The 47,371-nt window shown below is 49.9% G+C and carries 36 protein-coding genes and 1 riboswitch (1 of these 37 running past the window's edge); of the genes, 22 read left to right on the top strand and 14 right to left on the bottom strand.

Going from position 1 to position 47,371, the window contains the following annotated elements; translation table 11 throughout:
• Positions 1 to 172: 172 nt before the first annotated feature.
• Positions 173 to 409, top strand: coding sequence for a DUF6953 family protein (locus ACFORK_RS22030; protein WP_379203038.1), 237 nt, complete (start codon positions 173 to 175; stop codon positions 407 to 409).
• A 794-nt stretch (positions 410 to 1,203) separates the two neighbouring features.
• On the opposite strand, the gene ACFORK_RS22025 is transcribed toward ACFORK_RS22030, so the two are convergent.
• Positions 1,204 to 3,540, bottom strand: coding sequence for a UvrD-helicase domain-containing protein (locus ACFORK_RS22025; protein WP_379203036.1), 2,337 nt, complete (start codon positions 3,538 to 3,540; stop codon positions 1,204 to 1,206).
• A 172-nt stretch (positions 3,541 to 3,712) separates the two neighbouring features.
• Between ACFORK_RS22025 and ACFORK_RS22020 the strand changes: the two genes are divergently transcribed.
• Complete coding sequence (locus tag ACFORK_RS22020; RefSeq protein WP_379203034.1) at positions 3,713 to 4,597, top strand: helix-turn-helix transcriptional regulator; 885 nt, start codon at positions 3,713 to 3,715, stop codon at positions 4,595 to 4,597.
• Positions 4,598 to 4,681: 84 nt separating this feature from the next.
• Here the strand turns inward: ACFORK_RS22020 and ACFORK_RS22015 are convergent, their stop codons facing one another.
• Positions 4,682 to 5,164, bottom strand: coding sequence for an Imm30 family immunity protein (locus ACFORK_RS22015; protein ID WP_379203032.1), 483 nt, complete (start codon positions 5,162 to 5,164; stop codon positions 4,682 to 4,684).
• Between the two features lie 161 nt (positions 5,165 to 5,325).
• Here ACFORK_RS22015 and ACFORK_RS22010 point away from each other — a divergent pair, with 161 nt between their 5' ends.
• Positions 5,326 to 8,421, top strand: coding sequence for a hybrid sensor histidine kinase/response regulator (locus tag ACFORK_RS22010; protein ID WP_379203030.1), 3,096 nt, complete (start codon positions 5,326 to 5,328; stop codon positions 8,419 to 8,421).
• 222 nt (positions 8,422 to 8,643) lie between these two features.
• Here the strand turns inward: ACFORK_RS22010 and ACFORK_RS22005 are convergent, their stop codons facing one another.
• A complete protein-coding gene (locus ACFORK_RS22005) occupies positions 8,644 to 9,786 on the bottom strand; it encodes a response regulator (RefSeq protein WP_379203028.1) in 1,143 nt (380 codons plus the stop codon).
• Positions 9,787 to 10,061: 275 nt separating this feature from the next.
• Here ACFORK_RS22005 and ACFORK_RS22000 point away from each other — a divergent pair, with 275 nt between their 5' ends.
• A complete protein-coding gene (locus ACFORK_RS22000) occupies positions 10,062 to 10,886 on the top strand; it encodes a DUF6492 family protein (protein WP_379203026.1) in 825 nt (274 codons plus the stop codon).
• A 45-nt stretch (positions 10,887 to 10,931) separates the two neighbouring features.
• Entirely contained in the window at positions 10,932 to 12,293 is a 1,362-nt protein-coding gene (locus tag ACFORK_RS21995; protein ID WP_379203024.1) for a sugar phosphate nucleotidyltransferase, read from the top strand.
• Positions 12,294 to 12,410: 117 nt separating this feature from the next.
• Here ACFORK_RS21995 and ACFORK_RS21990 read toward each other — a convergent pair whose 3' ends face one another.
• Positions 12,411 to 13,274: a Cof-type HAD-IIB family hydrolase gene (locus ACFORK_RS21990; protein ID WP_379203022.1), complete on the bottom strand. Its 864-nt coding sequence runs from the start codon at positions 13,272 to 13,274 to the stop codon at positions 12,411 to 12,413.
• Between the two features lie 277 nt (positions 13,275 to 13,551).
• Here ACFORK_RS21990 and ACFORK_RS21985 point away from each other — a divergent pair, with 277 nt between their 5' ends.
• Positions 13,552 to 14,793 (top strand): DUF445 domain-containing protein, encoded by a 1,242-nt coding sequence (locus tag ACFORK_RS21985; protein WP_379203020.1) that lies wholly within the window; start codon positions 13,552 to 13,554, stop codon positions 14,791 to 14,793.
• A gap of 58 nt (positions 14,794 to 14,851) precedes the next feature.
• Positions 14,852 to 14,986 carry a hypothetical protein gene (locus tag ACFORK_RS21980; protein WP_379203018.1) on the top strand — a complete coding sequence of 45 codons (135 nt, stop codon included), beginning with the start codon at positions 14,852 to 14,854 and terminating at the stop codon, positions 14,984 to 14,986.
• Positions 14,987 to 15,033: 47 nt separating this feature from the next.
• Here the strand turns inward: ACFORK_RS21980 and ACFORK_RS21975 are convergent, their stop codons facing one another.
• Complete coding sequence (locus ACFORK_RS21975) at positions 15,034 to 16,137, bottom strand: glycosyltransferase family 4 protein (protein ID WP_379203016.1); 1,104 nt, start codon at positions 16,135 to 16,137, stop codon at positions 15,034 to 15,036.
• Between the two features lie 212 nt (positions 16,138 to 16,349).
• On the opposite strand from ACFORK_RS21975, the gene ACFORK_RS21970 reads away from it, so the two are divergent.
• Complete coding sequence (locus tag ACFORK_RS21970) at positions 16,350 to 17,102, top strand: YheC/YheD family protein (RefSeq protein WP_379203013.1); 753 nt, start codon at positions 16,350 to 16,352, stop codon at positions 17,100 to 17,102.
• Between the two features lie 20 nt (positions 17,103 to 17,122).
• Here ACFORK_RS21970 and ACFORK_RS21965 read toward each other — a convergent pair whose 3' ends face one another.
• A complete protein-coding gene (locus ACFORK_RS21965) occupies positions 17,123 to 17,938 on the bottom strand; it encodes a hypothetical protein (protein WP_379203011.1) in 816 nt (271 codons plus the stop codon).
• Between the two features lie 292 nt (positions 17,939 to 18,230).
• Here ACFORK_RS21965 and ACFORK_RS21960 point away from each other — a divergent pair, with 292 nt between their 5' ends.
• The 6 genes from ACFORK_RS21960 (at position 18,231) to yfcE (ending at position 27,755) form a co-directional block, all read left to right on the top strand.
• Positions 18,231 to 21,419 carry a PAS domain S-box protein gene (locus ACFORK_RS21960; protein ID WP_379203009.1) on the top strand — a complete coding sequence of 1,063 codons (3,189 nt, stop codon included), beginning with the start codon at positions 18,231 to 18,233 and terminating at the stop codon, positions 21,417 to 21,419.
• Between the two features lie 192 nt (positions 21,420 to 21,611).
• On the top strand, positions 21,612 to 23,576 hold the full coding sequence (pulA, locus tag ACFORK_RS21955; protein ID WP_379203007.1) for a type I pullulanase: 1,965 nt from the start codon (positions 21,612 to 21,614) through the stop codon (positions 23,574 to 23,576).
• Between the two features lie 210 nt (positions 23,577 to 23,786).
• The gene (locus ACFORK_RS21950) at positions 23,787 to 24,113 is read left to right on the top strand and encodes a PadR family transcriptional regulator (protein ID WP_379203005.1); all 327 of its coding nucleotides are present in this window, start codon (positions 23,787 to 23,789) and stop codon (positions 24,111 to 24,113) included.
• A 5-nt stretch (positions 24,114 to 24,118) separates the two neighbouring features.
• The gene (locus ACFORK_RS21945) at positions 24,119 to 25,093 is read left to right on the top strand and encodes a permease prefix domain 1-containing protein (protein WP_379203003.1); all 975 of its coding nucleotides are present in this window, start codon (positions 24,119 to 24,121) and stop codon (positions 25,091 to 25,093) included.
• Between the two features lie 412 nt (positions 25,094 to 25,505).
• Positions 25,506 to 26,990 (top strand): glutamate synthase subunit beta, encoded by a 1,485-nt coding sequence (locus tag ACFORK_RS21940; RefSeq protein WP_379203001.1) that lies wholly within the window; start codon positions 25,506 to 25,508, stop codon positions 26,988 to 26,990.
• Positions 26,991 to 27,212: 222 nt separating this feature from the next.
• Positions 27,213 to 27,755 (top strand): phosphodiesterase, encoded by a 543-nt coding sequence (gene yfcE, locus ACFORK_RS21935; protein WP_379203194.1) that lies wholly within the window; start codon positions 27,213 to 27,215, stop codon positions 27,753 to 27,755.
• A 314-nt stretch (positions 27,756 to 28,069) separates the two neighbouring features.
• Here yfcE and ACFORK_RS21930 read toward each other — a convergent pair whose 3' ends face one another.
• From ACFORK_RS21930 to ACFORK_RS21920, 3 genes are all read right to left on the bottom strand, one after another.
• On the bottom strand, positions 28,070 to 28,237 hold the full coding sequence (locus ACFORK_RS21930; protein WP_379202999.1) for an aspartyl-phosphate phosphatase Spo0E family protein: 168 nt from the start codon (positions 28,235 to 28,237) through the stop codon (positions 28,070 to 28,072).
• A gap of 190 nt (positions 28,238 to 28,427) precedes the next feature.
• On the bottom strand, positions 28,428 to 28,565 hold the full coding sequence (locus tag ACFORK_RS21925; protein WP_379202997.1) for a hypothetical protein: 138 nt from the start codon (positions 28,563 to 28,565) through the stop codon (positions 28,428 to 28,430).
• Between the two features lie 267 nt (positions 28,566 to 28,832).
• A complete protein-coding gene (locus tag ACFORK_RS21920; protein WP_379202995.1) occupies positions 28,833 to 30,209 on the bottom strand; it encodes a helix-turn-helix domain-containing protein in 1,377 nt (458 codons plus the stop codon).
• Positions 30,210 to 30,501: 292 nt separating this feature from the next.
• Here ACFORK_RS21920 and ACFORK_RS21915 point away from each other — a divergent pair, with 292 nt between their 5' ends.
• The 5 genes from ACFORK_RS21915 (at position 30,502) to ACFORK_RS21895 (ending at position 36,094) form a co-directional block, all read left to right on the top strand.
• Positions 30,502 to 31,530, top strand: a complete 1,029-nt coding sequence (locus ACFORK_RS21915) for an agmatine deiminase family protein (RefSeq protein ID WP_379202993.1) — start codon at positions 30,502 to 30,504, stop codon at positions 31,528 to 31,530.
• A gap of 56 nt (positions 31,531 to 31,586) precedes the next feature.
• The gene (gene aguB / locus ACFORK_RS21910) at positions 31,587 to 32,462 is read left to right on the top strand and encodes an N-carbamoylputrescine amidase (RefSeq protein WP_379202991.1); all 876 of its coding nucleotides are present in this window, start codon (positions 31,587 to 31,589) and stop codon (positions 32,460 to 32,462) included.
• A 198-nt stretch (positions 32,463 to 32,660) separates the two neighbouring features.
• A complete protein-coding gene (locus ACFORK_RS21905; protein ID WP_379202989.1) occupies positions 32,661 to 33,398 on the top strand; it encodes a TerC family protein in 738 nt (245 codons plus the stop codon).
• 113 nt (positions 33,399 to 33,511) lie between these two features.
• Positions 33,512 to 34,300 carry a formate/nitrite transporter family protein gene (locus ACFORK_RS21900; protein WP_379202987.1) on the top strand — a complete coding sequence of 263 codons (789 nt, stop codon included), beginning with the start codon at positions 33,512 to 33,514 and terminating at the stop codon, positions 34,298 to 34,300.
• Between the two features lie 210 nt (positions 34,301 to 34,510).
• Positions 34,511 to 36,094 carry an ATP-binding protein gene (locus ACFORK_RS21895; RefSeq protein WP_379202985.1) on the top strand — a complete coding sequence of 528 codons (1,584 nt, stop codon included), beginning with the start codon at positions 34,511 to 34,513 and terminating at the stop codon, positions 36,092 to 36,094.
• Between the two features lie 235 nt (positions 36,095 to 36,329).
• Here the strand turns inward: ACFORK_RS21895 and ACFORK_RS21890 are convergent, their stop codons facing one another.
• Both ACFORK_RS21890 and ACFORK_RS21885 read right to left on the bottom strand, forming a co-directional pair.
• Complete coding sequence (locus ACFORK_RS21890) at positions 36,330 to 38,687, bottom strand: TPM domain-containing protein (RefSeq protein WP_379202983.1); 2,358 nt, start codon at positions 38,685 to 38,687, stop codon at positions 36,330 to 36,332.
• A 198-nt stretch (positions 38,688 to 38,885) separates the two neighbouring features.
• Positions 38,886 to 39,029: a hypothetical protein gene (locus ACFORK_RS21885; protein WP_379202981.1), complete on the bottom strand. Its 144-nt coding sequence runs from the start codon at positions 39,027 to 39,029 to the stop codon at positions 38,886 to 38,888.
• Between the two features lie 255 nt (positions 39,030 to 39,284).
• Here ACFORK_RS21885 and ACFORK_RS21880 point away from each other — a divergent pair, with 255 nt between their 5' ends.
• Complete coding sequence (locus tag ACFORK_RS21880; RefSeq protein ID WP_379202979.1) at positions 39,285 to 42,404, top strand: EAL domain-containing protein; 3,120 nt, start codon at positions 39,285 to 39,287, stop codon at positions 42,402 to 42,404.
• Positions 42,405 to 42,501: 97 nt separating this feature from the next.
• On the opposite strand, the gene ACFORK_RS21875 is transcribed toward ACFORK_RS21880, so the two are convergent.
• Complete coding sequence (locus ACFORK_RS21875; protein ID WP_379202977.1) at positions 42,502 to 43,596, bottom strand: GGDEF domain-containing protein; 1,095 nt, start codon at positions 43,594 to 43,596, stop codon at positions 42,502 to 42,504.
• Positions 43,597 to 43,791: 195 nt separating this feature from the next.
• Positions 43,792 to 43,891: riboswitch (purine riboswitch) on the top strand.
• 178 nt (positions 43,892 to 44,069) lie between these two features.
• On the opposite strand from ACFORK_RS21875, the gene ACFORK_RS21870 reads away from it, so the two are divergent.
• Positions 44,070 to 45,506 carry an NAD(P)/FAD-dependent oxidoreductase gene (locus ACFORK_RS21870; RefSeq protein ID WP_379202975.1) on the top strand — a complete coding sequence of 479 codons (1,437 nt, stop codon included), beginning with the start codon at positions 44,070 to 44,072 and terminating at the stop codon, positions 45,504 to 45,506.
• On the opposite strand, the gene ACFORK_RS21865 is transcribed toward ACFORK_RS21870, so the two are convergent.
• Positions 45,441 to 45,773: a hypothetical protein gene (locus ACFORK_RS21865; RefSeq protein WP_379202973.1), complete on the bottom strand. Its 333-nt coding sequence runs from the start codon at positions 45,771 to 45,773 to the stop codon at positions 45,441 to 45,443. The genes ACFORK_RS21870 and ACFORK_RS21865 overlap by 66 nt on opposite strands.
• 98 nt (positions 45,774 to 45,871) lie before the next feature.
• A complete protein-coding gene (locus ACFORK_RS21860; protein ID WP_379202971.1) occupies positions 45,872 to 46,471 on the bottom strand; it encodes a nucleotidyltransferase family protein in 600 nt (199 codons plus the stop codon).
• A gap of 697 nt (positions 46,472 to 47,168) precedes the next feature.
• On the opposite strand from ACFORK_RS21860, the gene ACFORK_RS21855 reads away from it, so the two are divergent.
• A protein-coding gene (locus ACFORK_RS21855) for a LytS/YhcK type 5TM receptor domain-containing protein (RefSeq protein WP_379202969.1) crosses the window boundary here: on the top strand, positions 47,169 to 47,371 show its 5' end (the start). The gene runs 1,462 nt beyond the window's last position; 203 of the gene's 1,665 nt are visible here — the first part of the coding sequence; it begins with the start codon at positions 47,169 to 47,171; its stop codon lies beyond the right edge, outside the window.

Here is a 47,371-nt window from a genome sequence, read left to right as displayed (position 1 = left end):
TATGAGTATGAGTATGAGTATGAGTATGAGTATGAGTATGAGTATGAGTATGAGTATGAGTATGAGTATGAGTATGAGTATGAGTATGAGTATGAGTATGAGTGTGAGTATGAGTATGAGTGTTAGTATGTATATGAGCATGTAGTATGGATTACGGAAGGAGATGTACACTGTGGAAGTAACTGCGCAGGATGTTGCCGAGTGGATGGTCAAAGAGATTCGCTTCACAGGAACCCTTTATCAGACGGCGGCAATTGAATATGTGAAGACGAATTTCGGCGAGCAATTTGTGTTTGTGAATGAGAATGGGAATGCTTCTCTGGACAAGGAAGTGAAAAAAGCCTTCCGCAAGCTCCACGGCGGCAGGATCGCTTGGGACCGCGATGGATTCTTGTGGGCCTGGACCTAAAAAAACGACCGGTGAGGGTCGTTTTTTTAGATTCAAGAGATCTGGACGGACGGGTTAAGGATCATAGCAGGTATGGGCTATTGTAGGCAGATAAGTAGCATAGTAGATAGCCAAGCTAGCGTCGGGGTCTCTGGAGAATAACAGGAATTACTCCTGTTATTCTAGATCTAGATCAGCAACACAATAATTTAACAGGAAATTCTCCTGTTAAATACTGAATGGAGCCCCGATTTAGCTTCTTCCCGGGGAATTAACTGGAGTTTTTCCAGTTAATTCTGGTTTATTGAAGAAAATCGCCGGATTAACGGGAGTTTTTCCTGTTAAGCTTGGCTACTTTCCTTTGGTTCATATAACAAGGGATATACGAGCTACTTGTTGGTAGCGTGACTAGCGACTCGTCAGCAGAATGAGTTTAACCACACAAAATTAGTTACCTAACAACAGAGAGTCTAATCACATAGGCTAGCTCTCCGCAACAGAATGAGCCCGATCACACAAAACTAGCATTCTCTAGCAGGACAAGACCAACCAGACAAATTATTTACTTTGCAACAGGATGAGTCAAATCACACATGCTAGCTACTCCGCAACAGAAACAGAATAAGCCTTCCCTCGCTCCGGGCTCAAGTTTGTCTAATTGACCCCGCTCTATCAAACTAGCCACAGCTTAATCTTCCCCCAAAGCGCGTTCTCATTCGTATTCTTTCTTACTTTCTCTTACTTTTTCTTACTCTTTCTTTCAAGCTGACCTAATGTCTCAGCTACCTAACTAGACTATATCTACATGTATCCCTCTATACCGGGACAACCCGGGTGCTCTTCTCCATTGGTGTGCTGCACAGCGGGCAGGGCTTGGAGGCCAGATGGTCCTCGGCCCCGCCTGCCTTCATGCGTGTCCAGCCGGGGCAGGACGCGCCGGTGCAGTTCCACACCGGCACGGTGTGGGTCCGGCCGGCCGGAGTTCTGGCGGCAGGCAGCGCCTTGGCCGTGACGACGGCGGCGCTGCGGTGCCCGGAGCCCGTCCGCGTGGACCCGGCAGCTGACCCTGTGGCAGCCGCCGAGCGAAAAGCGGACAGCATGAAGCGTGAGACGTCCGCTTTTTTGCCCCTGTGCCGGGCCGGGGAGCTGATGAACAGCTCCTCCCGAGCCCGGGTCACGGCGACATAAGCTAGTCGCCGCTCCTCCTCCAGCGCCGCTAGCGCCAATCCTGCGGCAGCGGCGCTACTGCTCCCGGCCCCGGATTTGCGATCCTTGAGCCGGTCGGCCTCCAGTGCCGAGCTATGCGGCAGGATGCCTTCAGAGGCTCCGATCAGGAATACGACCGGGAACTCCAGCCCTTTGGACTTATGAATCGTCATCAGCGCAATTCGGTCGCCTTGTTCCTTGAGTCCGGATTGGCGGCTGTGTTCGTTCCGTTCAGTCACATTGTCTATGAAATCAATGAATGTCTGGATGCTGTCAAACCGTTCTGCCGAGGCTTCCAGTTCATCCAGCATTTCTTTTAGCGTCTCCCGGTGTAGAGTAGCTTGATGTCGTTCATTAGCTTCGATGAAATAATCATAGAATTGTTTGCGGATCTGCCGAATTGCTAGTACCGGAATCTGTTCCCGCAGCCCGCGGATCAGATCCAGCCGCTCCCGCAGCTTGACGGCCTTGAAATCCTCCATGCCCGGCAGGGATAGCAGATGGATCAACGGGCCTTGCTTCGGCTGCACGGCCTCCATGCGGCGAATATGTTCCATTCCCTTCTCCCGGTTCATGTACAGGGTAGGAAGGATGTTCTCGATGGCGGCAAAATTACGCCGGTTCAGCGATAGCCGCAAATGGTCAACCACCGGTGAGATCAGCCAATGCTCATAGAGCAGCTGGCCTTCGCCGTAATCGACATACGGAATGTCGCGTAGTAGCAATAGTTCCAGCAAAGCCCGGTTGTTGCTGGAAGCCCGGTAGAGCATGGCAAAATCACGGTACTCCCGTCGCCCGGCTGCTACCTCGTTGACGATGAAATCCACCATCTGCTCCGCTTCCTCATCCGCTGTCTGCGGACGCAGATAACGCGGCTGGCTGCCGGTGCCTTTGGCGGCTTGCAGGGTCTTGGAACGTCGCCGCTGGTTATGGCGGATAATCCCGTTGCCGAGCCCGACAATGGCCGGGCCGGAGCGGTAATTAATATCCAGCGTAATGACCTTGGCCCCAGGATACAGCTTCTCAAATTCCAGAATGAACTCGCTGCGGGCACCGTTAAAAGAGTAGATTGTCTGGTCATCGTCCCCGACTACCATCAGGTTGTTCCGGGGCTGGGCGATCATTTTAACCAATTCGTATTGCAGAGCGTTGGTGTCCTGGAACTCGTCCACCATCACATAATGAAAACGCTCCTGGAGATCACTCAGCAGCCGGGGGCGATCCTTCAGCATCTGGTAGGCAATTAGCAATACATCGTCGAAATCGATTTTGAAATGCTCAGTCTTCCATTGCTCATAGAGACGCAGGACGGCCTTCATCTCTTGCTCGGCGATGGTGGACTCCGGCAGATCTTCCACGGTGCCCATGTTCATTTTGCAAGTTGACAGCACGGTCAACAGTGTTTCTGGCGGATAGGCATCCTTGGGTAGTCCCAGCTCGCGCATGATTTGTTTCAGTAGAATATGCTGACGGCGTGTTTCGCTAAAGATCTCCTGTTGCAGTCCCTGTCTGCGCAGGAAATACAGGAAGAAGGAGTGAAAGGTTCGGGCTTGCAGCCGCGAGACATCACTCTCATTCACACCTGGTAATAGGGCAATGCGCTCACGCATTTCTGCCGCCGCTTTATTGGAAAAGGTCAGCAGCAGCAACTGGCTTGCGGCAATACCACGCACAGACAGCAGATAACCGGTTCTGGCGATCAGCACTGAGGTTTTGCCAGAACCGGCTCCGGCCAAGGTCAGCAGCGGTCCAAGATGATGCCGAACAGCCGCGATCTGCGGCTTGTTCAGGTGAATGCCACCTTGTTCCAGCCTGCGAAAATAACCTGCATCCGATTCGCCGGACTTGACCAGCTCCTTGCTGGTCATAGCAGAGGCCACAGCCGCCTGCGGAATACGTTCCCCGGAAGCGCCCAAGGGGATATTATGAAATAAGAGCTTGTTCAATGAAATCACCTTCGTTTAATCCTTCTTATGCCGTAAAACAGACAATCTACAATATATCATCTGATTCCGAATGATGCACAAAGAAAAACTGTAAATCATGTATTTTGAGATAAAAAGTCAAATCTCCCAAATCTCGATATGATAATTTATAGACAAAGGAGGGAGCGCACCCATGAGAGACAAAGGGCATTCCAGAGCGGTGAAGAAATCGCTAGAGTATATCGAGGAGAATCTGACGGAAGCAGTGACGCTGCGCGAGGTATCGCGGCACATTACCTTCTCGCCACAGCATTTCTATAGAATCTTCACTGCGGCGGTAGGCAGCACTGTTGCGGGCTATATCCGTAGAAGAAGGTTGGCGAAAGCGGCGAGCGAGCTGATCTATAGCGATAAACGGATATTAGATATCGCTTTGGAATACCGTTTTCAATCCCAGGAGGCCTTCACCCGAGCATTCAAAAAGGATTATCGACTAACCCCTGGTCAATATCGAACCTATTCCAGAGAACTCGTTAAAGGAGGAAATACAATGCTTACAACAGATAAGGCGTTGCAGGGCTGGACTGTAACAGGTCAAAATAGCGGTAGCTACAAGGTGTCCGTGGACCAATCGGAGGTGCATACTGGGAAAGCTTCGGCACTGCTCCAATCAGTTCACTCCGTTGCTACTGGATTTGTTACTCTAATGCAAATGTTTAGCGCACAGGCTTACTTGGGCCAACGTCTCAAGCTGACGGCTTTTGTCAAAGCGGAGAACATCGAGGATTGGGCCGGACTATGGATGAGAGTGGATGGCAAAGGTGGAGAAATGCTTAAATTCGATAATATGCAGAATCGCCCTATCAAGGGTTCCAGTGACTGGAACCAATATCAGGTGGTCCTGGATATTCCGCAGGAGGCCCATGGAATTGCATTTGGCATATTGTTGAGTGGCACTGGAAAGGCTTGGAGTGACGAATATCGCTTTGAAGTTGTGGATGCCAAGACACCAACGACTGACGAATCTGCGGAAGATGGTCTGCCGCTGGAGCCAGTGAACCTGAATTTTGAATTGTAACTGAGTTTTTGAGAAAAGGCAGCTCGCTCCCAAAAGTCGAAAAAGCAGCGGGGAATTCTGCAGCGGGGCTGCTTTTACACTGAGTCAGTGTCCCGCTCTATCCAGAGCGGCGATTCTCCCCAGAATCTCGTTCACATGCCGCTCGAATAACTTGGGGCGGTCTTCTTTGATTTCCTCCAGTAAAAAGGAGAGCACCCGCTTGACCTGTGGTGGCATCCCTGCGGCAATATCGGCGTATTCGACCCGGCAGAAGTCATCTTTTAAAATTCTTTTATTCAGCACAATCGCCCAATCCCGGGCCGGTTCCAGCATGGCAGGCAGCGACTCTAGCAGCTGGGTCAGATACATCTCCGTCTGGTAGCTCTCCACGAAATGAACAAGGCTGAACATGACCTCCTCTTGCTCTGTTTCATCATCGAACACCCTGAAAATCTCATGAATGATTCTGTCTTCTGTATCCCCTGCAAGGCCCTCCAGTGTACGGTCAAACCGTTCGCATTCCAGCTCCGTGCGAAGAAACCGATTCTCGTATAGCGTGGCAATGCCGGGGTGCAAGTTTTCTTTCAAGGATATGACTCTCCTTCTCTTCACATTCGAATTAAATCCGTAATTACATATCTTTTATTTTAGAAGCCGTAGAAGAATATTTCTACCTTATTCAGCAGTGCTGGGATACAATATTATAAGATTTATCGATAGTTCATTTTACTGTGCGGGAGCTTGCTAGCATGAATAAAGGCTTGGTCTATAAAGTTGCATTGTTGCTGCTGGGCATAAGTTTGTTGGGATATTTTCTGGTTCAATTCTCGCTTGCTGGGGCCGGTACCAAGCTCAATGCAAGGGCAGGTTATCTGGATTTAAGAGGCTGGGATTTTAAAAAAGACGGCAACGTGGAATTGATGGGCGAGTGGTCATTCTATTGGAATAAGCTGCTGACGCCTGATGAGCTACGTGCCGCTGCCGCAGATGAGGACATCATCAAGGTTCCGGGAAGTTGGAATCGTCATCTTGAGGAGCAAGGAATAATGCAGCCTACTGGGTATGCTACTTATCGTCTGAGACTGCAATTAGATGATCACCAGGAGGGGATGTACGGCATCCGGACCGCCAATATCCGAATGGCGAACCGTATTTTTGTCAACGGAGTAGAGATTGGGGCAAGCGGTTCTCCCTCTTCGGACGGAAGAGAGGGCCGACAAGGTAACGTTCCTTATGCTAGTTTTTTCCCGTTATCAGGGGGAACGTCGGAGATTGTAGTGCAAGTATCTAATACGTTATATGCTTCGGGTGGAATGATCTATCCGCTTCTGTTCGGAGCGCAGGATGATGTTTTAGGTGTAAGAGAGCGCAGCGTCTTTAAGGATGGGGTACTGATCGCTGGTTTTTTTGTACCTGCTGCCTACTTTCTGATCTTATACCGGTTACGCAAACAAGAGCGATCAACGCTGTATTTGGGGCTTTTTTGCCTCTTTGTGATTCTCTATATGATGACACATGGTGAGAAATTGCTGGCGATGCTTATTCCGTCGTTGCCTTACACGGTTTTGATGAAAATACAGCCTATCTGCTCCACACTCGGCTACTATTTTCTGCTGCTATCTGCGGTTGAGTTAAATCCCCAGGCGATTCATAAAAGAATTGTGCAGGGGGCTCACTGGCTTATGGCGGTTGTGGTATCTTCAGCGCTGGTGCTGCCGATGAAGACGTTTTTTAAATGGGATCTTCAGATGATTGGGCTCGGCTTTTCTATGCTGCTGTTTGTAATGTACATTATGGCCAATTCGATTCGGACGCACAAAGCGGATGCTTTCTATATGATCATGAGTATGCAAAGTATTTTTGCGATTGTAGCCATCAGCACCATGCAAGTTCTAGGTATGTATGACGATCAAGTCCTCATTCCTTATGAAATGTTGATCTTCGTTGCTGCGCAAGCATTGATGTTTGCCAGAAGATTCGCTGAATCGGTCCGAGAAGTCGAGGCACTATCGAGCAAGCTACTCACGCTGGATGGGCTCAAAGACGAGTTTATGGCCAATACATCCCATGAACTGCGTACGCCGCTGCACGGCATGATCAATATTGCAGAATCGATGCTGGAGAGTGCTGCCGGTAACGCTAATAACGAGAAACAGGCCGAGAATCTGGCGATGATTGTGGCGACGGGCAAGCAGCTTTCCTCGCTGATTAATGATATTTTGGATTTTTCCAAGCTAAAGAACGGGGAGATTACGTTGCACAGGCGGTCTGTAGACCTACCTTCTGTAGCCCAATCCGTACTGGAAGTGATTCCTTATCTGCTCAAAAGAAAACCGGTGAAACTCGTGCAGCAGTGGCCGGATCAGCTGCCTTTGCTGGATGCCGATGAGGATCGGCTGAGACAGATCCTGTACAATCTGCTGGGCAATGCTGCGAAGTTTACAAGCAAAGGACAAATTACGCTATCCTCACATGCTGAAGGAGACGATGTCGTAATTATTATAGAGGACACCGGCATAGGGATTGAAGCGGAGCGGCTGGAGACGATCTTTGATGCTTTTGATCAGGGTGGAGACGCGGTTCATCGCGACTATGCGGGGACAGGACTTGGACTCTCCATTACCAAAAAGCTGGTCGAGCTAAGCGATGGACGGATCAGAGTGGAATCTGTGCCGGGTCAAGGTTCGCGATTCATTGTGTACCTGCCTTCTGCGAAGACAGTCTCGTCTCCAGTGTCGGCCGTTTCGGACAAGCCAACGAAGCTTGTTGAATCGATAGACTCCGCTTCTGGATCTGTTCGGTCAGTAGAAGTGCAGGAGCTGCGGTCAAGCCGGGCACGGGAGGCTGCGGATGCTGAATACCGGATAATGGTCGTTGACGATGATCCAGTCAATTTGCAGGTGCTGATCAACTTGCTAGAGCTTGAACATTATGAGGTAACGGCGTTCAGCGGGGGAGAGGATGCACTGGCAGCTCTGACTGGGACTCAGTCGTTTGATCTCATCATCACAGACTGGATGATGCCAGGCATGTCAGGACTGGAGCTTAGCCGGACCATCCGTGAACGTTTTATGCTATCAGAGCTGCCGGTGCTGTTGCTCACGGCCCGCAGCCGGCCAGAGGATATCCGGATTGGCTTTGAGGCGGGAATTAACGATTATTTGAGCAAGCCGGTGGACGCTGGGGAGTTAAAAGCAAGGGTGCGTACACTTCTGGAACTGCGTCAATCCGTGCGAACGGCGATTCAATCGGAGCTGGCTTTCCTGCAAGCCCAGATTAAGCCGCATTTTCTATATAACGCTTTGAATACTATTATCGCCATTTGTCCAACTGAGCCGTATCAGGCTATGGATTTGCTCATTGAGCTTAGTCAGTATTTGCGCAGCAGCTTTGATTTCCGCAACCGTGATCGCTTGATTTTGCTGGATAAGGAATTGGAGCTGGTTCAATCTTATCTGACGCTGGAGAAGGCGAGATTCAACGAGCGGCTCCAGGTTGAGCTGAATCTGGAGGGAGACCTTCGCACAATGATTCCGCCGCTTAGTATTCAGCCATTGGTGGAGAATGCGATTAACCATGGCATTATGAAAAAAGAATGTGGTGGCGTGGTTAAGGTATCGGTAAGCCAGAGCGATGACCATATCCGTATTGAAGTAACGGATAACGGTGTAGGTGTAACAGAGGAACGGTTGTCGCTTGCATTATCGGATAGCGAGGGCGGTAGAGTAGGTATGAAAAATATCAATCGCCGGCTGTTGATGCTATATGGTGAAGGTTTGCAAGTAGAAAGCGTGCCGATGCAGGGAACAACGGTTAGCTTCCGCATTCCGATGAAGAGAAGATAGTAGGACTTGAGCTTGTGGGATTCAATGCAGGCAAACTGCTGCCTGGATAATGCCAAAATGTACAAAAACAAGACACCTTCTCAGAAAGAGATAGGTGTCTTGTTTTTGCATTTTTATCCGGAAACCGCTGAGGGGATTGAGATTCTTTAGCGATCTCCATTTTTTCAAAGCCAAAGTACGGAGAACGAGAAAGTGGATCGTGCTCCGTACTTTTAGTAGGGACTAGTGTTGCATAAGAGATTGGTAAAGCGCAGTTGTCTTCGAATCGGGCTCGCTACCAAGCTCCTTGTGCAGCATCTCTGCGAATGAATGATAATAGGTTTGCAGCAACTCGTAATCTCTCAGGCTGGCACAAGCCTGAAGGAGTTGCTGGCAAATCTCCTCAGAGTAGGGGTCCTTATCCCGGGCGGACACCAGCCTTTTGATGGCTTGCGTCTCATGGCCCGCCGTCGTTTCTTCCCTAGCGATGGCGAGCACCAGCTCTATATATTGCTGCCTCAGCTGCTCTTGTCGCGGCTTGGCCCACCAAAAGTCGTGCTCCTCCAGGTAATGTCCGGAGTAGAGGCGAAGCGCATTGTCGTAATGGTGTGATGAAGCATTGGGGGAAGGAGACGGGTCCTTCAGAATCCTCTCCAGTTCCTGCACGAACAGTTCGACATCGGTAACTATTCCCTCCAGCGTCAGCCGATAACAGTCCTGTGCAAATTCAATACCAGCGCCCTCGTCCCATTCCCGTAGCAGCTTACGAATCTGATAGACAGAGGTATGCAAATGGGTCAATCCTTTGTCTGGGGCATAGTCTGGCCATAAAGTGTCTAGCAATAGGTTTTTGCTGACCCACTGTCCTTTGCTATGGAGCAGGAACGCGAAGAGCTCCTGCGCTTTGGAGGTTCGCCATTTCAATTTAACACCGGGCGTACCGCCCCGAAGCTCCAGACGGTGAAAGCATAGGATGGACGGCTCGTATTCTGTCTGCGTAGCCTGAGACAGTGTGTTGTTCTTACGGCGATAAATATCTAACATGCGTGTAACAGTTTTGGCAAAGCGGCCAGTGCTGACAGGCTTGAGCAAGTAATCAAGGGCATTTAGCTCGAATGCTTCGACGGCATATTCGGAGTATGCGGTGACGTAGACGATGCGAATGTCGGGGTCAAGCTGCAAAATATATTCGGCAGCAGCCAGGCCGCTCATCTCCGGCATGCCGATGTCTAGAAAGACAAAATCAACTTTGCATGTACGGAGATACTCCAGGCTTTCTCGTACGGTCGTGAAGGCGCCGATAACTTCGATCCGTCCGTCTGCTTTAATTAGTCTTTCCATTTGGATTAGTGCAGCCTTCTCATCATCAATCAATAGGGCTTTCATCGCGTTGGAAAAGAGGCTCCTTTCACATTATCTTCATGAATGAAATTGTATTTTATCGTGAAGCCAGATTTGAGACATTACTCATAGACACTTACCAGTGGCTAGAATTATACGATAATTTGGCCTCACTTAATATGGAGTTTATTGGTAATTAGAGAGGACTGCCCTCTTTGAAGTCTGTATTGGGAAAGAAGCCTTCTTTTTGCCGGGGCCCATTCGTTCCTCCACTGTCGTTCATATCCTAAAAGTAAAATGATAAATCTGGAGATGAACGTATGTCACTGCCAAATAAAGCAGGGATCTCACAAGCGGCCAAGATTGATGTGCTGATTCCTGCCATTGAAAAGGATCTGGCGACCTTACCACATGTGGTGAAAGCTGTTAGAACCCATGTTAAGCACCCCATTGGCCGAATCCTCATTGTTGCCCCGCGAAAGGAGCGCCTGCTGCATTTTTGCCGGGAGCACAGCTGTACTTTTATAGATGAGAATACAGTGCTCCCTATTACGAAAAAAGACATACATTACCGCTCACGTACTTGGGAACGTTCTGGCTGGCTGTTTCAGCAGCTGCTGAAGCTGGGCGGCGACAAGCTCTGTAAGGCCGATTACTTTCTGGTCATCGATGCTGATACGGTGCTGATTGCCCCGCATCGGTTTCGTCAGAACGGTCGAACCGTGTTTTTCAGCCGAAGCTGGAGCCAGCCGCAGTATTTTGTCACGTACAAAAAACTTATGGGACGCAAGGCCAGCGCACCGTCTTCGCTCGTCACTCATTATATGCTCTTTGAGCGGAGCAAGCTTTCCCGGATGAAGAAGGAGATCGAAGCCCGGCACGGCGTGCCCTGGTATTCGGCTATCCTCCGCAGTATGAATCGGAGTAAGCAGTTTGCTTTTTCGGAATTCGAGACCTACGGCAATTACGTGTACCAGAATAGCCCTGGCGGGATGCTGATTCGTAAGGCACGCAACAAGAGTCTGCACCGTAACGCTGGCGAGGTCTCCCAGACGGAGAAGGCGATGCTGGGCAAGAGTTATAGATCCTTGTCCTTTCATAAACGCAAAGGGTATTCCCGATCATCGCAGGCCAGTCGCCACTGATTGAAGGTGACGGCTGCCTGACATCAGAGATAAGGGGGCGTCAATGTGCGGATCGTTCTCCTGTCCGGAGGCTCTGGCAAGCGGCTGTGGCCGCTCTCCAATGAGATCAGGTCTAAGGTGTTTCTGAAGCTGTTGCGTTCTGACACAGGCGTTATGGAATCCATGCTGCAGCGGATGTGCAGAGAGCTGGACCGGGCCGGGCTGCTGGCATCCAGCTGTATTGTAACGCACGCGTCGCAGGTTGATATTACCGTTAGTCATGTGGGGGAGGGCATTCCCGTGCTTGGCGAGCCGCAGAAGCGGGGCACCTTTACCGCCGTTGCTCTGGCGGCCAGCTATTTCTATTCCGTGCTAGGCGCCAGCCCGCAGGAGACGGTGGTAGTTCTGCCGGCGGATGCTTATGCTGCGCCGTCTTTTTTTCAGCTCCTGCAGAGCTTTCCGGATGTGCTTAGAGATGGGGCGGCAGAGATTGCGCTGATCGGGAGTGTGCCGAGGTTTCCCTCCGAGGAGTTCGGATATATAGTTCCGCAGACAGGAAGCCCGGGCGAGGGCTATTATCATGTAGACCGCTTCGTCGAAAAGCCTGATTCGGCCACGGCGCGAACACTGATTGCGCAGCAAGCGCTGTGGAACTGTGGCGTCTTCGCCTGTTCATTGTCTTTTCTCTTGAATAGTCTGTCTGAACGGGGAATCCCACTAGCATATGACCAGCTGCTGAAGAGCTACGACGGGCTCCCTCAGGAGAGCTTCGACCGCGAAGTGCTGGAGCATTCGCGCCACACGGTAGTGATCCCGTACAGCGGTAACTGGAGTGATCTGGGGAGCTGGGATAGCTTATCAGCCCATCTGGAACACCAGGTTACTGGTAAAGGTAGCGTTTCTCCTGATGCGCACCAGACGTATCTGGTCAATGAGCTGTCCCTGCCGGTACATGTTATTGGCCTGACTGGCGCCATTGTAGCGGCTAGCCCGGACGGCATTCTCGTTGCGGACAAGAACCGGGCTAATGAGATCAAGACGGCGCTCGGGAGCAGTTATTCTGTGCCCAGATACGAGGAGACGCGCTGGGGAACCTCTGTCATTCTGGACGATGGCTCCAGTGAAGATGGACCTGTGACCATAACCCGAAAGCTGCAGATCCATCCTGGCAAGCATACCGAGTATCATCTCCACCACAGGATATCTGAAGTGTGGACAGTAATAGAAGGCACAGGAAAATATAGACTGGATGGAGCGGAGCATGCTTTATCCACTGGTGACATTGTGCAGGTTCCCGCAGGGGCGGGGCATGCGATCAAGGCGGTGACTTCGCTCATTCTGATTCAGATTGAGACGGGTGGACGACCGGAAGAAGCTGATTATGTAAGTTTAGCTCGCAGTTGGAACAGTGGGGCGGAGCAATCTTAGCCCGTCAGGTGAAAGGGTATGGGGTAATGAAGAAGCGAGAGGGAAAAAAGGACCGGGCGTGAATGCCCGGTCCTATCGTGTAGAAGAGGTTCTGTAACGAATGCTGGTGCTGCGTCGTTATTTTTTATTTATCACATGCCGAATTCCTGCAGCCACGCCATCTTCATGGTTGGTCGTTGTGATGTAGTCACAGTTCTCCTTGAGAAGCGGTGCGGCATTTGCCATGGCAATACGGTAGCCGGCAGCCTCGAACATTGGCAGATCGTTATAGCTGTCGCCCATGACTACGGTTTGCTCCATCGGAATACCGTAATGGGCGGCCAAAATGGCCAGGCCTGAACCCTTGTTGGCCTCTTTATGGTTGATTTCGATATTATTGACATGGGAAGAAGTGATGATCAGGCCAGGAATGGAAGCAAATCTCGTAGAAGCCTCTTTCAGCAGCTCGCGGTTAAGCGAGAAGGCTAGCGTTTTATAAATAACACTCTCTTCTTTGCTCCAGACCTCCTCCATGCTCTCTACATAGGTTACGGCTGCCTGACGGAACTGTTGATCGATAACGCTTTTCAGCAGTAATTGCATTTCTTCTGGGAGTTCGTCACCGCCTTGTGTGGACAGCTTCTCCAAGTGTACGCGTTTGTTCAGCTCTACGTAGACGTTGTCTTCTGTGTAGACCTCATAATATAAGTCAGGGATCTCGCTCATCCAGCGCAGCGCCGGGATCACATCTTCTTTATGCAGCGGCTTGCTGGCAGCAAGCGTTCGGTCCTGTAGCGTGACTACAGCGCCGTTGAGACTCACCACCGGTAATTCCAGCTCGGCCAGCCGGAGCTGCTTTTCTGCATCCATATACGAACGTCCTGTAGCAATAATGACAATAGCCCCATGATTTTGAGCCTGTACAATAGCTTCGCGGTTCCCCGGACTGATATTGCCGTTATCGTTCAACAGGGTGCCGTCCATATCCAAAGCAATCAGCATATTCTGGCTCTCCTTTAACGTTAGTAGTCCCTGTAAAGGGCGATGAAAGTGTCAATGATATTTTATCACTAGTTTCCTGAAAACGTAAATTCCATTTTCATCAAATAGACACTAACATGTACAGAATGGGGGCCAATCGTGGTACAATAATGGATAGTGAACTGATAGGCCGGACAAGGTCGCCAGTCCCTTGCCGTCCTGCGGCTTGAGCTGGCGGTCTTTAGCCTGCAAGGTATCTGGCAGGTTGCCTATGCTGTTGTACCCAAGGAGGACCCTTATGAGATCTAGACATTTAGCTACAATATCACTCGTCGTTATGGCGATCGGCTTTCTGATTACGTTATTTCTGCCGGAGAACCTGGCTGTTATTCTGCTGAGAGGCGGCTTTGAAGCCGGATTGGTAGGGGGAATTGCGGACTGGTTCGCAGTGACAGCATTGTTCCGCCATCCCATGGGGCTGAAGATTCCCCATACCTCCCTGCTGCTTAAGAACCGGGATAAAATCATCCAGTCACTGATCCACGCGATGGAGAATGAACTGCTCAATAAGAAGAGTATCGAGGACAAGCTGCGGAAGTTCGGCTTTATCACAATCGCTTCTCGCTTGTTGACCAGGGTGTTCAGCCGGAAGAAGGCCCGCCAGGAAATGCTGGAGCAATTGAAGAGTATCCTGCTGAAGGTGCCTGCCGAGAAGGCCGTTCCGTATCTGCAAAAGGCGGTCTCCAGCTACCTCAGTCAGGCTGATCTTGGCACTGCAGCCGATGTTGTCTTGAGTAAGTTGATGAAGGACAACAAGGATGTGGCCGCACTCGACTTTGCGCTGCAGGGCGTGTCCTCGTGGACCGCGCGTCCGGAGACCAAGCTGATGCTGGGCAAGCTCGCCAGCCAGAAGCTGGCTGAAGTCAAGCTGGGCGGCTTCAAGGGCATGGCCTTTCAAGCTTTTGTCGGATTCGTTGATGAAGAGATGCTCGGCGATATGCTGCAGGGCATGTTAATCTCCGGGATACGGGATTTCCAGGAAGAGGACAGCCCTTACCGCGAAGAAGTTATCCGTGAGATTCGTACGGGATTGTTCCAGCTTATAGGTGACGAGAAGCGTCTGACCTCCTTGAAGTCTTGGGCGGTTGAACAGGTGGAAGGCCCAGCGGCCAACGGCTTCCTGGTGGCTCAACTTGAGCTGCTGCGCAGCAAGGCTGTGGCGCTGCTGGAAGAAGAGCAGGCGACAGGTGGGCGCAAGCTGTTCGCACTGTATGCCATGCTCGCCCGCCGTATCCGCGGAGAGCAGCAGTGGATTCTGAGCTGGGAAACGCGTGTCCGCGATTCCCTGATTGCCTTTGTAGAGGCCAACCATTACCGGATTGGTCTGCTGGTGAAGGAGAATCTGGACAGCATGGACGATGCCAGCCTAGTGAATATGCTGGAAGAGAAGGTGGGCAAGGATCTTCAGTGGATTCGGGTCAACGGGGCATTATGCGGCTTTGTTGTCGGATTGGTTCTTACCGTAATCCAATTGATCTGACCCAAGTCTTGAATAATTGAAAGAAGCGGAGCAGTGAATGCAATCCGGAGGTGGCTTAATGCCCCCCGGAGGGCTTCGCTGCTTTTTTGCTTTATCGGAGCAAGCCAATACCCACTCGCCAGCAATTGGAGCGGTCATCTGGCGACAAGGAATACCGATCGGGGTACCCTCGGCCTCAGCCGTTCGCGGCTAACATGAAGCCTCCCTCTGACTGTCGGCATGCTTCTATGTGCAGATAGCTTACTCCTCGCTGCAAAGGCTTTGATACAGCACCTCTAGCCGCTCCGCGGTGTGCTGCCACTCAAAGGTCTGCAGCGCATCGCTGCGCCCCTGTGCCCCGATTCGGGCGGCTAATGCGGGATTGCGCGCCAGCCGCAGCAAATATCTGGCGAAGGGCAGCGCCTGCGTATAGCGCTCTACAAGATAACCGTTATGTCCGGGAACGATGATTTCCCGGATACCGCCATTCTTGGAGGCGACGACCGGTAGTCCGGAGGCCATGGCCTCTACGTTCACCAGGCCGAAGGATTCATGGCGCTGGGAAGGACAGACGAAGGCATCCGCGGCCTGGTATAAGCCGTGGATGTCTTCGTGGGGGACACTGCCGGGAAAGGTGACCGGCACACCCAGTCGGCGGGCGAGCCCTCTCAGCCGCCGGATGTACGCCGGCTTGCCTCCGCCGGCGACGACCAGATGCGTGCGGGTGTGCCGGTTCAGGAGGGCGACTGCCCGGATCAGTACCGGCACACCCTTGCGCGGAATGATCCGGCCGACGAACAATACGGTGAAGGCCGGAGGTAATCTGTGGAGCCTCCGCAGTCGCAGCCGCTCCGGCTGTGACACGGGGGCGAATCGAGACAAGTCCGCGCCTAGCGGGACGACACGAATGCTCTGTCTTATGCGCGGGAACCGCCGGGCTAGCCGCCGCTGCAGGGAGGCGCTGTTGGCCACGATGAGATCGGCCCGCGCCAGTCGGGAGGCTGTCTTGTTCGAGGCCGGCACAAAGGTCAGGGAATGGAGGAAGAGCACAGCAGGCGTTCGGGGGTGCTTCTGCTTCACGGCAGCCAGCAGATACGGGCGGTTATCTACCTGAACTATATCGAAGTGTTTGCCTTCAAGATAGTTCAGAACCGAGGTGCGGTATCTAGCTGGACTCCCGGCTGGCAACCGCACGATCTCGACACTGGCCAGTTCTTCGGTAACCGGTAGCTGTGGCATGCTGCGGCTGACAATGGTAACTTTGTGCTTCACCGCCAGTCTCTTGGCTATGGCCCAGATACAGATTTCCACCGATCCGCCCCCAGGCACCGGAAACTGTTCCGGCGCGATGATACAAATGTGCATAGTCCCATCCCTCCTGTCCTCACTTCCTCTCGCTCTTTTACCATATGCAACCCGTTGGGCTAAAGATACAGATTGAGTAGAGAGAAGGCGTTTACCCCATTCGAACAGTAAAATGCCCGCATACAATACAAGGGCGATCATGTCTGAGCGAATGATTCTGACTTAGAACAGGGGAGTGGGCTGACTTGGGAACGAAGCATAGAACAGGATTGATGAGCAAATGGATCAAAACCAAAGTGTTGCTGCGAAGTCCAGAGATTTCGCCGCTGGTTCCGGATACACAAAGATTTACCAAAGCAAACCTGCAGAGCATGCTGCATAAGTACGACATGGTCTATGTGAAGCCGGTCAACGGTACTTATGGCAAGGGTGTCATGAGGGTGGAACAGAAGCGGGGTTCGGGTGGAACAACCTATAAGTACCAGAGTGGGACGACCATCCGTACCTTCGGATCCTTCGATGCCTTCCACCTTTCGCTCAAGAAAGCAACCGGCGGACGCAGTTATTTGATCCAGAAAGGGATCGAACTGCTAAAGCATAAGGGAAAGCGTTTTGATCTGCGGGTCATGGTCCAGCTCAGCCCGAAGGGGAAATGGGAGACAACGGGGCTGATTGGCCGGGTGGCCCAAAAAGGCAAGATTGTTACGAACTATCACAGTGGTGGCAAGCCAACCGCGATTGAGACACTGCTGGCCCCGCATCTAGGCGCGGCTCAGCAGGTAGATGTCATAAGAAGGCTGGAGAAGCTAGGACGGGATACCGGGCGATTCTATCATAAGAAATATCCCGGATTTAAGCAGGTTGGTGTGGATGTCGGTCTTGATCGCAAAATGACACCATGGATTATTGAGGTGAATACCAATCCCGATCCCTATATTTTCAACCAGCTTAAAGATAAAAAAATGTACCGTAAGGTGATGTCGTATCGCCGTGCTCACAACAAGGCAAAGACGACTAAGAAATAAACTTGATTCTAGCTGCCCGTTTAGGATGCAAGCTGGGTCTTGGCGGTAGCAATGACGGCAGCTACTTTCTGTTCCGACTCGATGATTTTCTGTTTGGCTTCGGCAAGCTGCCGGTATTGGGAGGCCATGGAGGACAGGGACTGTGAAGTCAGGCTGGCGTTCTGCTTGCGGATGGCGGCCTTGAAATCGCTCCAGTCTGCTGTTAGCCGCTTGTTTAATGCGGAGACGACGCTTTTTTGCGCCTTAATCGTCGACTGCGGGCTATCGATCCCGCTTAGGGTCTTGCGGACCGCCGTGGTCTTCTTGCTACGAGCGTCCTTGGCAGCACGCAGTTGAGTTTCTTTGTTGCGGATGTCCTGACGGGCGATCTGAACTGTAATCTTCATGGCATCAGCTTGGGTTCGCAGAATCGCATTAAGATCTTTATCCTTCAACTTCTTCGCCAGGTCGATCCTGTTGTTAAGCGCAGTGTACTGGTCGAACAAAGGTTGGTAGCGCTGCTTGAGCTTAGCAGTCTCCCCCTCCAATCGGGTCACTGCTGTGAGATCAATCTCCTTGATTTGCTGGCGTATGGCTGTCAGAGACTGCTCATTATTGTAATGCAGGGACCGGATATTGCTCTCGCGATTGTCATCCTGCAGCTTCAGAACAGACAGCTCGCCATATAGGCCGTTCAGCTTGTTTTTGACTGCGCCCTCGGTTGTGGCGGTTGTCAAATCAAAGGCAGCCTTCACCGAAGGGGTGAATTCAATAGCAGGCGCCCCAAAGGCTGTAATGGGGGTCAGTGGTAACAGCAAAAGTGTGAGAACCAGCGTGAATATTGCTTTGATGTTCATTGGGTTGTTATCCTCCTTTAATGGTTCCCTGTTGGACGCAAAAAAGCACCCGTAGCAAAGGCAATAAGCCTTCGTTACGGGTGCTTCCGTCGTAACAGGTCACGAATAATATATTGATCTCATTGTAGTTTTCACAACCTATAAAAGTCAATAATTTCAATTGAAATTATTCTCTCTTTTTCTTGTTTCAGGTGCAGACTCCCGATTCCTTTCTCTGCCTTCATTAACGTATACTGGGTTATAGAATGAGAGAGAGTCGCTGGATCAGACTCGTGAGGGAGGAGGGCCATTGATGGATCACTTTTTGGCAGAAGACCGCAATATTCTGAATCAGGCATTCATGAGGTCCCCTGTAGGAATGGCTATCCTTGCACCTGAAGGAAATGGCTGCCTGAAGGTCAATCCAGCTCTATGCAGGCTGCTGGGTTATCATGAGACGAAGCTCCACACTTTGGATTTCTTTAAAGAGAATAAGAAGGATGGAGACAGCTCCCTTTTGTCATTCCAGGGAATCATGGACGGTCTTAAGGCCTCTGCTGATGGTGTGTTGGAGAAGGAACTGCGTTTTCTTACCGGCAAAGGGAGATATATTTGGCTCTCTCTGACGTTCGCTCGCACGGAGAATGGACAAGCACCTTCAAGTCTGATTGTGTATGCCCAGGATATCACAGACCGTAAAATCGCCGATCAGCTGACGGTGGACAGCAGCGATCTGTACAATTTATTTATCAAAGATGACCAGAATCTAATCTCGCTGACCTTGCCCGATGGAACGCTTTCCTTCGTGTCCCCTTCTTGCTATCCGCTCCTCGGTTACCGTCCGGAGGAGATGATTGGTACGAACCGGCTGGATTATTACCATCCTGATGATGCTGAAGAGATTAGTCGGTACGGCAAATTTCTGGAGAGCGATGCGGTTGCCCGCCGTGTGCGACACAAGGATGGTCATTATGAGTGGATTGAGACAGCCTTTAAGGTGAGACGGGACGAGAATAATGAGAGCACTTATATTCTAGGCATCGGGCGTAACGTGACTCAGCGCAAGAAGAATGAGGAAGCGCTGGCGACAGCCCAGAGAGTGGCTCGTATCGGTTCATGGATTTGGGAGCTGCCCAGCGGCCGGGTGAAGTTATCGGACGAATTGCAACGGATGCTGCCCTACCCAATGGATAATGAAACTATGTATTATGACGATTTCAAACAATTTGTGCATCCTGAGGACCAGACTTTTGTGATTGAGACGGGTCAGAGAGCTATCGCACAGGGAGGGTCAGGAGAGGCCTCTTATCGTTTGCTGCTGCCGAATGACCGTGTCGTTGGGGTGCATGTCCAGTGGGATGTCATCATGGGACCGGGTGGCAAGCCGGTTCAATTAATAGGGATGATGCAGGATATCAGCGATCGGCTGAAGATAGAAGAACAGCTGCGGGAGAGCGAATACCATTTTCGGTTGTTGTCCGAGAATTCCAAGGATTTAATCTCAAGGCATGCAGTCAAGGATATCACCTTCCTGTACTGCTCTCCGGCCAGCCGCACACTGTTGGGATATGAGCCAGAAGAAATGACGGGTACGAGTGCGTATGATTATGTTCATCCTGATGAGCTGGACATGATTAAAGGCTATATGGAGAGAAGCCTGAGCACCGGCATTCTTTCGGTCATCACCTACCGTTTCCGCCGCAAGAATGGGAGCTATGTCTGGGTGGAGTCGAACAGTCGGTTCATCTATGATAAGAGCGGAAATATTGTGGAGATCATTTCGGTGGGACGGGATATTACGGAACGCATACACCATACCGAGCAGATTGAGAAGCTGAGTAATGAACATACGTTGATCCTGAATGCCTTGTCCGAGGGCATTCTTCGTCTTGATCCCGAGGGAAGAGTTACGTTCATCAACCCAGTAGGAGCGGCTATGCTCGATTTTCAGCAGAATGAAATCATTGGCCGTGCCTACCTGAAGCATATCCAGCAGAGTGAGTACGACGGGATGAACTTTGGTCCGCAGGAGTCACCGTTAATGCAGGCCATTCGGTCCGGCATATCCCATGACAGCAAGGATGCAGTCTTATGGCGCAGAGATGGCTCCAGCTTTTTGGCAGAGTATCAGGTGACACCGTTGTTCGACCAGGGAGAGCGTATTGGAGCCGTGCTGGTGTTTCGGGATATTACGGATGAGAAGGAGATTATCCGGGCCAAGGAATCCGCTGAAAAGGCCGATCAGGCCAAATCGGAGTTTCTGGCTATCATTAGTCATGAGCTACGTACCCCGATGAATGGAATTATGGGTATGACCGATTTGTTGTCAGAAACTGAGCTTAGTGAGGAACAGCGTGGATATACCGACATCATCAGCCAGAGCAGTGAATCCCTGCTGTCCATTCTGAATGAAATCCTTGATTTTAGCAAAATAGAGGCGGGCAAGATGAGCCTCGTCGATGAGCCGGTATACCTCCATAGCGTTATGGACAGCGTAACGGAACTGTTCACAGCCAAGGCTCTGGAGAAAAGCATCGTTCTGTCCTGTCAAATCGACGCTGATATCCCGGCGGTGATTCGTGGAGACGCAGCCCGGCTGCGGCAGGTGCTGGTGAATCTGGTCAGCAATGCGGTTAAGTTCACTGAAGCGGGTCGGGTTGTAATGCATGTGGAGAGAGAGGCGAGCCCCAGCAGTAGCCCCACGCTGCTCTTGAAGTTTAATGTCAGAGATACGGGCATCGGTATTCCAACGTTCAAACAGAACCAATTGTTTCAGTCCTTCTCCCAGCTTCATCCGTCGGTTAACCGCAAGTACGGCGGAACCGGGCTTGGGCTGGCAATCTGCAAGAAGCTGGTGGAACTGATGGGCGGAGCGATCGGTGTGGAGAGTACTGAGGGGGAAGGATCGAATTTCTATTTTACCCTGCCGCTTAATACCATTGATGATGGAACGCATAGTCATGACAACGGAATAATGTTAATGGATACAGGGCATTGGGTGGAATCTTTCGGGGAAGAAGTGGCTACGAAGGCAGCATCAGAGGCAGGTGTTGGACAGTCGGAGGAAGCTAAGGGGTTTGGATGGCTCCCGGGGGAATCTACATTAACCGGGCCCAAGTATGGGCCGTTGTCAATTCTAGTTGCTGAGGATCATCCGGTGAACCAGAAACTGCTCCTGGCGATGCTTGAAAAAAGAGGATACAGCGCCGATCTCGTCGAGAACGGGGAACAGGCGGTGGCCGCAGTTATGCAGCAGTCGTATGACCTTGTCTTTATGGATGTGCAAATGCCGGTTATGAGCGGTTTTACGGCAGCAGCCCTCATTATGGACAGGGCTCCAGCAGAGCGCCGTCCTTACATTGTGGCTGTGACTGCTTTTGCCGGACCGGAAGACCGCGAGCGGTGCAAGGCAGTGGGAATGCAGGATTTTATCAGCAAGCCGTTCCTTTCTTCAGAGGTAGAGCGGATATTGCGTGAGCACCGGGAAAAGATATCCTTATAAGTCATGAATTCACTTCGTGCAAGTTGAAAAATAGAGCCACTAATAGCGGAAGCCAGGCGTGTTCTTGTCTGGCTTCCGCTGCGGACCAGCGACAATAGCTGCGATTATGAATAAAATCAGTTCAAACGTTTGCACTCCGTTCATAATCAGATTATAATATCCAGTTATTACAGGGTAAAGGGGAGCGTTGCTTTGGCGGTACAAAGAGAAAGGGAAGAACCTATTCATTACGGCGATCCGGGAGTCACTGGCGGGATCTCTGTCTTTGAGCAAGGCTTTGACGATCTATTCAGTTACGATGGAGATGACTTGGGATTCACGTATGCGCCGGATCGCTCGCTGTTTCGGCTATGGGCTCCAACTTCGCAGGAGGCGGAGCTGGTCCTGTACGAATCATGGAAAGACGAGGCCCCAGGCCGTCGCTTACCCATGGCCCGTGATCGTAGGGGAACCTGGACGGTCGCTGTTGAAGATGATCTCGCAGGCAAATTCTATACCTACCGCGTTCTAATCGGTGGACGCTGGAATGAGGCAGTTGATCCCTATGCACGGGCTGTGGGCGTGAATGGCGACAAGGGCGCCATTATAGATTTAAGGGACACAGATCCGGAGCGGTGGACTGAGGACAAACCGCCGCTAAATCATGGCATCGATGCGGTCATTTATGAGCTGCACCTGCGGGATTTGTCCATTCACCCGGCCAGCGGCATTGACCATAAGGGGCAATATCTAGGCCTTGCCGAGGCGGGCACGCGCGGTCCGGGCGGGATTCTTACCGGACTTGATCATATTGTTGATCTCGGTGTGACCCATGTCCAGTTGCTGCCTTTCTATGATTTTGCCACCGAAAGTGTAGACGAGACCAAGCTGGACCAGCCTCATTATAATTGGGGATATGATCCCAAGAACTACAACACTCCCGAAGGCTCCTATGCAACAGATCCCTATGTTCCGGGCCTCCGGATTACCGAGCTGAAACAGATGATTCAGACCCTGCATGACCGCGGCCTACGGGTGATCATGGATGTTGTGTATAACCATGTCTACGACGGATATCGTATAAATTTCACGAAATTGGTTCCGGGATACTATCTGCGCTACAAGCCGGATGGCAGTCTGTCCAACGGCAGCGGATGCGGCAATGATACGGCAACCGAGCGGGCGATGATGTCTCGTTTTATCGTTGATTCTGTCCTCTATTGGGCCAAGGAGTATCACATCGACGGCTTCCGGTTCGACTTGATGGGCCTGATCGATGTGGGAACGATGGCAGACATTCGCCGTCGTCTGGATGAACTGGATCCGTCGATCCTGACCATCGGCGAAGGCTGGGTCATGGATACAGAACTGCCTATGGACCAGTTGGCCAATCAGAACAATGCTGATGTGCTCCCGGGTATCGGGCACTTCAACGACGGCTTTCGGGATGCGGTCAAAGGGAATATCTTTCTGTACGATCAACCGGGTTTTATTAGCGGGAAGTCCGGGCTGGAACAGGCGGTGAAGACGGGCATCACCGGAGGGATTGTCTACAGCCAGGATATTGGGCAATTTGCTGACGAACCGCTGCAGTGTGTGAATTTTATGGAGTGTCATGACAATCATACACTGTGGGATAAAATCGTGCTGTCCACAGAGGGCGTCAGTGACGAACAGCGAGGGGCCATGCACAGGCTGGCTTCAGCTATGGTGCTGACGAGCCAAGGGATAGCCTTCATCCATGCTGGGCAGGAATTTATGCGCACCAAGGACGGTATAGAGAACAGCTACAAATCCCCGGTAGAAGTTAACCGGATGGACTGGGAACGCTGTGCAGACCGCCAGGAGGATGTCGCTTATATGAAGCAGCTCATAGCTCTGCGCAGGGACCATCCGGCCTTCCGGCTGCGGAGCGCAGAGGATATCCGTAGTCACCTCGTGTTCGAGAAAACACCCTCCGGGGCGGTGGCATACACTCTGCGAGACCATGCGGGAGGGGATGCGGAAGAGCACTTATACGTCATTTATAATAGCCTCCCTGAAGGAGTTGCCTGCACCTTGCCTGATTTGGGCAAGTGGGAAGTGCTGTTTGGCGGCGATCTTGTAAGCAAGCTTGCGGGGAACCGACTGGTCACCGCTGGAATCGGCATGGTTGTGCTTGTCGTGCAGCAGGCCTGAGGACAAAATCAAATAGAGAATAGACATCGTTGCAAAAGTTAATATCCACCCTTGGAAGGGGCGTTCTGCCAGGCCGGATGGCAGTAGAGCGCCCCTTTCTTTTTTTTGGGCACAAATTTAAGTAATTATACTTCACCTGTCGTAGTAATTATGCTACAATTATTACTACGACAGGTGAAGTACGACAGATGCAGTAAAGGAGGCAGACTATTGATCAGTAGTGACGTGATCCGGGGATACAACGATACCCTCATCCTCTATATGCTGATGGACGGCGAATCTTATGGCTACGAGATATCCAAGAAGATCAGAACGCTATCGGAGGAGAAATACATTATGAAAGAGACCACGCTGTATTCTGCCTTCACCCGGCTGGAGAAGAACGGATATATCGTGTCCTTTTACAAGGATGAGACGTTCGGCAAGCGGCGCACCTATTACCGGATTACCCCGGCCGGCCTGGCCTATTACCGCGAGAAATGTGTGGAATGGCAAGTTACTCAAGAGGTCGTTAATAAATTTATTAAGGAGCTGTGAGGTCCATGGATACGATCATCAGCTATTTGAACAACATGTTCGCTACCCTGCCCAAAAGTGGTCAAATGCTGAAGCTGAAGCAGGATTTGCTGGCCAGCATGGAAGAAAAGTATCACGAGTTGAAGATGGACGGGAAGTCGGAGAATGAAGCCGTAGGGATCGTAATTTCGGAGTTCGGCAATATTGATGAGCTGACCAGTGAACTGGGTATTATGCCAGAGGTGGAGGAAGAAGCACTCCCTATGCTGGCAGATGATGAAGTTGAAGGCTTTATGGCAGCCAAAAGAAGAGCAGGTCTACTGATCGGCATCGGTGTAGCCCTGGTTCTGACTGGCGTGGCACTGTTGATTTTTATCAGCACTTCCGTTGAGACGGGGATTCTGGGTGGACTCTTTTCAGAGGATACCGCCAGTATGGTTGGGCTGATTGCAATGTTTCTGTTCATCGTTCCAGCCATTGCTATGTTCATTTATAGCGGTATGAAGCTGGAGAAATACAAATATTTGGGATCTGATTTCGCCCTACCCTACCACCTGAAGGCTTATATTCAACAGAAACAGGAATCCTTTTCCTCTACCTACACCTTGTCCCTGATCATGGGTGTATGTCTATGTGTCGTCTCACCGACTGCGATCTTTGTGGGCTCGGCATTCAGCGAAGCGGCGACTTTATTAGGCGTTGTAGCGATGCTGGAGATCATTGCTGTAGCTGTGTTCCTCTTCGTCTATTATGGGAATATCAAGGATAGCTTTAGCGTCTTGCTGCAAATCGGCGACTATTCGAAGGCCAAGAAAGAAGAGAACCGGGTTATCGGAGGCGTGGCTGCGATTATTTGGCCGCTTGCGACCTGTATTTTTCTGGTCAGCGGTCTGGTTTTCCAGCAATGGCAGATCAATTGGATTGTATTCCCGATTACCGGTATCTTATTCGGTATGTTCAGTGGGGCTTATAATATCTTCAAGAGTAAAGGTCGATCTTAATCCAGCCATCGGTTTGTAAATTCATTTTTTTTATAAAAGCAGGCAGGCTCAGTTGTGGGCACTGCCTGCTTTTGTATGCGATTCTAAGTTCCATGAATCTAAAATGTGACTGATTCATCCGACGGTTACGATAACGTTAATTTGATTATGTCGTTCTGCGTAAAAGGTGATATTGCTCATTTTCGACAAGGCATCGCAGTGTTAATATGGTCTCACTTATTCCCCTGTTTTACTTTACAAGCAGTAGCAGCCGGGATTTGAGGCCTCTAGATCACTTCTCGCTTTGCTGCTTTACAGTGGTATATTTCTAGTCGGCTGCAGCATGTGAACTCTCCTGGAAGCCGAATCAGCGCAAGGGACACCGCCATGTCTTTTCACGGCGGCATTTAATAAGACTCGGAGGATGACTGTTATGGGCAAAGCAACCGGATTTATGGAGTATGCGCGGCAGACGCCGGCAGAATGTGCGCCGCTGGAACGAATTAAGAACTGGAATGAATTCTCTATCAAAATGGATGAAGAGAAGCTGCAAGAGCAGGGAGCTCGATGCATGGATTGTGGTACCCCATTCTGTCATGTGGGCCGCCTGCTGTCGGGTATGGCTTCCGGCTGTCCGCTCCATAATCTGATCCCGGAGTGGAATGACCTTGTCTATCGTGGGAACTGGGAGGTAGCGCTGAAGCGGCTGCACAAGACCAATAACTTTCCTGAGTTCACCGGCCGGGTCTGTCCATCTCCGTGCGAAGGCTCCTGTACCGTTGGTATGAACGGTAAGCCAGTAACGATCAAGTCGATTGAGAAGGCAATTGTAGACAGGGGCTTTGCTGAAGGGTGGATCGTGCCGGAGCCGCCACTGGTGCGGACAGGCAAGAAGGTGGCTGTGGTCGGTTCGGGACCGGCGGGTCTGGCCTGTGCAGCCCAGCTTAATAAAGCGGGACACACGGTAACAGTATACGAGCGGGCTGACCGCATTGGCGGATTGCTGACCTATGGTATCCCCAACATGAAGCTGGATAAACAGACGGTACAGCGGCGTGTGGATTTGCTGACGGCGGAAGGCGTTAGCTTCGTGACCGGGACGGAGATCGGCAAGGACATCCCTGCAGAGCAAGTTCGGGAGGAACATGACGCCGTGGTTCTCTGCGGTGGTTCCACAGTCGCCCGTGATCTGCCGGTGGAAGGACGTGATCTGTCCGGCATCCATCAAGCGATGGAGTTCCTGACGCTGAACAAGAAGAGCCTGCTGGATTCCGGGCTTACAGACGGCGAGTATCTATCCGCGGCAGGCAAAGATGTTGTCGTCATCGGAGGTGGCGATACCGGCACCGACTGTGTGGCAACCTCGATCCGGCACGGCTGTCGCAGTGTGGTCCAGCTGGAGATTATGCCGCAGGCACCGTTATCGCGGCAGCCTGGCAACCCTTGGCCGGAATGGCCGAAAGTGCTCAAGGTCGATTATGGCCAGGAAGAAGCAGCTGCACTGTACGACGAGGACCCGCGCCGCTATCTCGTCTCAACCAAACGATTCATCGGCGATGATGGTGGACATGTGCAGGAACTGCACACCGTGCGGATTGAATGGCAATCCAACGAGCAGGGCCGGCTCGTGCCGGTGGAAGTGCTAGGCAGCGATGAAGTGCTACAGGCACAGCTTGTGCTGTTGGCTCTGGGCTTCACTGGACCGGAGAACACGGTGCTGGATCAGCTTGGGATAGCGCGTGACGAGCGCTCCAATGTCGCCGCGGAGTTCGGCCCCCAGGCAACAAACGTGGAAGGTGTATTCACCGCAGGCGATATGCGCCGCGGACAGAGTCTTGTAGTATGGGCCATTAATGAAGGGCGACAGGCTGCCCGTGAGGTAGATCGTTTTTTAATGGGAGCCTCTAATTTGCCCTAAGGTACGATAGGGAATAGTATAGATAGAGCAGGACGCCTACATAGGCGTCCGCTTTGCGTTGTTGCTTTGCGTTACTGCCTTGTGTTGTTGCATTATGTTACTGCATTATGTGGTGTGTTTAGCGGACATTTTCATTTTTTATGGATCTGATTTGAACAAAATCAAGGGCTGACCTACAATGGAAGTACCTCTGAAATAACGAGATAGAAGGGTTGGATTGTGATGAAAGTGATGTTTATTTCCGATATTCATGGATCTTTATACTGGCTGGAACGGACGTTGGAAAAAGTAGCCGAAGAACAGCCGGATCAGCTTGTCTTGCTAGGTGACTTTATGTACCATGGACCACGGAATCCGCTGCCGGAGGGTTATGATCCGCAGGGTGTTGCTAGCAGGCTGAATGCCTACAAGGAGAAAATCACAGCCGTTCGCGGCAATTGTGACGCCGAAGTGGATCAGATGCTGCTGGAATTTCCGATGATGGGGGATTATGTTCTGATTCTGCATGAGGGCAGACGAATCTACGCGACACATGGTCATGGCTTCAGCATAGACCAACTGCCCGCACTTTCTCCGGGGGATATCTTTATTCAGGGACACACGCATGTTCCGGTGGCGGATATTAAAGAGGGGATCTATGTACTGAATCCAGGCTCTATCTCGCTGCCCAAAGAAAATTATCCGAATTCCTACGGAATTCTTGATAAGGGAGAATTCCGGGTAAAGGATTTCGAAGGAGATACGATTAAGGGAATCAAGCTGTAAGGATATGTTGTCAGTGGGTATTCCGAAGTGTGTGGAATAGATTTAAGGATCTATGTAACACGCGTAACGTTACCTCGCTAAAGTCCATCTTGCTGATGTGCTCTGCACTCAGATGGTTCCTTCTGTTCTGGGCTGCAAGAATCGGCGTGGTTGCCGTGCTTGGCTTTTCTTATTACCCATAACATGGCTCCCAGATTCACGCCCAGTATTAGGATCAGATCGAGTATCTGTTCAGTGGTCATAGCCTCAAGAATAGGAAAAAGCATGATATCCTCCAGACCTAGAGCTTGTCCGTGAATTAAATGTTGACATGACTAGTTAACCATCAGCTTGCGTTGATATTGATTCAACAGTTCGTCCAGGATCATGGACTGCTCTATGACCTTAGGATGTGTTAAGAATCCGTATCGCTGCTGTGTTTGGTATAGATTCTCACGGGCTTTTTCGACTTCATGCAAGATCGCAGGATGGTTAAAATGCATGGTACATCCCTCCTATATGTAACATTATAGGATTGTCTGTCAAAAAATAGGAAATTGGAGATACGACAAGGATAAATAAAAAAGAGGCATTCAAGGTTTGCACCTAAGAATGCCTCTTTATATTATATCTAATATCGCATTCAGTACTTCCCATTTTCTTCAACTTGATACGAAGATCGTATTCTCGATTCTAACCGCCCCAACCATGGGTCATAGGCTTAAAGATTAATTGCTCAAGACCTAAATCAGTGCTGTATGCTTGTACTTGAGGAGTAAGAACAATCAGTATAATTACAGAAGCTATGAATAAAGATATCTTCTTCTTCATTTATGCTACACCTCGCTAATTAAATTATTTTGAGTCCTCTATTACTGTGAAAAAGTGGTTCTGTTTTATTTCGCATTGCATCTTTCCTTTGTCCATCCTGTAAATCTTGTTCATTTCCCATTTCTCGCCCCCTTTCGTCACACCTCTAGAGGATCAAAAAAATGATTCTATATGTTAGTTTGAAGCTTATTCCAAACTGTGGGTTAAATGACTTTAGGAAATAATCATTAATTTCGATTATCAATAGATCAACATTTTACTAGGTGACTACAGCAATGAAAGAACTTTTTCTTCTGTTTCATGTATTTGACTAATTAAGCTTGAATATGTTTCTAGTTGATAAATTGGTGCTGATTTTCGATATTTTTCAAACAAACCAACGCATCTTACAATGTTAACACTGCTTCTGTTCCTCACGGAAAATTCTAGACCATTAATTAAGTGATTAAAGCCAACCTCTGTTTCTTTTTTTCCCAGATAATATGTGGCTAGCTCTATAAGGAAGCGGGTGTATCTATCATCCGTTAGTTGGTGATTGAATTTCCCTAATTGGCTTTGCGGTATGTTATATACCAGATGACTTTTAAACTGCTCTAGAATACCATCGATATTTAAATTGAAGTGGTTGGCTGCTTGTGTAATCTTGTATAAAGCTGTGAAAATTTCTTCATCTCGTGTTGATATATAGCTTACGTATTCATCTAAAATTTCAACTTGACCACTCATCAGTCGGTATACGTAGGTGTTAGCCGTTGCCCATTCTTTAAATTGATCCAAGACCAGTTTTTCTTCTTCACTTAGAGGGGGCTTAATCCAGTCTAGATTTGAGTATAAAGATGTGTAGTAAAGGGCCTTTTCATACTCTCCACGTTCGTCAGCAACTGCTGATCTTGATAAATACGCATATAATATGTAAAAAACATATGGGCGGGTTGATTTTTTCTTCGCTTGATCTCTTCTCCAATATTTGAATTGGATTTTTGCTTTGTTTTCTAATAATTCAGCTAATTGTTCTACCTTGTCCAAACGATCTAAAGACCCGTATATATCCGCCAAATGCTTTAAGGCATCCAGCTGATCGGCCTCATCCAGCCTCTCGACAAAGGGCTCGAATTGATTGGCTGCACGCAGGTTCTCATCCTGGTCTTCGCCCAAACGAATGGCAAATAGTCTGTACTGACATAGGGCGAGTCTTTCGGAATGCTGCAGCTTTTCCCCTTCTGCTACACTATCATAGAGAATCCCAGCTGCATCACGGTAGCCTTGCGTAAATAATGATTCCGCGGATTCGAATAGCAAAGGTGAATACATTAGGTTGTCCATAACATGCTGTACGACGCGTTTGATTTCGTCTAGCTTGTCCAACTCCGCACATCGCTGTAGCAGTGGTCCGATGCGTCTCCAATCGGCTGCCCCCTCAATGACGTATTCCTGGATATACAGATCATAGAAGAAACCTTCTGTCCGCCCTATTGCCGAAGTAATCCGGTCAAGTTGCTGCATAGCAATCGGGCGACGACCGTGAATGATATTACTGAGGGTCCCAGAATGCAAGCCGCTACGTTCCGCGAATTGGGCTAGCGTCAAGGCTTCACTTTTCAGATAATAATCAAGTTCGGTCAAAATTGTAGATGCAGCTTTCAAGGCAACCCCGCCTTTCTCACTGAAAACCATAATTTACATAAATATACTTTTGATTATCATACTGAATAGAACAGCGGTCAATAGTGTAAATGAGTCTAAAACATGTTTTTTTCACTGTTTGTAGAAGTATTTCTGATTTACAGGATAATTTCAAACATTTGGAGACTCAAAAATAACCAGTACACCTTTTACACTCTGGTAATTGAGCCGGGGGGCATATTATTGTATGATATGTAAGGAACTTTGGGGGCAATCCCGGTTCTAAATTTAACTTGTAGAGGTAGCTAACGAAATGTATCCTAAAGAACTGAACTATACGATGCCGCCGGAGTGGAGCCAGCATGAGCGCACCTTTATCTCCTGGCCTGTGCAGGCATCCATGTGTTTTCCCGATAATCATGAGTCTGTGTGCCAAGGGTATGCGGAAATTATAAAAGCAATGGCAGAGTTCGAGCCGGTGACGGTGATCGTGAACCCGGATGAACTGAAGACAGTGGAGGGCCTGGTCGGTGGACCGCGAGTTTCCCTGCTGCCGATTGCACATAATGATGCGTGGCTGCGCGACAATGGCCCTACGTTCGTAGTGAACGGAGAAGGCGCACTCGCAGGTGTGAACTGGAAGTTCAATGCCTGGGGCGGCAAATATTCTCCTTGGGATCTCGACGACGAGGTCGCTCCACAAATTCTGGAGCATCTTAAGGTCACCCGCTATGATGCACCTCTAGTAATGGAAGGCGGCTCCATTCATACGGATGGAGAAGGGACGATTCTTACCACGGAAGAGTGCCTGCTGAATACGAACCGGAACCCAGAGCTGGGACGCGGTGAGATCGAAGAACAACTGCGTAATTATATCGGCGCAGAGTCGGTGATCTGGCTGAAGCGTGGTCTGAGCGGCGATGAGACCGACGGTCATGTCGATAACATTGCGTGCTTTGCGGCACCGGGCAAGGTCATTATTCAGGTTTGCGATGATCCGCAGGATGAGAACTATGAGATTACGCAAGAGAATTTGCGGATTCTGGAGAACGCCACTGATGCGAAAGGCCGGAAGCTGGAGATCGTCAAGATTCAGCAGCCGCCTCGCGTGGATGGGGAAGAAGGACGTCTGACCCTGAGCTACCTGAATTTCTATTTTGTGAATGGTGGTATTATTCTGCCTGTATTCGGTGGAACTGCTGCGGAGACAGATAAACTGGCTGCTGAGACGCTGGCTGGGCTATTCCCGGACCGCCGCATCCGCACAGTGAACGGCATGGCCGTGATCGGCGAAGGCGGAAATGTTCACTGTACTACACAGCAGATGCCTGCGGTGAAGTAAGCAAGTTTTAACGACGAACCAATAAGACTGGTTTTATATACAAGGAGGACCGATACGTGAGAAATGTAAAAGTAGCTGCAACACAGATGAGCTGTTCCGGCAACATTGATGAGAATATTAGCAAAGCCGAGACGTTGGTGAGAGAAGCGGCGGCACAAGGCGCGCAAATTATTTTGCTGCAGGAACTGTTTGAGACCCCGTACTTCTGCCAGAAAGAGAAATCGGACTATTATGCATACGCGACTGAGCTTGAGCAGAACAAGGCTGTTAATCACTTTAAAAAGATAGCAAAAGAACTGCAGGTCGTGCTGCCGATCAGCTTCTATGAGAAGAAAAACTATGCTCGCTACAACTCGCTCGCTGTGATTGATGCTGACGGTACAGTGCTTGGCAAATACCGCAAGAGTCATATCCCGGACGGACCGGGCTATGAAGAGAAATTCTATTTCAACCCGGGCGATACCGGCTTCAAGGTCTGGAATACTCGTTATGCCAAAATCGGCGTCGGCATTTGCTGGGATCAGTGGTACCCGGAAGCTGCCCGCGTGATGAGTCTTATGGGGGCTGAGATTCTCTTCTATCCAACGGCCATTGGTTCGGAACCTCAGGATGGAAGCATTGATTCCAAAGATCACTGGCAGATGTGTATGCGCGGCCATGCTGCGTCTAACCTGATTCCTGTCGTGGCGTCTAACCGGATTGGCGAAGAGATTGACGAGGATTCCAGCATTAACTTCTATGGCTCTTCTTTCATCGCCGGACCGCAAGGCAACAAAATTGTTGAGGCTGGTCGTGACGAGCAGACAGTCTTGGTTAGCGAGTTTGATTTGGATGCCCTGGAAGTTCAGCGGATTGAGTGGGGCATTTTCCGTGACCGCCGTCCTGAGCTGTACAGATTGATTGCTTCGTATGATGGAGATTTGACATTTTAATCGTATTTGACGAGTACCGCCGGAGATGAATCATGCTCATGGCGGTATTTTTTATGGATAAAGTAAGCTAAAGGGCTAATTCTATCTTTATAATCCGGCAAGTCGTATGTCCGTTTATCTGGAACTACCGGCGGGGTTTTGCGTAAATAATGTTTGCGAGATTACATGAATTGATTTTACCGGAGGCGCAAATGTGGCATGAATGGGTTGAATGATTTTTTCAGAAATATTAGTGAGAATTATGGACATTTTTTCTCCTGGGGCGATATTGTAGGGGCGCTTTCCGATCCTGTAAGCTGGGGAATTATCGGTAGCTTGATTCTTCTGGAGGGCCTACTCTCAGCAGATAACGCGTTGGTACTGGCCGTAATGGTTCGACATTTACCCAAGGAGCAGCAGAAGAAGGCCCTGTACTACGGGATTGTGGGTGCCTATCTGTTCAGATTTCTGGCAATCGGGCTGGGCACTGTCCTTATCAAGTTTACGCTGGTCAAGGTTTTGGGCGCACTCTATCTCTTCTATATCGCGTATAAGGGTCTGTTCAAGGTCGGCCAAGAGCAGGAGATGCAGAATAAAGGAGCTTCCTTCTGGAGGACTGTACTGCTAGTAGAATTGATGGATATTGCCTTCAGTGTTGACAGTGTGATTGCCGCATTTGGTCTTAGTGATCAAGTATGGGTATTGTTCCTGGGGGGGATACTCGGCGTGTTGATGATGCGTGGGGTCGCGCAGGTATTCTTGAGGCTGATTGAGAAATTTCCTGAACTGGAGCAGACAGCCTTCCTATTGATTGCGATAATCGCCAGTAGAATGATGATTGCCGTATTCGGGTATGAAATGCCTTATGCTGTTTTCTTCACGATTCTTATTATCGTCTTCGTTGGAACCATTCTCTACAGCTGGGGACGCAAGAAGAAGGCTAACAAGAAAGAATAGCCCTACTATGGCTTCGTCTTAAGAAAATGTTTCAAATTTGTTGGGTATATTAACCAAGATGTTGTATAATCAGTCCAATATCGGCTGCAAAAATACCCCCAAACGGAGGACATATGGAGAACGAAGCGCTGCTACAGGTTGAACGGCTGGCTCTCAAGAAGCAAAAGATTTTTCGGCAAAGCGTACTGCGCTATATTGCCAGGGCTATGCTAGCCAGTATGTTTATCGGATTCGGTGTCATCGTGGCGTTTAAGACAGGCAACTTTTTCTACATGGAGCATTCACCGATGACGTATCCTATGGCCGCTATTACATTCGGGGCCGCGATCATTCTGATCTCCTACGGAGGCGGTGATCTGTTCACGGGCGATACCTTCTATTACTCTTACGCCGCGCTGCGGCGGAAAATGCGCTGGTTAGACGTGATCCGGATGTGGGTTGTCACTTATATTGGCAACATCCTGGGGGCGACGGCCTTTGCGCTGCTGATCTATTTGACGGGATTGTTCTACGACTCGAACGTTAACGGATTTCTGCTAAGTGTGGTAGCTCACAAGATGGAGGCGCCGGCGCTGCAACTATTTTTCCGGGCAATTCTATGTAACTGGCTGGTATGTCTGGCGTTCTTTGTCCCGATGTCCATGAAAAATGATGGTGCCAAAATGTTCGCCATGATGCTGTTCGTCTTCTGCTTCTTCATCTCCGGCTATGAGCACAGCATCGCCAATATGTGTACCTTTGCGATAGCGTTGGTGCTTGATCACCCCGGGACGATCTCATGGGGCGGTGTGCTGCATAACCTGGTCCCAGTAACCCTCGGGAATTTAATCGGTGGTGGTGTGCTGATGGGTTATATGTATTATTACGTGAACAAACCGTTTCTCGAGGAAGAGCAGCATTAAGACAAAATGTCAGGCTCCGCCCAATCGGGCGGAGTTTTTTTGTTGTAAAACAAGAGGATTACCGGTTGTTTTCGTTCGCAATAAGGAACTATCTGAATTTTTAACAATGGAAGGATTAAGTTATATGAAGTAGAATAAATAATTAGTGTTAAAAAATTGAAACTTATTTATAAAACGAGGGATATGTTCTTGGAAAGAGCGGTGGTAGCCATGAAAACAATGACGGACAACCAAATTATTCAGGATTCTAAACAACAGTGCAAGCTTAGAGGCGTAGACCCTGAACAGCCACCCGTTTTTGCGAATCGCTTGTCTGCCGAGCAACTAAAGTCGCAATTAAGCAAGTATCGTGAAGTCATCGAGGTCATCGATTTCTTTGTTCATAAATTCCTTTCCTCTATTACGGGCACTCCCATTCTCGTCGCCATTTCCGACGATAAAGGCTATCTACTAGCTTTTCAAGGCGACCCTACGATTATCGACGTTGTTCGACAGATCGGCTTAGGTGAGGGTGTGCTGATGAATGAGGATGTAGGAACCAATTCAATAGATCTATGCCTTCACCACAAGAGACCATTCCAACTGGTCGGACAAGATCATTATCAGCGGATTCTCCATAGCCTGGCGTGTTGCACCGCCCCTTTTCATAAAGGGGATAACCAGATCCTAGGGACCATTTCGTTCATGGCTGATATAGATGTAACTCATCCGCATCTGCTGCCACTGCTGTGCACAATGGCCGATTCCATTGAGCGGGAGCTGCTGCTGCGCCAGAGTAATGAACAGCTTGAACTGCTGAATCAGATGCTGCTGGAGACGAATTATCTAGGCGTCATTATTACGGATGAACACGGAAAGATCGCTGATATAAATGAGAATGGCATGAATATGTTGGAGATCGAGCAAACTCGGTATTACGATATTATCGGCTCTAGTGTATTTGAACTTACGGAAATTGGTCATTACTTTGAGCGGACGCTCATGCTGAATGACCAGTGTACAGGCATGGAGCTGGCCCTGGAGAGGAACGGATCGGTGCAGCACTTTATGATGGATGTTGTGCCAGCCTATGATAGCACTGGGAAGCTGTCCCGTGTGATAGGAAGCCTACGCAACATTACCGAGATGAAACGGACGGAAGAGGTGCTGCGCAATACGGAAAAGCTGGTATTCGCAGGTCAGCTCGCGATGAGTATCGCCCACGAGATTCGGAATCCGCTCACTACGGTGAAGGGAATGCTTCAACTGTCCAACAAGGATAGTAGGCTACCACATTATGATCTCATTATGTCCGAAGTGGAACGTATGAATCTGATCGTCAGCGAGTTTCTGATTCTGGGTAAACCGCAGGCGGTGCATTTCAAGAATGAACGCTGCAGCGCCATTCTACAGGAAATGCTCGGGATATTTGCGATCCAGGTTCGCATGAACAATATTACCGTCACCAGGGACTTCCAACAGGATATTGAGATTGAATGTGACCGCAATCAGATTAAGCAAGTGTTCTTGAATATTCTGAAAAATGCGATGGAGGCCCTGCCGTTCGGCGGTGATATCGCGATCACGCTGGCGGTAGAGGACGGCTTCCAAACCATTACTTTTGCAGACAATGGGGAAGGGATGAGTGAGGAGGTGCTGCTGAAGCTCGGCGAGCCTTTCCATACGACCCGCTTCAACGGCAACGGACTTGGCATGATGATTGTGAAAAAGATTGTATCCGCGCATAAAGGCCACATCACGATCAAGAGCGAGATTGGACAAGGCACCGCGGTGAAGATTTTCCTCCCAGCATAGTAAAAAGAGAAAATGCCGCCCCGGACTTATGTCCTCGGGGCGGCATTTTTTACATTGACGGTATAGTTTATCCGAAAGATCGCTGGCTGTCTCCTGCTTTTCGCGATTTTATCAAGGGGCTGCAGGAGTCGTAACCACATAGAGCTGAAAGTGAAAAACCCCTTCAGACCTGCAATAACTGCAATTTCTGAAGGGGTTTATATTCAATGAAACAGGGATTCTGACTCCATGTGATCTACCACTTGGAACCGCCGGAGGATCTGTCGTTGTCTCCGCTGCCCCAAGAGGAACCACCAGAGGATCTGTTGCTGTCTCCGCTATCCCATGAGGAGCCGCCAGAGGAATGGTTTCCGCCACCGAACGAATTGTTGTTATGGGCCTGTTGCTGTCGTTGTTGCTGCAACTGCTGCTCAAGCATCAGTGCCATTGCAGCCTGGCGCTCCTGTTCTTGTTTCTGGCGGACGAGCCGGTTCGCCTCTTCCACAAAGGCGCTGATTGCCGATTCATAAGACCGGGCGAGCGTCTCCAGTTCATCCAGGTGGAATGGCGGCGAGACCAGCCGCTGTGTAAGCTTCTCATAATCGACGAGCAGCGGATTATGGGAACGCGCCTGGCGGGCCAGACCGTTCCGCTTCAGCAGGCTCTGTGCGGCATCGACCCGGGCGGGCCCTTCTGCGAGCAGCCGGTTGATTTTGTCTAACCGGCTGTTCAGGGCATCCAGCCCCTCGGAGATGTCGCTAAACTGCGCGGAAGCTTCGTCCTGAAGCGACAGGAGCCGGTCCAGACCGCTGCGCGCTTGATCGAATTCCCCGCGTTCATCACTGGTCCAGGTCTCGATCTGTGGCACTTCGCCTGCGCCTTCCCGCAGGCGTGTACCCCACGCCTCCAGCGTTTCTCGGGCACTCGCCAGATGCTGCTCCGCGAACCGGCCTCCGGCATCGCTGAGGCGGCTTTGCAGTTCATCCCGCCGCTGCTTGAGGCGGGTCCAGTTCATACGAACCGTCTCGAGATCCCGCCGGTTCTGTCCCCGAATCTGTCCCTGCCGCTCAGTCATCGCCACAGCCTCTGACAGGAGCAGGTCCATACGGGCGGCGATGCTGCGCACCTCGTTCATGTCCCCGCTCTGGAGTGGAGCCTTCATCGCTTCGGCTTCGCTGCTGGCCTGTTCCAGATGGTCATAGGGTCTGACCTTCATATTCTGTAGTGAATGCTGCACGATCAGTGAAGAAATCGTTGTTCGGGTGTCTGACAGCACCCCAGGAAATGCTTTTAACTTATCGTTATATACGCTCACATCCTGAAGGTCTTTCCCGATCTTCGTCTGTATTTTCTGCGCATCCTCTGTGAATTCCTGAGCGGCAATGGGGTCGAACAGCTCCAGCTGATCGGCTTTGGCTGCTTTGTCAGCCAATATATGGAAATCATGGACCATCGTCTGCAGGCTGTAGCCAGTCCCTCCGATCAGGGCGTGCAGAGCTTCTTCCAGCTCGGGAATTTCCTTCTTGAGGGCAGTGATACGTTGCTTCACATGCCGGTCGGCCTCGCTGATGACCTCAATTTCCTTCTCATCTTCTTCAAGTGCTGAGCGGAAGGCGCCATTGTCTTGACGAAGCTTCTCCAAGACTTTTTGCAATTCCCCCAAGCGGTACAAAGCCGGTTTAGCATCTTGACCTGTACGTGAGGAGATGTCTACTAAGCGGGCTGACAAGCGCGTGGAGATAGCTTCAACCAGCGCGCCCGTCTTGCCTTGCACAATTCCCTGAAACGGCTGCAGAGATTCCAAAGCCTGATTGGTTCGTACCAGCAGGCCGGAGAGCTGTTCCTTCTGTTCGCCGAGCTGCTTGCTACGGCGTAGACCTGTCAGCAGGATGAACAAGGCGCCGAGCAGCAGGACTGCCCCGACAACAACTGCAGCCCGGGCCGCAGTTGTTGATCCGGAGCTTCCGTTCTTCAGCGGGGCTGATCCTGTCCCTGCCGAACTGGAGCCGTGCGATCCAGCTCCTGATCCTGCAGCGCCGGAACTGTGTGAACCAACTGCTGAGCCAGAGCCCTGCGACCCAGCGGCGGCTCCACTTCCAGAAGGCGCTGCCCCGCTGTTGCCTGCCGCGCCGCTAATCTCCTGTACGGCATTCATAAGAGAGGTGATACCTTCGCCAATGTCTCCATTTTTGGCAGAGGGAACGAAATACGTATCTAGCAGCTTGGTAAGGGCGGCGCTTCTACCAGACACCCCTTGACTCTTTGCCCACGAATTAATCGCGGATTGCAATGGCAGATTCTCGAAGACCAGTTGAACATCATGCTCTTGAGCAGAGATGAGCAGTAGCACATCCCTGGCGGCAAGCCCCCAGGAATTAAAGACATCATTGGCATAATCCGCGGCAGACCTTCCTTCTGTCGAGTCCACAGTTAGGATATGAAAGGTAACAGCTTCACCTGCGGTTAATTGGGAGATGGCAGTTATATCGCGGGCATTCAGCAATCCGGCCTCATCCTGAACCCGGTTCGGTCCCTGCGCAGGTATGTCTGCGGCAAAGACGCCCGGTACCCATAAAAGGCTAATCATCATGAACAACAGTATAAACCTTTTCAAGATGGCACACTCCGATCTCCAGGGGCATCAACTCACCCTGTATTATGTTGAATATTATACTATATAATGAACCCTTCGTTATTCCTCTGTTCACGCCTATATATTATAAAACACTACGCGATCCAGCCGCTGTTGGTTTCCAAGGTAACGCACAAAAAAAGCCGCATCCCCCAAAAAGGGAATGCGGCTGTCAGGTCGTTATCTGGATTGCAGACAGAGGATGTATTGCAGTCTGGATTTGATCTCCTTCTGCCATTTCAGATCGCCGACTTTTACGGCTAGGTTGAGGAGGTCCAGGTAATCGTCAACCTGAAGTGTCGTCCGGGAAGTGGCTGCGCTCATCGGTGTTCAGTCTCCTTTGTACTCAAATTATAGTGAGTTTGCATATTTTTTATTCAATAATGATAATCATTATCAACTATAATTGTTATTATCCACATTTTAGAGTCAAAAATCAATACAAAATTGAAGAACTTCTCTGTTACGTTGCACATTTTATGTTCACCCCACAGGGAACTGGCAGGAACCTTACCATTTTTTGTCGAATAAAGCTGGAGATAGGGCTGTTATTTGATTTTGGAAAAAGGAGAACTTACGATGAAGCGAAGTGCATTGCTGCTTCTATTTAGTATTCTGCTTATCTTCACGTTTCCTGCGGCCGCTGCTCATGCGCAGCGACAGGAGATTAAATACCAGGCCGAACTGAACTATCCCCCCTACAAATACATACAGAACGGCTACCTTACCGGCTTTGATGTTGATTTGATCAGCATGATTTTTGACAAGCAGGGGTACCTCGTTCATTACAGCACCGGTGATTGGGGAGATGTGTATGAACGGCTGATCGATGGCGAGATCGATACTGCCGGGCTGATGGTCGTTACCGATGAGCGTAAGCAGGAGGCCCTGTTCTCAGTGCCTGTATTCAAGAGTAAAATCTCCGTGTACGCCCGCCAATCCCTCAAAGAAGAAGTCACCCTGAACACATTGGGCCACTACAAGATCGCTGTAGGAAAGAACCAATACACCGAGGCTATACTGCGTGATAAAGCAAACATCAAACAATACATAACATATCCCACAATACCTGCTGCATTGGAGGCGCTAAAAAAAGGTGAAGTCGACCTGCTGTTCGAGAACCAGGGTGTTGTTGATTACCTGATTGTCGATCAAGGCCTGACCGGTACCATTGTCCACAAACTCAGCGATCTTTACCCGGTGAATGTGGCTATCGGGGTAAGCAAGTCCAAGCCTGATCTCGTCTATTATTTGAACAATCGTCTGGAACGGCTGCAGGAATCCGGGGCATTCGAGGAGCTGTACCAGAAATACTTTTTCACTCATTCCGATAGCTACAGAAATAAGGTATTCACTCAGGTGGTTGCCGGCGTGATTATTGCTCTTTGCCTGCTGGTAGTCGGTGCTTTTCTGCTGAAGATGTATATTAATCGCCTGCGCAGGGAGATCCATGCAGAGCAGCAATTCTTCGAGGATGTCATCGAGAATACAGGTATGATGATCTGGGCTGTGCATAGTGACAAAAGGATTGTGCGATTCAATCATTATGCCGAAAGGCTGACTGGGCTTAGCGAGCGGGAGATGCTGGGTACAAACCTTGAGGATCTGAGTGGTCTCGAGGGCAGTGTGGCAATGCTCAGAGATTTACTGCTGCAGGCAGTGAAGCTGGAGTACGTCAGCGATGTTGAGCTGAAGCTTCCAGAGGGCGAACCGGACGGTAAGTATTTTATCATTCGCACCACACTGATTAAGGGGCTGGATCGTCAGGCGGAGGATATCTTCGTGCTGGCTGGTCTCGATATTGATATACGCAAGCAGAATGAGCTTAAACTCCAGTTAAGCTATGAAGAGCTGGAATCTACATACGAAGAACTGGCGGCAACCGAAGTGGAATTGCAGGACCAGTTCGATAAATTACGTATCAGCGAGCGCCGGTTCCGCTTGGCCTCCGAAGGCTCCGGAGCTTACATGTGGGAACTTGACTGGGAGACTGGCTACTACAGGCTTTCGGACCGCTGGTACGAGGTGATGGGTTACACTGAGGAAGAGATCAATTCCTATGAAGGCGGTGTGCTCAGCATCATTCATCCTGATGAGCAGGCGTCGTCGAATAAAGCCCGACAGGAGCATTTGAGCGGACAAACCCCGATTTATGAGACAGAATATCGCATGCGGACCAAGGACGGGGACTACATCTGGTTTGAGGTCAGAGGGAAGGCGATTGTCGACCCACGGGACAAAATTCTGATGTTCCTCGGCTCACTGATTGATATTAGTAATCGTAAACAGGTGGAGCGCAAACTGAACAACAGCTATCAGGAGCTGGAAGCGACCTACGAGCAGCTCACAGCGACTCAGCAAGAGCTTATGGGCCAGTACGAGTTGTTGCTGGAAAATCAGAAGAATATGCACCGTCTGGCCTATATCGATTCCCTTAGCGATCTGCCCAACCGTGCCAGTTTGCTGGAGGCGATGGAGAGGTATTTCCGGAAGCCGGGAGGTTCGGCGGCGCTGTTGTTTGTGGATACCGATAATTTCAAATATATCAATGATACGCTCGGTCACAAGTTTGGGGATGTGCTGATTCGCAAGGCCAGCGAGCGATTGCAATCGCTGGTGGGTGAAGAGGGGATGCTCTCCCGGTTGGGCGGAGACGAGTTCGTGATTTTCCTCAAGGATATTCAGGACAAAGAGGCCGTTCTTGGATTGGGCGAAAAGATCATCGAGGCATTCAGAAGATCCTTCCTGATCGGAGAGAGCAAATTGTACGTTACGGTCAGCATCGGGATTTCTTTTTACCCAGAGGATGGGGATACCACGGAGGAAATGCTGAAGAATGCTGATGTGGCCATGTACCGTGCCAAGGAAGAGGGCAAGGGTAGATATAGCGTATACGATAAGTCGATGCATAAGGCCTTTAATGAACGGATGAACATTGAGAAACATCTGCGAAGTGCCGTGAAAAACAATGAGTTTGAGCTGCACTACCAGCCACAGGTAGATATTCGAACAGGCCTGATTTCTGGTTTTGAAGCCTTGATCCGCTGGAACAGTCCCGAGCTGGGCTTTGTTTCCCCGCTTGCTTTTATCAAGGTTGCGGAGGATTCCAGACTGATCACCAATATCGGGGAATGGGTGCTGCGCGAAGCCTGCCGTTTCATGAAGGATGTGCATGATCGGGTAGGGATTCCCTACAAAGTATCGGTAAATATCTCCGTGATTCAAATGCTGCAAGACGATTTCATTGATGTGGTGCTGAATGCGCTGGAGGAAACCGGGCTGCAGCCGGAATGCCTGGAGCTGGAAATTACGGAGTCTATCTTTATGGAATCCTTTGAGAGAATGGTTACCAAACTGGAGTATTTGAAATCCTGTGGGATTCGTATTGGGCTCGATGACTTCGGTACAGGCTATTCCTCGCTGAGTTATTTGCAGCAGCTGCCGATATCGACACTCAAAATCGACAAGGCATTTATAGATTCTTTGTCCGACAGTGCCTACAGCCAATCCTTTGTACAAATTATCGTTCAGTTGGGGCATAAGATGGGTCTGGAAGTGGTCGCAGAGGGTATAGAGAACGAGGAGCAACTGGTATTTCTTAAGGATTCCGGCTGTGACAAGGTGCAGGGCTATCTCATTAGCCGACCAGTTCCCGGACGTGGTGTAGGCAAGCTGCTGGAGGTCGAGCGCTACTTCTGAGAAATAGACGACAGTGTTCCTTATAGAGGCGTATAGGAAGTATAAACTCAAAAAACGAGCTGCTCCTTATTGGAGGGCTCGTTTTTTTTGAAAGTTTTTATAGAGCTACAATTCGGTTTTTTCCCGATTTCTTCGCTTCGTACAATGCATCATCGGCTTTCTGGAATACATAGCTCTTGGAGTCGGCACCTGCAAAATCATGCATGCCAATGCTCACGGTGATAACCTGACCCTCCATCTCCTCAATGGGGTGGCCAGCAATTTCCGCACGGATAGTCTCCATAATTTCATGTGAGCTTTCGAAAGACTTGGCATTCAAGATCACAACAAATTCCTCTCCACCGTAACGTGCGGCAAAATCATCGGGATAGATGTGTTTGAGGACAACGGATGCCACATGCTTCAGCACGATATCTCCGACCCAATGTCCGAACCTGTCATTGACCTGCTTGAAATTGTCGATGTCCAGAACCGCCAGTTGCATCGGGAACGGGTTGCTCTGCTGATGCTCAATCAGCCAGCCCAAATATTCGTGGAAGGTCTTATGGTTGTATAAGTCCGTCAAAGGATCAATCTTGGATAATCGGTCCATGATGATATTCTGTATCCGTAGATCCTGCTCTGACTTCTCTGAATTCTCCAGCGATTGAATCAAGTCTCGCCCGCGTCCGATGATTGCGAACCCGGCTAGTGAGGTTCCTGCAAATATGGTAATGATGATAATGTTCTCGGTGTACTCTATATAGCTATAATTCACACCTGTTCCGAATAATACTGCTGAGTAGATCAGGCAGATCACAGAAGATCCGATCAGATAGCAGCTCTTCAGATAGATCATGGATACAAGCAATGGCATCAGCAGAATGAACTGTTCCACGGCTACATCCGGTGAGATGTGCAGAATAATAATCATGGCATACACATGACTGGCCGCAATAATCGAGATCTCGGAAAAGGAGGGCTTCCAGCGATAGATTCCTTCTAGCAGCAGAAGCAGCATCAGAATCATGGAATCGGGAAGTACCATGCGGATATGAATATACTCGCTCTCCGAAATCAGCAGCCTGCCATTGCCCATGACCAGCAAAATGAGCAATTGACCGGCGAAATAGACCAGGAGAATGACCCAGAAAGCGTTCAGTAGCATGCGATTCCAATATTTTTCGCGAGGATTTTGTAGTAGGGACTGCATAAGATGTTCCTCTTTTCAAGTGGCAATATACTTATATATTCGACAAGGTCCTATCGTTTCCTTCTATAACTTGTCATAGGGATAATGTTCGGTTTTTGGTGTTAAAAATAAACCCAAACAGGAAAAAAATGTTTAATATTTAACTATATACGAACTATATATGATATTTAAACTTGACACATACGTATGTTTTCTATAGAATTCGTATTGAAAGTTCGTATATCCCCGAAGATAGGGTTTGGGGGTCTCTACAGGGAACCGTAAATTCCTGGCTACGAATAGGGTGCTTTGGCATACCTATAAGTAGCCGGGATTTTTTTGTTGTTGAATGTTCTAGTAAGCAAAGGTTGGACTGTACAGACGCCCGGTTCTCGTCATAGTTCTGTCAAACAAGCACACAAAGTGATCATATTGTGAGAATGCGTACCGTCCGCAGCAAGGACGGAGAAGCCTTATCTTCGTGGGAGGAACAAATGAGTAAATATGATGTAATTGTCGTTGGTGCCGGTCCGGCCGGAATATTCGCTTGCTATGAGCTAACACGCAAGGCCCCGCATTGGAAGGTGCTGCTCGTAGATAAAGGTCATGATATTTATCGCCGCAGTTGTCCAATTCTGGAGGAGAAAATCAAGCTCTGTCCGCCAGCCTCCGGTCGCAAGGAGTTTGCGGGCTGTCTGCCTGCTTGTTCCATAACCGCCGGTTTTGGGGGCGCGGGCGCATACAGTGACGGCAAGTTTAATATCACAACCGAGTTCGGTGGGTGGATGACGGATTATCTGGCACCTTCGAAGGTGCTCGAGCTAATCAACTATGTAGACGGGATTAACCTGGAGCATGGGGCCACCGATCTAATTACCGATCCTACAACGGACAGTATCCGGGATATCGAGCAGCGTGGTTATGCGGCTGGATTGAAGCTGTTGCGGGCGCAGGTTCGCCACCTCGGAACAGAGCAGAACCTCGAGATTCTGAAATCTATATATGAATATTTGAAAACACGTATCGATATGATGTATAAAGCAGAAGTACAGGACTTGATAACGGTCAAAGAGGATGGAACTCACCGGGTGACCGGCATTTCCATGAAGAACGGGGAGAGCTACGAGGCCGATCTGGTCATGATTGCACCGGGCCGTGACGGCTCGGCCTGGTTGACTGAGGTGCTGAAGAAGCGCCGTCTGAAGATGTACAACAATCAGGTGGACGTTGGCGTTCGAGTCGAGACTTCGGATGTCGTGATGCAGGAGATTAACGAGCATCTTTATGAAGGGAAGTTCATTTTCAATACTTCTGTGGGTACGCGTGTCCGTACCTTCTGCAGTAATCCATCCGGTCATGTGGTGGTGGAGAATCACAGCGGGGTCATGGCAGCGAATGGGCACTCCTATAAGGATCCGGCACTCGGGTCCAAAAATACGAATTTTGCCCTACTGGTCTCGCATAAGTTCACAGACCCGTTCGACAAACCGAACGAATATGCCCGGGAAATCTGTAAGAGAGCTAATGACTTGTCCAGCGGCGGCGTCATCGTCCAGAAATATGGTGATATCCTGCGTGGACGGCGCTCTACGGAGACACGGATCAGCGAAGGATTCCTGGAACCAACGCTGAAGGAAGCCGTGCCGGGTGATTTGGGACTGGTGTTGCCTTACAACACCATGAAGAGCCTAATCGAGATGGTAGAGGCGCTGGAGAAAGTCACGCCGGGAATTGCTTCCGAGCATACACTCTTCTATGGCGTGGAAGCGAAGTTCTACTCCGCCCGTCCGAAGCTTACGGAAGCGATGGAGACGGAGATATCCGGCCTCTACTGCGGCGGAGACGGTGCGGGCATTACCCGCGGTCTAGCGCAGGCCGGAGCGGCAGGCGTATGGATCGCTCGCGGAATGGTTGAGCGGGCGGGAATATAAAATACAGGGACCAGCTTCTGAGCGCGTATTCTGCTCATAGCCGGTCCCTTTTTGAATATCGTTATTGATGAGTGTCTTGCTCTCTCGCGGTGTAATGGTGGTGATGGTGATGATGATGGTGGTGATGATGAATGTGGTGAATACCCTGGGGGGAGCTGTAGATATGGAAATAAGGATGGGGTGAGGGATAGGGATAGGGATGTTGCGTATGTTCATGACCGTAATATTGTTGTTGGGGATCTCTTTGCTGAAAGCCTTGAACTCCATTGTTTTCTTGTCTCATTGAAGTTCTCCTTTCGTCTATTAATACTGCATTTTATGCCTATGCATAGATAGTGACACTTGACCTAGGTGAATTGGGCTACCTAAACAAGGGTAGGAAAATCATCAACAGCACTTGATGTATGCAGATGAAGTTGGCTCCAGGTCTGTTGCCAGTTTTTTCGCGCGATCCGCTCTACAAAGATTGGGTGGCGTTCCTTGTCTGCTGCAAAATTAGGCGTCGGTTTTAACACCATATTCACCGCATCATCGATCCCGTGTGGAGCTGTCAAGATGATTCGCTTCTCCTCGTCCAGACTAAGCCCAAGCGCAGTTGCGGTCTCAGTGAAGTTCGAAATAGCTTCTGTGGAGGATGAGAATGGTAACATGTTATTAATCAGATGCATGCGAGCTTCATTTTTAACCGACCAAGGGACTGAAGGATCTATGCTTCTTAGTTGCTCCTCCAGTCGTTTCTCCTCTGCTTCATCGAGATTAGAGGGGTCAAAATAGACAACATCAACATCCGGCAAAGGTGTTCTTTCCACGAAGCCATGGAGCGTGTCCCATATTTTTGAACGGACAAAGCCTGCGCACACCCACCAATCTGGTAGATGGAGTAGACTGGCTGTTTCCAGTACCCCCATCATCCACGGATCGTTTTGGACAAGTCGCAGAATATCTTCCTCATTGTTTATTTTCATAGTTATCGCCTCCGTTATTGTAAGCCTCCAGCAAATTTCCCCCAGCCAACCGCTCTAATGCCCCGCTAGCGTTGCCGTTAATACCGCGAACTAGCAATATGGAACAACGTGCGGCTGCAGAAGTCCACAAATACCATGAACCAGCAATATGGAACAATGTGCGGCTGCAGAAGTCCACAAATACCGCGAACTAACAATATGGAACAACGTGCGGGTGTAGAAGTCCACAAATACCGCGAACCAGCAATATGGAACAACGTGCGGCTGCAGAAGTCCACAAATACCACGAACCAGCAATATAGACCTCTTACGGACCCAGGTGACGTTATTGCTCCTGCATCAGCTTTTTTAGTACCTTACGGACTCAGAAGCAGCTATCTACACAGAATCTAACAAAAGAAAGACTAAAGTTTGTCAACAACGGCTCTGGAGTCCGTTAAATCCCCATAAAGTCCTCTTCGGAGGGAATAAGGTCACTGAGGTCCGTTGGTGGTATCGTCATGTATTCATTATAAATATGAATGAGGATGTTACCTAGTGGAAAAGAGGATGATTAGTTCTGAGTTTCGTTGTTCATCTGCCGATAGTCTGTCTAGCTACATAGAGAACTGAAGGATGTACAGATTCGGCCTACAATTGGACAGCGACGGGAACTATAACTATAATGACCGATATATTGTTCTTGGAGGCCGTGACAATGCAACACACGTTTTCTATTTTGATGCAATTGTTCGAAAGAGCCGCGCTACTGCTGATGTGTCTGTTCGTGCTGACCCGTCTGCCGCGGTTTAAAGAGATTTTTCAAAAAGGTGCGTACGCCCCTCAGGAGCTGGCGATTGTAACGGTGGTGTTCAGTCTGTTTGCCATTTTCGGCACCTACAGCGGCATTAACGTGGAAGG

It is taken from the genome of Paenibacillus sp. GCM10012306 (assembly GCF_042649265.1).
Lineage (GTDB): Bacteria > Bacillota > Bacilli > Paenibacillales > Paenibacillaceae > Paenibacillus_AQ.
This window is presented reverse-complemented; position numbering and strand designations above follow the sequence as displayed.

What these genes read in the sequence shown, in the direction of transcription:
- ACFORK_RS22020 (WP_379203034.1), top strand. Translation starts at nt 3,713, where the DNA reads ATGAGAGACAAAGGGCATTCCAGAGCGGTGAAGAAATCGCTAGAGTAT.
- ACFORK_RS22010 (WP_379203030.1), top strand. Translation starts at nt 5,326, where the DNA reads ATGAATAAAGGCTTGGTCTATAAAGTTGCATTGTTGCTGCTGGGCATA.
- ACFORK_RS22005 (WP_379203028.1), bottom strand. Translation starts at nt 9,786, where the DNA reads ATGAAAGCCCTATTGATTGATGATGAGAAGGCTGCACTAATCCAAATG.
- ACFORK_RS22000 (WP_379203026.1), top strand. Translation starts at nt 10,062, where the DNA reads ATGTCACTGCCAAATAAAGCAGGGATCTCACAAGCGGCCAAGATTGAT.
- ACFORK_RS21990 (WP_379203022.1), bottom strand. Translation starts at nt 13,274, where the DNA reads ATGCTGATTGCTTTGGATATGGACGGCACCCTGTTGAACGATAACGGC.
- ACFORK_RS21985 (WP_379203020.1), top strand. Translation starts at nt 13,552, where the DNA reads ATGAGATCTAGACATTTAGCTACAATATCACTCGTCGTTATGGCGATC.
- ACFORK_RS21980 (WP_379203018.1), top strand. Translation starts at nt 14,852, where the DNA reads ATGCCCCCCGGAGGGCTTCGCTGCTTTTTTGCTTTATCGGAGCAAGCC.
- ACFORK_RS21975 (WP_379203016.1), bottom strand. Translation starts at nt 16,137, where the DNA reads ATGCACATTTGTATCATCGCGCCGGAACAGTTTCCGGTGCCTGGGGGC.
- ACFORK_RS21970 (WP_379203013.1), top strand. Translation starts at nt 16,350, where the DNA reads ATGAGCAAATGGATCAAAACCAAAGTGTTGCTGCGAAGTCCAGAGATT.
- ACFORK_RS21965 (WP_379203011.1), bottom strand. Translation starts at nt 17,938, where the DNA reads ATGAACATCAAAGCAATATTCACGCTGGTTCTCACACTTTTGCTGTTA.
- ACFORK_RS21960 (WP_379203009.1), top strand. Translation starts at nt 18,231, where the DNA reads ATGGATCACTTTTTGGCAGAAGACCGCAATATTCTGAATCAGGCATTC.
- ACFORK_RS21945 (WP_379203003.1), top strand. Translation starts at nt 24,119, where the DNA reads ATGGATACGATCATCAGCTATTTGAACAACATGTTCGCTACCCTGCCC.
- ACFORK_RS21940 (WP_379203001.1), top strand. Translation starts at nt 25,506, where the DNA reads ATGGGCAAAGCAACCGGATTTATGGAGTATGCGCGGCAGACGCCGGCA.
- yfcE (WP_379203194.1), top strand. Translation starts at nt 27,213, where the DNA reads ATGAAAGTGATGTTTATTTCCGATATTCATGGATCTTTATACTGGCTG.
- ACFORK_RS21930 (WP_379202999.1), bottom strand. Translation starts at nt 28,237, where the DNA reads ATGCATTTTAACCATCCTGCGATCTTGCATGAAGTCGAAAAAGCCCGT.
- ACFORK_RS21925 (WP_379202997.1), bottom strand. Translation starts at nt 28,565, where the DNA reads ATGAAGAAGAAGATATCTTTATTCATAGCTTCTGTAATTATACTGATT.
- ACFORK_RS21915 (WP_379202993.1), top strand. Translation starts at nt 30,502, where the DNA reads ATGTATCCTAAAGAACTGAACTATACGATGCCGCCGGAGTGGAGCCAG.
- ACFORK_RS21905 (WP_379202989.1), top strand. Translation starts at nt 32,661, where the DNA reads ATGAATGGGTTGAATGATTTTTTCAGAAATATTAGTGAGAATTATGGA.
- ACFORK_RS21900 (WP_379202987.1), top strand. Translation starts at nt 33,512, where the DNA reads ATGGAGAACGAAGCGCTGCTACAGGTTGAACGGCTGGCTCTCAAGAAG.
- ACFORK_RS21895 (WP_379202985.1), top strand. Translation starts at nt 34,511, where the DNA reads ATGAAAACAATGACGGACAACCAAATTATTCAGGATTCTAAACAACAG.
- ACFORK_RS21885 (WP_379202981.1), bottom strand. Translation starts at nt 39,029, where the DNA reads ATGAGCGCAGCCACTTCCCGGACGACACTTCAGGTTGACGATTACCTG.
- ACFORK_RS21880 (WP_379202979.1), top strand. Translation starts at nt 39,285, where the DNA reads ATGAAGCGAAGTGCATTGCTGCTTCTATTTAGTATTCTGCTTATCTTC.
- ACFORK_RS21875 (WP_379202977.1), bottom strand. Translation starts at nt 43,596, where the DNA reads ATGCAGTCCCTACTACAAAATCCTCGCGAAAAATATTGGAATCGCATG.
- ACFORK_RS21870 (WP_379202975.1), top strand. Translation starts at nt 44,070, where the DNA reads ATGAGTAAATATGATGTAATTGTCGTTGGTGCCGGTCCGGCCGGAATA.
- ACFORK_RS21865 (WP_379202973.1), bottom strand. Translation starts at nt 45,773, where the DNA reads ATGGAGTTCAAGGCTTTCAGCAAAGAGATCCCCAACAACAATATTACG.
- ACFORK_RS21860 (WP_379202971.1), bottom strand. Translation starts at nt 46,471, where the DNA reads ATGAAAATAAACAATGAGGAAGATATTCTGCGACTTGTCCAAAACGAT.